We start from the raw sequence: 56,961 nt of genomic DNA on the forward strand, positions 1-56,961 counted from the left end.
CGCTACTGCCGCAAGGCTGGCATGAAGATCGGCGCGGTCGTCAATGTGCGCGAATCGACCATGGCGCGCGAATCCGACGTCATCCTGCCGACATTGGCCGGCCCGGAGATCGGCGTCGCCTCGACCAAGGCGTTCACCTGCCAGCTTTCCGTGCTGGCCTCACTGGCGGTGCGGGCCGGCGTGGCGCGCGGAACGATTTCGCATGAGCAGGAGAAAACGCTGATACGCGAGCTGTCGGAAGCGCCGCGTTATGCGAACCAGGTGCTAAAGCTCGATGGGCAGATCGAAAAGATCGCGCGCGACCTCTCGCACTACAAAAACGTGCTTTATCTCGGCCGTGACACCAATTTTCCGCTGGCCATGGAAGGCGCGCTGAAGCTTAAGGAAATTTCCTATATTCACGCCGAAGGCTATGCCGCCGGCGAGTTGAAGCACGGCCCGATCGCGCTGATCGACGAGAACATGCCCGTCATCGTCATCGCGCCGCATGACCGCATCTTCGAAAAGACAGTGTCGAACATGCAGGAGGTGGCGGCGCGCGGCGGCAAGATCATCCTGATCACCGACGGCAAGGGCGCGGCACACGCTACGGTGAAGACGATGGAGACGATCGTTTTGCCGGACGTGCCGGAAATCATCTCGCCGATCATCTACGCGCTGCCGATCCAGATGCTCGCCTACTTCACCGCCGTGTTCATGGGCACGGACGTCGACCAGCCTCGCAACCTGGCGAAATCGGTAACGGTGGAATAGGTCTCGTTTAAAAACTTCGCCATTCCAAAGCGCCTTCGGGTTCAGTAGTGTCGCGCTGCAAACACACGCTGCGGTGAACCATGTCGGATGCTCTCAAGACCTCAGGCATGACCCGGCTGAGAAACTATTTCCTGACCGGCTTCGTCGTTTGCGCGCCGCTGGCGATTACTGCCTACATTGCCTGGTCGCTGATCGGCTGGGTCGATTCCTGGGTGAAACCCTACATTCCGGTACGCTACAATCCGGACACTTACCTGCCGTTTCCAGTGCCGGGTTTTGGGCTGATCGTTGCCCTGATCCTCATCACCTTCATCGGCTTTATGACCGCCAATATCGTTGGCCGCGCCATCGTCAATTTCGGCGAGCGCCTGCTTGGCCGCATGCCGCTGGTGCGCGGCATCTACCGTTCGCTGAAGCAGATTTTCGAGACCGTGCTGTCGAACAAGGGCGACATGTTCCGCCAGGTCGGGTTGGTCGAATATCCGCGCAAGGGGGTCTGGTCGCTGGTTTTCGTCGCCAGCGAGAAGGAAACCGAGATCAACCAGAAGCTCGACCGGGAAGGCGATCCGCTGATTGCCGTGTTCATGCCGTGTACGCCCAACCCGACGACGGGCTTTCTGATGTATGTGCCGAAATCCGACATTGTGCTGCTCGACATGACAATCGAGGACGGAGCCAAGCTGATCGTGTCGGCCGGCCTGGTGGCGCCGGCGGTCAAAATGGTGACGGTGAACGGCGAGCAGATCCACGGCGCGCTTGCCAATCCTCCGCTTGGCACGATGCCTCAGCCGGCACGCAGCAGCCGCACGGCCTCGTCGCGGCCGAACAGATAGAGCAGCAGGCGCAGCGCCGCGCCACGTTCGGACTGCAGTTCCGGATCGCGCGACAGGATCAGCCGCGCATCGTCGCGAGCGGCCTCGAGCAGGTCGGCATGCGCCTCGATGCGCGCCACCTGGAAGCCCGGCGTGCCGGACTGGCGGGTGCCGAGCAACTCGCCTTCGCCGCGCAGCTTCAAATCCTCTTCGGCGATACGGAAGCCGTCCTCGGTCTCGCGCATCACCGACAGCCGGCGTTTGGCCGTCTCGCCGAGCGGATCCTTGTAGAGGAGCACGCAGGATGAAGGCTTGTCGCCGCGCCCAACCCGGCCGCGCAATTGATGCAGTTGGGCGAGGCCAAAACGTTCGGCATGCTCGATGACCATGATCGTCGCATCAGGCACATCGACGCCGACCTCGATGACGGTGGTGGCGATCAGGATACGGGTGTCGCCCTGCTTGAAGGCGCGCATCGCCTCGTCTTTGTCGGCGCCTTTCATGCGGCCATGCACCAGGCCGACGCGGTCGCCGAACAGCGGCTTCAGCGAGGCAAAACGGTCCTCGGCCGACATCAGCTTGATCTCCTCGGATTCCTCGACCAGCGGACAGATCCAGTAGATTTTCTGGCCATCGGCGACGGCGTCGAGCATGCGGCCGATCAGTTCGTCGAGCCGTTCAAGCGGCAAGGTGACGGTGCGGATCGGCTGGCGGCCGGCCGGCTTTTCCGTCAACTTCGACACATCCATGTCGCCGAATGCAGTTAGCACCAGCGTCCGCGGTATCGGCGTTGCCGTCATCACCAGCATGTCGGGCGCATCGCCCTTGGCGGTGATCGCAAGGCGCTGGTGGACGCCGAAACGGTGCTGCTCGTCGACGACGGCGAACACAAGATCACGGAACGTCACCGTTTCCTGGAACAGCGCATGGGTGCCGACCACGATGTCGATGTCGCCATTTGCCAGCCCGGTCAGCGTGTCGGCGCGCTCGCGGCCCTTTTCGCGGCCGGTGAGGATGGCGATGCGCAAGCCGGCCCGTTCCGCCAACGGCGCAATCGTTGCCAGATGCTGGCGCGCCAGGATTTCGGTGGGCGACATCAATGCCGCTTGGCCGCCGGCCTCGACGGCACGCGCCATGGCAAGCAGCGCGACCACCGTCTTGCCGGAGCCGACATCGCCCTGCAAAAGGCGCAGCATGCGTTCGGGGTCACCGAGATCGGAGTTGATTTCGGCAAGCGCCATTTCCTGCGACATGGTCAGCGAATAGGGGAGTGCCGCGCGCAATTGTTCGACTATGCGGCCGTCGCCGACGAGTGGCCGGCCCGATAATCGGCGGACCTTGGCCCGTACCAGCGCCAGCGATACCTGGCCGGCCAAGAACTCGTCAAAGGCAAGGCGCCGCCACGCTGCGCCGTCGACAGAGACGTCGATCGGGTCGGCAGGATTGTGGATGCGGTTGAGCGCATCGCCGAAAGCAGGAAAGGCATGGCGGCGCCGGAACTCACCGTCCTGCCATTCGGGCAGCACCGGCAGGCGGGCCAGCGCCTGGCCGATGGCCCGGCGCAGCACCTTGCCCGAGAGCCCGGCGGTCAGCGGATAGACCGGCTCGACCGGCGGGAGGTTTTCTGCGTCGCCGGCAAGTGCGATATGGTCGGGGTGAACCATGGTCGGGCGGCCATTGAACCATTCCATGCGGCCTGAGACGACGACATGCTCGCCTACGGGCATTGCTTTTTCGAGATAGGCAGCATGAGCATGGAAGAAGGTCAGCGCGATCTCGCCGGTGTCGTCATGGGCGTAGACCCGGTACGGGACCGACCTGTTGCCGCGTGGCGGCGGCTGGTGGCGGTCGATGCGTACGTCGAGCGTAACGATGGCGCCCTCGGCCGAACCGGCGATGCCCGGCCGGTTGCGACGGTCGATGACAGTATGCGGCAGCACGAACAAGAGGTCCCCGGCGCGCGCGGCCCGGTCGCCGAGGTCGGCTGTTACGACTTTTTCGATCAGCGCGCCAACCTTCGGCCCGACGCCAGCAAGCGAGGTGATCGGGACAAACAGAGGATCGAGGAGGGAGGGACGCATGATGTCAGCTTATGTTGCGGCGACTGTAGCGCAAGGCTGACACCGCCTTCTATCCACGCTATATGCGCCGCCTGGGCAAGGATGTTGCACGATGACGGGAACGAAACGATCAAGCGAGGGCCTCGATGCCCGCCGCCGCAAGCTTCTGTTTCGTTCGTGGCACCGCGGCATGCGCGAGATGGACCTTATACTCGGCAGCTTCGCCGATGCCGAGATCGGCGCCTTGACCGGCGACGAAATCGACCAATATGAGAGGCTCCTCGACATTCCCGACACCGAATTCCTGCCTCTCGTCACTGGCGAACGCCCGGTTCCGGCGGATGTCGACTGTGCCGTCCTGCAAAAAATCCTGGCTTCGCGCCGGGACATGACCTTCTGAACAACGTGTAGCCATGAGCCTTATCCCTACGATCGGTCTGCCGAAAGGCCGCGCCGGCCAGTTCATCGTCGATGGCGTCGCCGACGGCTACGAAGCCTTTGCGCTGGTGCAGGCTGCACATGAGATCGCACCGGACAAGCCGGTGCTGTTCGTGGCCCGCGACGGCCAGCGTCTGCCGGCGATCGTCGAGGCGCTTGCCTTTGCCGCGCCGGGCCTGCCTGTGCTGGAACTGCCGGCCTGGGACTGCCTGCCTTACGACCGCGTCTCGCCCGGCGCCGACGCCGCCGCAAGGCGGCTCGATGCGCTGGCAGCGATGATCGCGCTGGCGAAGAAGCCGCACCGCGCCGTCATTCTGACCACCGCGAATGCCTTGCTTCAGCGCATTCCGCCGGCGGAACTCGTCGAGGCGCAGACCTTTCACGCCAAGCCCGGTAACCAGATCGACATGAACACGCTGGTGTCGCGGCTTGAGACTTCCGGCTTCGAGCGGGTGCCGACGGTGCGCGGCATCGGCGAATTTGCGGTGCGCGGTGGTATTCTCGATCTCTACGCGCCCGGATGGGCGGAGGCGCTGCGCCTCGATTTCTTCGGCGATACGCTGGAATCGATCCGCGTCTTCGATACCGCAACGCAGCGCACGATCGGCCAGCGCAAGTCGATGGCGCTACAGGCAATGAGCGAGGTGGCGCTGACGCCGGAAACCATCAGCCGCTTCCGCCGCGCCTACATCGAAGCCTTTGGCGCGCCCTCGCGCGACGATGGGCTCTATGCGGCGGTCAGCGAGGGCAGGCGGTTTGCCGGCATGGAGCACTGGCTGCCGTTCTTCTATGAGCGGCTGGAAACCGTGTTTGATTACCTGCCGGATGCGCCCGTGGTGTTTGATCATCTGGCGCATGAGGCACTGGCCGAGCGCCATGCGCTGATTCTCGATCATTACGAAGCGCGCAAAAAACAGGCCGACGGCGCCTTGAAGGATGCCGTGCCCTACAAGCCGGTGCCGCCGGATTTGCTTTATCTGTCGCCCGAGAACCTGATTGCCTCGCTTGGCCCGCGCGAAGCCATCGACTTCACCTCCTTCGACGCGCCCGATGCCGGTGCGAAAAAGGTGTTCCATGCCGGCTCGCGCCATGGTCGCAGCTTCGTCGAGGAACGCGCCGACCCTAACGCCAACGTCTTCGACGTCGTCGTCAAACACATTTCCGACGAGCGCGCTGCAAGCCGCCGTGTCATCGTCGCCGGCTGGACTGAAGGTTCGCTCGACCGGCTCGGCCAGATCCTGGCCGAGCATCACCTTGGCAATCTGAAGCCGGTGGCGACGCTTGCCGAAGCCGGAAAGCTTGAGCCAGGGCAGGCGGGACTGGCCGTGCTGCCGCTCGAATCCGGCTTCGAGACGGAGAAACTGGTCGTCGTCGCCGAGCAGGACATTCTCGGCGACCGGCTGATCCGGCGCTCGAAGCGCAAGAAGCGTGCGTCCGACTTCATCGCCGAGGCTTCGGCATTGTCCTCAGGCGATATCGTCGTCCATGCCGACCATGGCATTGGCCGCTTCATCGGGCTGCGCACCATCGAGGCGGTCGGTGCGCCGCACGATTGCCTCGAAATCCACTATGCCGGCGACGATCGGCTGTTCTTGCCGGTGGAAAACATCGAGCTGCTGTCGCGCTATGGCTCGGATTCGGCCGAGGCGACGCTCGACAAGCTTGGCGGCGGCGCCTGGCAATCGCGCAAGGCACGGCTGAAGAAACGCCTGCTCGACATGGCCGGTCAGCTGATCCGCATCGCCGCCGAGCGGCAAATGCGGGCCGCACCGGCGCTGGTGCCGGCGGACGGCCTCTATGGCGAGTTTGCAGCGCGTTTCCCCTATGAGGAAACTGACGACCAGCAAACGGCGATCGATTCGGTCATGGATGATCTGGGCGTTGGAAAGCCGATGGACCGGCTGATCTGCGGCGATGTCGGCTTCGGCAAGACCGAAGTCGCGCTTCGTGCCGCCTTCATCGCGGCGATGGAAGGCTTTCAGGTCGCGGTGGTGGTGCCGACGACATTGTTGTCGCGCCAGCATTTCAAGACCTTCTCGCAGCGCTTCTCCGGCCTGCCGATCCGCGTCGCCCAGGCCTCGCGGCTGGTCGGCGCCAAGGAACTGGCCGAGACCAAGAAGGGCGTCGCCGAGGGCCAAGTCGACATCGTCATCGGCACGCACGCACTGCTCGGCTCCGCGATCTCATTCAAGAATCTCGGCCTGCTGATCATCGACGAGGAGCAGCATTTCGGCGTCAAGCACAAGGAGCGGCTGAAGGATCTCAAGACCGAGGTCCACGTTCTGACGCTGTCGGCGACGCCGATCCCGCGAACGCTGCAGCTTGCCTTGACCGGCGTGCGTGAGCTGTCATTGATCGCCACGCCGCCGGTCGATCGCATGGCCGTGCGTACCTTCATCTCCCCCTTCGATCCGCTGGTCATCCGTGAGACGCTGCTGCGCGAGCGCTACCGTGGCGGCCATTCCTTCTACGTCGTACCGCGCATCAGCGATCTCGCGGAAATCCATGATTTCCTGCGCGAATCCGTGCCTGAGCTGAAAGTGGCCGTGGCTCACGGCCAGATGCCGCCCGGTGAACTCGACGACATCATGAACGCCTTCTATGACGGCCAGTACGATGTGCTTTTGTCGACCACAATCGTCGAATCCGGCCTCGATATACCGACCGCCAATACGCTGATCGTGCACCGCGCCGATATGTTCGGCCTGTCGCAGCTCTATCAGCTGCGCGGCCGCGTCGGCCGTTCTAAGGTGCGCGCCTATGCGCTCTTCACGCTGCCCGCCAACCGCAAGCTCACCGATACGGCCGAGCGTCGGCTGAAAGTGTTGCAGTCGCTCGATACGCTCGGTGCCGGTTTCCAGCTGGCCAGCCACGACCTCGATATCCGCGGCGCCGGCAATCTGCTTGGCGAAGAGCAGTCGGGCCACATCAAGGAGGTCGGCTTCGAACTCTACCAGCAGATGCTGGAGGAGGCAGTGGCCGAAGTGAAGGATTCCGGCGAGGTGCAGGACGGCGGCTGGTCGCCGCAGATCGCCGTCGGCACGGCGGTGATGATCCCGGAAAGCTATGTCCCGGACCTGCAGCTCAGGTTGGCGCTCTATCGGCGCCTTGGCGATCTCGAAAATACGGAAGAGATCGATGCTTTCGGCGCCGAGCTGATCGACCGGTTCGGGCCGCTGCCGGAAGAGGTAAAACATCTGTTGAAGATCGTCTTCATCAAGGCGCTTTGCCGCAAGGCCAACGTGGAGAAGCTCGACGCCGGGCCGAAAGGCGTCGTCATCCATTTCCGCAAGCGGGAATTCCCCAATCCGGTCGGGCTGGTCAAGCTCATCGGCGAACAGGGCTCGCTGGCCAAGATCCGACCCGACCAGAGCGTCGTCTTCAGCCGTGACTGGGCGACGCCCGAAAAGCGGCTGGCAGGCTCAGCGGTTGTCATGACGCAGCTGGCGCGGCTGGTGGAGAAGGCGGCGTAGCCGGGTGTCGCTGGTGCTCTGGACAACAACCGCGCTGGCACTTTCGCCGCTGGCCGTCGTTCGCCAGCGCTGAGATTCCGGTCTAGAATAGGAAATCGGCTTCGTGTATGGAGCCGCGACCCCATATGGGGTGGATTGGCGGGCGATGGCGTCCGCCTGAAAGAGCGTTGGGTGCTTCGATGACGAAATGGTCGCCGAATTCGTGGAGAGCTAAGCCGATCCAGCAGGTTCCTGCCTATCCGGACCTTGTCGCGCTGAGGAACACGGAAACCCAGCTCGCTACCTTTCCGCCGTTGGTTTTTGCAGGTGAGGCACGCAAGCTGAAGAAGCAGCTTGCAGCCGTCGCTGCCGGTGACGCATTCCTTCTTCAGGGTGGCGATTGCGCCGAGAGCTTCGCCGAGCATGGCGCCGACAATATCCGCGACTTCTTCCGCGTCTTCCTGCAGATGTCGGTGGTGCTGACCTTCGCCGGCGCTCAGCCGGTGGTGAAGGTCGGCCGTGTCGCCGGCCAGTTCGCCAAGCCGCGCTCGTCCGACAATGAGACCAAGGGCGGTGTGACGCTGCCCAGCTATCGCGGCGACATCATCAATGGCATCGAGTTCGATGCCAAATCACGCATTCCCGATCCTGCGCGGCAGGAGATGGCGTACCGCCAGTCGGCAGCGACGCTCAACCTTTTGCGTGCCTTCGCCCAGGGTGGCTACGCCAGCCTGGAGAACGTACATCAATGGATGCTTGGCTTCGTGTCCGACAGCCCGCAGGGCGAGAAATACGAGTCGCTCGCCAACCGCATCACCGAGACGATGGACTTCATGAAGGCCGTCGGCATCACCTCGGAGACCAATTATGCGCTGCGCGAGACCGATTTCTATACCAGCCATGAGGCGCTGCTGCTCGGTTATGAAGAGGCGCTGACCCGCGTCGATTCGACTTCGGGCGACTGGTACGCCACCTCCGGCCACATGATCTGGATCGGCGACCGCACGCGCCAACCCGACCATGCGCATGTCGAATATTGCCGCGGCATCAAGAACCCGCTCGGTCTGAAATGCGGGCCGTCGCTGACGCCGGACGGCCTGTTGCAGCTCATCGACCTGCTCAATCCGGAGAACGAGCCCGGCCGGCTGACGCTTATCGCCCGCTTCGGCTCGGACAAGGTCGCTGACCATCTGCCCAAGCTGGTGCGCGCGGTGCAGAAGGAAGGCCGCAGCGTTGTGTGGTCGTCGGACCCGATGCATGGCAACACCATCGAAGCCGCCGGCTACAAGACACGGCCGTTCGACCGCATCCTGAAGGAGGTGCAGACGTTCTTCGAGGTGCACCGCGCCGAAGGCACGCATCCAGGCGGCATCCACATCGAGATGACAGGCAAGAACGTCACCGAATGCACAGGTGGCGCCCGCGCCATCACCGCCGAAGAGCTGCAGGATCGCTACCACACCCATTGCGATCCGCGCCTTAACGCCGACCAGGCGATCGAGTTGGCGTTCCTGGTCTCCGATCTGCTCAAGAAGACCCATCCGGTCCAGCACAAGCAGGCCGTCAACGGTTGATACGATCTGAACTTTGATGTCATTGAAAAAGCGCCGGGCGAAAACCGGCGCTTTTTGTATTCAATCCCGCCGGTGTCGCATTTGCTCGTGCCTAACGCGCGCAAAACTGGAATCCTGCCAGGCGATGGCAATTGTATCGGGAGGCCGACATGGCTGACAGTCACATCGGATCATGCTTGTGCGGGGCAGTGCGGTTCCAAACACGAGGACCGCTGCGCGGTGTCATCTACTGCCATTGCTCGCAGTGCCGGAAGCAGAGCGGGCATTTCTATGCGGCGACCAACGTTGCCGACCGCGACATCACAATCACCGGCGCGGAGAGCATCACCTGGTACGAGGCTTCTTCGTTCGCCAGGCGCGGCTTCTGCAAGACATGCGGCTCTCTGCTGTTCTGGAAGCCGAGCGACGATGGCTACGTTTCGGTCATGGCAGGCCTGTTCGACGCGCCAACCGGGCTCCAAGGAGAATGCCATATCTTCGTCGGCGACAAGGGGGATTATTACGCCCTCGATGACGGGCTGCCGCAGTTCGAGAAGTCGACGCCGTCGATCAAGGTGGCGGGCGACTGATTTTGAAGAGGTCGCCTTATTCCCTTGGTCCAGCCATTGCGCTAATCCCCTGCCGGTGATTCCGAAGGGTTTTGGCATGCAGCGGCTGATCGACGCTTTTTACAATTCGGTGCGGGCGTTTCGCAAACTGGCCACCGGCGAGGCCGCCTTCCAGCTGGAGCTGACACTGCTCGTGCTTGCCTTGCCGCTCGGCTGGTTCCTTTCGGAATCGTGGCGCGGCTATGCGCTGCTGATCGGCGCGGTGCTGCTCATGATCATGATCGAGGTGCTGAACACCGGCATCGAGGCGGCATGCGACGCGTTCAGCCGTGAATTCAACATCGATATCCAACTGGCCAAGGATTGCGGTTCGCTGGCGGTGCTGATTTCGGTGGTGATCGCTGCCGGCGTCTGGGGCGTCGCCGTCATCGAGCGGATCGTAGGGGCACCGATCTGAGGTACACTTTCGGGATCATGGTCTAAGGGGACCGATATGGCCGATACCGCCGGATTTCTGCTGCTTGAACGTGAGGGCCTGCCGGACGATCTTCGCTGGCTGGTCGAGAAATATCCGCGCGAGGATTGGCAGGCGCATGCCAACATCCACGGCATGGCCAACATGTGGCTGCAGCGGCACGACCTGTTCCGCGAGCTTGGCGGCATGCTCACCAATGGTATTGGCGATTATCGAGAAGGTAGGCTGAACGCGCCGGAATTCGCGCGCTGGTTCGCGCCGCGCCTCAACCATTTCCTCGGCAATCTCGACGGCCACCACAATGTCGAGGACCATCATTATTTCCCGGTCTTCGCAAGGGCCGAGACCCGTCTGAAGCGCGGCTTCGAGATTCTCGATGCCGATCACCACGCAATCCATGAGGGACTGGAGCGCAATGCCCAGGCGGCAAATGCCTTCATCCGCACGCTTCAGGAGAGCGAAGACAAACAGCGTTTCGCCGCCGATGCCTATGCTGACGAGAACAGCCGGCTGATCGCCATGTTGACCCGGCATCTTGCCGACGAGGAAGACCTGATCATTCCACTGATCCTCGAGAAGGGTGATCGCGCGCTCGGCATTGATTGACGGTCAGCTTCCCTTGTGGAGTTCCTTCTTGGCGACGATATGGGCCGCGAGCCAGCCGAGGATGGCCACAACGAGGCCGATTGCCAGAGCGATCAGCAACCGCTCGTGGCGGGCCAGCGCCTGGCCAACGATGCGCTCCGCGCCCAGCCCGAAGACATAACCGACAGTGCAGAACAGTGCCGCCCAGACTACCGACGAGATGGCGTTGAGGATGATGAAGCGCGCCGCGGCGATGCCCGACAGCCCGGCCGCGATTCCGCCGACCAGGCGCAGGCCATAGATGTAGCGGTTCGACAGCACGAAAATGTTGGGATGAGAGGTGACAAGGCGGTAGGCGTGGCTGAAGCCCGGCCGGGCTCGGAGCCTGATCACGAATTTATGATCGGCGAAGCTCCGTCCCAAGATGAAGAAGAACGTGTCGCCACCGAAGGCGCCGAGCGCGGCTGCGAGAAACGCCTGCCACGGGACGAAGACATGCTGATGCGCGAAAAAACCGCCAAGAATTGCGGCGCTTTCGCCTTCGGCGACACAGCCCAGAAAGACCGCGACCAATCCATATTGCTCAATGAGACGATGGATGACTTCCGTCATGAAGACGTTCGCTGCTTCGACAGAATGTCGTCGATGCGCTTCACCTGCTCTGCCAGCCGGGCGATCTCGTCCCGCATGCCGATGATCTGGCTGTGGCGCAGTTCGTCGAGCTTTTCGTGTAGCGCCATGATCTCGATCTCGGCCTTGAGATTAACCTCATAGTCGTGGGCGGCGTCGATTCGATCGCGCTCCGTCTGGCGGTTCTGCGCCATCATGATCACTGGCGCCTGCAGGGCGGCGACCATGGAAAGCACGAGATTGAGGAAGATGAAGGGATAGGGATCGAAGGCGGCGCGCGACAAGAGCCAGACATTGCCTGCCGTCCACAGGATCAGGAAGCCAAGGAATGCCAGGATGAAGGACCACGAGCCGCCGATCCGGGCGATGGTGTCGGCCAAGCGATCTCCAAACGTCTGGTGAAAGGCGACGGCCTTGTTGGTGTCCTTGGAGATCGTGGTGCCCTCGAGCGTAGATTGCAGCACCCGGCTTTCGAGCGCGCTGAGGCCGTCCGGCTTTCGCTTCAGCCAGCGGCTTGCCAGGTCCTCGATCGTTTTGTTCATCGTCGCCTCCGTCGTCAGCGATGAGGTAGAAGCTGCCGGTTCATACGGGAAGTGGTAGATTGACGCGATGGGGTCAGGAAACAATGGTGGATTTTCAGAAAATTCGCGCCCGTGCAGCGAAGCGCAAAGGCGGTGAGGCAGCGCTGACGTCGCTGCTGGGTCCTATGCCCGACAATGCCGCGGTAGCAAAGATTGCGGACGACCGGATCCTGTCGACCATGGCCGAGCGGGTCTTTGCCGCCGGCTTTGTCTGGCGCGTCATCGAGCAGAAATGGCCGGGTTTCGAGGAAGCATTTCTTGGCTTCGAACCGAAGCGGCTGCTGTTCCAGCCTGACGATTTCTGGCACGATCTCACCGCCGACAAGCGCATCGTGCGCAATCCGCAGAAGATCAAGTCCGTACGCGACAACGCAGCCTTCGTCGAGCGCGTGTCGAAGGAGCATGGCAGCTTCGGCAAGTTCCTGGCCAATTGGCCGGCGGATGACCAGGTCGGGTTGATGGCCTATCTCAGCAAGCACGGCAGCCGGCTCGGCGGCAATACTGGCCAGTATTTTCTGCGCTGGCTGGATTGGGACGCCTTCATCGTCTCGGCCGACATGGCGGCAGCGCTGCGTGATGCGGGGCTCGACATTGCGGAGAGCCCGACGTCGAAGACGGATTTGGGCAGGATCCAGGCGCAGATCAACGCCTGGGCGGCGGAAACCGGGCTGCCGCGCCGACACATTTCGCGCATTCTGGCAATGTCGATCGGCGAGAACCATCCGCCGGAAGCCTTGCGCGAATATATGGGCGAATAGGATCGACTGTTTGGTCCAAACGAACGCCATTGCCCGACGAATTTTGCCGCGCTAAACCCACGGGCATGACAGACAAGACCGCTCCAGACATATTGCGCATCGCCGTCGCCCAGCTCAATCCGACGGTCGGCGACGTCGCCGGCAATCTTGCCAAGGCACGCGAGGCGAGGGCGGATGCCGCCCGCCAGGGCGCCGACCTCGTGCTGTTTACCGAGCTTTTCCTTTCCGGCTATCCGCCTGAGGATCTGGTGCTGAAGCCAGCCTTCCTGAAGGCCTGCGAGCGAGCGGCGGAGGATTTCGCTGGCGATACCGCCGACGGCGGCCCGGGTTTCATTATCGGCACGCCGTTGAAGCGCAAGACCGGCACGCACAATTCGATCATCTTTGCTGATGGCGGCAAGATCCTTGCCGAACGCTACAAGCTCGATCTGCCGAATTACGGTGAGTTCGACGAGAAGCGCGTCTTCCAGGCCGGCCCCGAGATCCAGGGGCCGATCAATTTCCGCGGCGTGCGCGTGGGAGTGCCGATCTGCGAAGATATCTGGGGCGAGGTTGCCGTCTGCGAGACGCTGGCCGAAAGCGGCGCGGAAATCCTGCTGGTCCCGAACGGCTCGCCCTATTACCGCGGCAAGGTCGATGTCCGCCACCAGATCGTCATCCGCCAGGTCATCGAATGCGGACTGCCGATTATCTATGCCAACCAGCTTGGCGGCCAGGACGAGCTGGTTTTCGATGGCGCATCGTTTGCCATAGGCGCTGACAAGACGCTGGCCTTCCAGATGAGCCAGTTCGAGGAGACGGTCAACGTCACCACCTGGAAGCGAAGCCGCGTCGCCGCAGGCGCGCAAAATGGAAATAATTCCGAGGGTTGGGTCTGCTCCGATGGACCGATGTCGAAAATCCCGGAGAAGGAGGAGGCCGACTACCGCGCCTGCATGTTGGGCCTGCGCGATTACGTCAACAAGAACGGTTTCAAGAATGTCGTGCTCGGCCTCTCCGGCGGCATCGATTCGGCGATCTGCGCGGCACTTGCCGTCGATGCGCTCGGCGAGGAACGGCTGCGCGCCGTGATGATGCCTTACCGCTACACTTCGAAGGACTCGCTGAAGGATGCCGAGGACTGCGCCCGCGCGCTCGGCTGCCGCTACGATATCGTGCCGATTTTCGAGCCGGTCGAAGGTTTCCTGCACGCGCTGACGCAGCTTTTCGAAGGCACCAAGGAAGGCATTACCGAGGAGAACCTGCAGAGCCGTGCACGCGGCACAATCCTGATGGCAATTTCCAATAAGTTCGGCTCGATGGTCGTCACCACTGGCAACAAGAGCGAGATGTCGGTCGGCTACGCTACGCTCTACGGCGACATGAATGGCGGCTTCAATCCGATCAAGGATCTTTACAAGATGCAGGTCTATGCGTTGTCGCGCTGGCGCAACGCGCATGTGCCGCCGGGCGCGCTAGGTCCGTCCGGCGAGGTAATCCCGAACAATATCATCGACAAGGCGCCCTCGGCGGAGCTCCGTGAGAACCAGACCGACCAGGATTCGCTGCCGCCCTATCCAGTGCTCGATGACATATTGGAGTGCCTGGTCGAGAACGAGATGGGCGTCGACGAGATCGTTGCCCGCGGCCATGACCGGGCGACGGTGGCGCGTGTCGAGCACCTGCTTTACGTCGCAGAATACAAGCGCCGGCAGGCGGCACCCGGCGTGAAGATCACCAGGAAGAACTTTGGCCGCGACCGCCGTTATCCCATCACCAACCGGTTCAGGGATGGCGGGTAGGCGATTGGCTGCATAACGGTTTAGCCATGGCCAACTTTGAGATCAGCTTCGACCTGTCGCGGATCGACTTCCGGGCGACGTCCGACATTTTGAAGGAGAGCTATTGGGGCAGTGGCCGCAGCGACGAATTGCATCGCCGCGCCTTTGCCAACTCGCTTTGCGTCGGCGCCTATGTCGTCGGCAATCAGGTAGGCTTTGGCCGGGCGATTTCCGACCGTACGGTATTTGCCTATCTAGCCGATGTCATCGTCTGGCCGGAGCATCGCGGGCAAGGCATCGGAACCCGGCTTGTCCAGGCGCTTATCGATCATCCGGATTGCAAGACTGTCACCCACTGGAGCCTGTCGACCAACGACGCACACTCCCTGTACGAGAAGCTCGGCTTCAGGCCTTCCACGGACGGCCGCTATATGCGCCTCGACCGTATCCCGGCAATTTGAACAGAGGCGGCGTACAACCGGCCGTTGTTGCAAAATCGCCTCACTGGTTGGACCAGATGCGCTTTCGGCTATCTACTGACTTGGCGCGGCGTTGAGGCGTCTCTATAAACGCCTCTCCGCGATTCTCCTTCAGGAGGAACCGAATGCCAGGATTTGACATCGTTATGCGAGGCCGCGAAGCCTAGGTCTTGGTCAGTGCGCCGCGAGATAGCCTCGCGGCAAGGCTGAACCGAGGGCAGGCATTTCGCCGCTGCCGGTCGCCGCCCCTCTACAGGGCCGCCAAATACGCCAAACCTCCGCATCTCCGGGCGCCAAACGGCGCCGACGCGGTTTTTTGAATTTCTACTTTCGTGGGATCGGGCTCGTTTGCGCCCGAATGACATCATGGCTCGTTTTCGAATAGATTTGCGCGCGGCCGCCTTCCGCAGCGTTCTTGGCTTCACGCTCAGCCATTGGCGGCGTCAGCCGTGGCGGCTTGCCGGCATTATGGGCACCTTCCTGCTGTCGACCTTGGCCGACGTGCTGACGCCGCTCTATTCCGGCCGGCTGGTGGATGCCGTCGCCAGCAGTGCTGCGGCCGACGATGTTGCGTGGAACGCGGCGACAGCGGCCTTTTCGATGCTGGTGGCCCTGGCGCTCACCGGTGTCGTGCTGCGCAATCTCGCCTTCATGGCCATTGTCGAGCTGACGTTGAAGATGATGGCGGATATCGCCGCCGACGCCTTCCACCGCGTCCAGCGCTTCTCCACCGACTGGCACGCCAACAGCTTCGCCGGATCGACGGTGCGCAAGATAACGCGCGGCATGTGGGCGCTCGACCTGCTCAACGACACGATCCTGATCGCGCTGCTGCCGTCGGTCGTCATGCTCGTCGGCTCGACGCTGCTGCTTGGCTGGTTCTGGCCGCTGATGGGTGCTGTCGTCGCCACCGGTTCGGTTCTGTTCATCGCGGTGACGGCGATGCTGTCGCTTGGCTATGTCGCGCCTGCGGCAAGGCTTGCCAATGCGTGGGATACACGGCTCGGCGGCTCGCTGGCCGATGCGGTGAGCTGCAACGCCGTGGTCAAGGGTTTTGGCGCCGAGGAACGCGAGGAGACACGGCTTGCCGAGGTCGTCGCCAAATGGCGCGGCCGCACGCGGCGCACCTGGGTGCGCGGCACCGTCAATGGCACCACGCAAGGCACGATGCTGCTGCTTTTGAGAGCAGCGGTCATCGGATTCTCCCTGCTGTTGTGGTCGTGGGGGCAGGCGAGCGCCGGCGACGTCGCCTTCGTGCTGACCTCATTCTTCGTGCTGCAAGGCTATCTGCGCGACATCGGCACGCATATTCGCAATCTGCAGCGCTCGATCAACGACATGGAGGAACTGGTCGACTTCCAGTCCGAACCGCTCGGCATCGAGGATCGGCCCGGCGCCAAACCGATCCGGATCACCGATGGCCGTATCACCTTCGACAATGTCACGTTCCATTATGGCAGCCACCGCTTGCCGCTCTATCGCGAGTTTTCGGTGGACATCGCGCCGGGCGAACGCGTCGGGCTGGTTGGCCATTCGGGCTCCGGCAAAACGACGTTCGTCAAGCTGATCCAGCGCCTCTATGACGTGACTGCGGGAAATGTCCTGATCGACGGCCAGGATATTGCCAATGTGGCGCAGGCGTCGCTGCGCGCACAGATCGCGATTGTCCAGCAGGAGCCGATCCTGTTTCACCGGTCGCTGGCCGAAAACATCGCCTATGCCCGGCCGAGCGCCACGCAGGTCGAGATCGAGCACGCGGCGCGGTTGGCCAGCGCGCATGACTTCATCGCCAATTTGCCGAAAGGCTATGGCACGCTGGTCGGCGAGCGTGGCGTAAAGCTGTCGGGTGGTGAGCGTCAGCGCGTTGCAATCGCACGCGCCTTCCTTGCCGATGCGCGCATTCTCATCCTCGACGAGGCAACGTCGAGCCTCGATTCGGAATCGGAGGTGCTGATTCAGCAGGCGATGGAGCGGTTGATGGTCGGCCGCACGACGCTGGTCATTGCCCACCGGCTGTCGACGGTGCGGGCGCTGGACAGGCTTTTGGTGTTCGATCGCGGCCGCATCGTCGAAGAGGGCTCGCATGACCAGCTAATCCGGCTGCAAGGCGGCATCTACCGCCGGCTGTTCGAACGCCAGGCGCTTGAACTGACCAAAGGCCTGGTGATCTGACGGCTACGGCGCCGCGTGTCTTGATAGACGCGCGGCGCTGCCGTCTTTTCTTCGCCTTCGTCATGTTCTATGTCTGCCGCGGAGCGCGGGGGCGCGTCTTGTCAACAGCAAAACCATCCGGTACGCCCCGCTCATGACAGTTACCGTCCGTTTCGCCCCGTCACCGACCGGCCGCATCCATATCGGCAATGCGCGCACCGCTTTGTTCAATTGGCTGTTCGCCATCAAGAACAAAGGCCGCTTTATCCAGCGCTTCGACGACACCGACGTCGCCCGTTCGACGCAGGAATTTTCCGACGCCATCCTTTACGACCTGCATTGGTTGGGCATCTTCCCCGATGCCACGGAGTATCAGTCGCGGCGGGTCGAAATCTACGATGCCGCACTGGAGAGGCTGAAGGAGGCCCGCCTCGTCTATGCGTGCTATGAGACGCCTGAAGAGCTCGACCTGAGGCGCAAGGTGCGCCGCACGCGTGGCTTGCCGCCAGTCTATGGCCGCGAGGCGCTGACGCTGGCACCCGAGCAGGTCGCGGAATATGAGGCCGATGGCCGGCGGCCGCACTGGCGCTTTCTGCTGCCCAACTTCAGCAGCGATCCGCTGCAGCCGGAGCGCACCGAAATCCACTGGAACGACCTGGTGCGCGGCGAAGAGACCGTAGACCTCGCCTCGCTTTCAGACCCGGTTCTGCGGCGTGAGGACGGCACCTACCTCTATACATTGCCTTCGGTTGTCGACGACATCGACATGGGCGTCAGCCATGTCATTCGCGGCGACGACCACGTCACCAATACCGGCGTCCAAATAGCCCTGTTCCGAGCACTTGGCGCGGAGCCGCCGGTGTTCGGCCATCACAATCTTCTGACAACAGCATCAGGCGAGGGGCTTTCCAAGCGCACCGGCGCGCTGTCCATCCAGAGCCTGCGCGAGAGCGGCATCGAGCCAATGGCGGTCGCTTCGCTGGCGGTGCTCGTCGGTACCTCGGAAAACGTCGTGGCGGTGCCGACGATGGCTGAACTTGCCGAGCGCTTCGATCCGGCGGCAACATCGAAATCCGCCGCCAAATTCGATCCGGACGAGCTCTTCGTGCTCAACCGGACGCTGCTGCACCACATGCCGTTTTCCGAGGCGCGCGACCGGCTGACCGTGCTCGGCATCTCTGGCGAACAGGCCGAGCCTTTCTGGCTGGCGGTGCGCGGCAATCTCGACAGGCTGGCCGATGCGGCGATCTGGTGGCGTACGCTTCGAGACGGTCCAGAGGAGCCGGCGGAGTTTTCTGACGATGACCGCGACTTTCTTCGCCAGGCGTTCGAACTGCTGCCGGAGGAGCCTTGGAACGGCACGGTCTGGAAGGACTGGACCGGCAAGATCCGAGCGGCGAGCGGCCGCAAGGGCAAGGCGCTATTCATGCCGCTCAGGCTGGCGCTTACGGGACAGCCTTCGGGTCCGGAGCTTGCAGATCTGTTGCCGCTGCTGGGTCGGGAAGGAACGTTGGCCCGACGACCCTGACCTTGCGCTGCTCAGGCGGCGGCAACGATGTCGGCGAGGGCACAGGTTTGGCGGCAAGCCGTCTGATCGCCTCGCGGTCTAGGCCGCCCTCCGAATTGGCCAAGGTCTCCGGGTCGGCGCCCGCATCAGGCCTGGCAACCGGCAGCGGAATGAACGGAGTGGCCCCCACGTTCGCTTCGGATTGTTCCGGGCTGGGCGGGGGCGGGTTGCCGGCGATGATTTCGAAATTCTGCGCGGCGTTGCAGCCGCAGGCCGGCGGCCGCGGCATGTCGGACTGCTTGTAGAGGTAGGCGGTCGGCAGTTCGATATAAGGCCTGCCGGTCACCGAAGACGTCATGGACGCCGAATCACTGTTCATGCCGCGCGTGTAGAAAACCTGCATCTCGGTGCCGGGGCAGCTCGATTCGCAATTCTTCTGATCGCGCTCGAAATCGCCCAGCGAGGCAGCATTCGACATCGGGAAGAAATAGCCGTCGCAGGTCCGCACGCACATAGTGCGGAATTCGCCTCGCGGCTGGCCCAACTCATCGGCGTTGTTGAGCACGGTGCGGATGTTGCGCGGCTGACTTAGTTCTTCAGCCTGGTCGGGCTCTTCGGGCTGGCTGCCCAAAAGCTGGTCAAGCAGGTTTCGGTTGCCGTTTTCACGGCTGGCTTCGCGGACCGGCGCGCGCGTCCGCGCCGCCGCATCATCGCGGCAGCCATTGGCATCAAGCAAGGTCAATATGCGCGCGCGATCGCGTCGCGAACCACCGCCGGCAAGATCGGCGCGCTTGGCCTGCAGGGCGTCGAGATTGGCTGCCATGCGATTGATGGTGGCGTCGAGTGCTGCGCATGTGTTGGCGTTGCGGCGAGACAGCGAAAAGCCGCAGCCGGCGCTGCTGGACTGGCTGACGGCCTTTGAAATCTGCTGGCGCTGCCGGACGATCGCGTCGTCATATTTCCTGAGCAAGGCCGGTTTGCCGCCGCCACCACGAGAAGCGGCGGCAAGATCGGCTTCAAGCTGGCGGCAGAGGCGCGAAGCGGCTTGCGCCTGAGTGACGGCAATGCCGCACAGTAGCAGGGCGCCGAGCAGCGCGGCGGCCCGCGTCAGCTTCCAACTTGCGCCCGTCATCCCTCCGAAACTCCGCCTGCCTATCGTTCAGAAAGCTACCGCGCTTGCGGTTAACCGTTTGTTTAGCATACCGCCGATTCCGGCTTCAGCCCAAATGCGCGATGGCTTAGGCCTGTGCGCGGCTTCGACCACGACCAATGCTGTCATATTGACCACGCCCCGCGACGTATTCGGACCGAGCCAGAACGGCGACATCCTGGCGTTGCACGAAAAAGGCGTATTCGCCCCGAAGAATGCCTGGATTCAGTAGCGCCCGGAGGCTTGGCATGACCGCGATTACCCGTCGAGCCGCGGTGCAATTTGGTCTTTTGTGCCTGGCGATGCCGGTCGCCATGGCGCAGGAAAAGCCCGTCACGCCGGACTGGGGCACCAAATTGGTCGAAGCTGCCCGTGAGCAGATCGGCGTCACCACGCTCTACGATCCGACCTATACACGCCTGGCCTATCCGGGAGGGGACGTTGAGCCCGAGCGGGGGGTGTGCACGGATGTCGTGATCCGTGCCTATCGCCGCGCCTTCGATCTCGACCTGCAAAAATTGGTACATGAGGATATGCGGGCCAATTTTGCCGCCTATCCGAAGGCTTGGGGCTTGAAAGCACCGGACCGCAACATCGATCACCGCCGTGTGCCCAATCTTGCGGTCTATTTCGAGCGGCGCGGTGCCGCCTTGCCCGTCAGCCAAGACCCCGCCGACTATCGGCCTGGGGATCTCGTCGCCCAGATGCTGCCCGGCAATCTGTCGCATATTGCCATCGTATCGTCCAATCACTCCACTGTGGTGCCGACAAGAAGGCTGGTTATTCACAATATCGGCGGCGGCGCCAGGGAAGAGGACACTTTGTTTGCCTTCAGGCAGACAGGGCATTTCCGGTTCAAGCCAGTCTGAGAAAGCCCATGGCTAGCCCAGTTCAACGATTGCCTGCGCCTTGTGCGCGGCTTCGACCACGGCCAGTGCGGTCATGTTGACGACGCCGCGCGACGTGACTGACGGCGTCAATATGTGCGCCGGGCTGTCGGTGCCGAGCAGGATCGGGCCGACATGCAGCGCGTCCATCATCGTGCGCAGTGCCGTCAGCGTGATGTTCGCCGAATCGAGATTGGGAAACACCAGCAGATTGGCTTCGCCCTTCAGCCGCGAATGCGGATAGACGCGTTGGCGCAGCTGTTCCGACAGTGCCGAGTCGGCATGCATCTCGCCGTCGCATTGCAGGTCGGGTGCGATGCGCGCCAGGATCGCTGCCGCTTGCCGCATCTTCATGGCGCTTGGCGAATCGCGGGAGCCGAAATCCGAATGCGACAGCAGCGCTGCCTTGGGCTCGATGCCGAAACGCTGAATCTCCTCGGCCGCCAAAACGGTCATCTCGGCAATCTCCTCGGCGGTCGGATCGACGGAGACATGGGTATCGGTAAGGAAAATGATGCCGCGCTGCGAAATCAGCATGGAAAGCGTCGACAGGTCGCGATCCCTAATGCCGGCGCGCGGCCCGATGATCAGCGTGACGTTGCGCAGATGGCGCTCGAAACGGCCTTCGAGGCCGCAGACCATGGCGTCGGCGTCGCCGCGCTTCAGGGCAAGGGCGGCGATCACCGTGTTGTCGGTGCGCACCATGGTGCGCGCCGCTTCCGTCGTCACCCCACGCCGGCCGGCAAGCTCGATCAAGAGATCGACATAATGGCGGTAACGCGGATCGTCTTCCGGGTTGATCAAACCGAAATCGACGCCCGGCTTGATGCGCAGCCCATAGCGTTTCAACCGCACCTCGATGACATGCGGGCGGCCGATCAGGATCGGTTCGGCAATGCCTTCCTCGAGCACGACTTGCGCGGCGCGAAGCACGCGCTCGTCCTCGCCGTCGGCATAAATGACGCGCTTGGCGCTCGACGTCTTGGCCATCGAGAACACCGGCTTCATGACCAGGCCGGAGCGGAAGACGAAGCGGTTCAGCTTGTCGATATAGGCGGCGAAATCGGTGATCGGCCGGGTCGCGACGCCGGTCTCGCAGGCTGCCTTGGCGACGGCAGGGGCGATGCGCAGGATCAGCCGCGGATCGAAAGGTGACGGGATCAGGAAGTCCGGACCGAAGATCGGCGTCTCGCCGGAATAGGCACGCGCGGCAACGTCGGATGGCTCTTCGCGGGCAAGCGCTGCAATCGCTCGCACGGCGGCCATTTTCATCTCTTCGTTGATGGCGCTTGCGCCGCAATCCAGGGCACCACGGAAGATGTAAGGAAAACAGAGTACGTTATTGACTTGATTGGGGAAATCGGAGCGGCCGGTGCAGATCATCGCGTCGGGTCGCGCCGCCCGTGCCGCTTCTGGCATGATCTCGGGATTGGGATTGGCCAGCGCCAGGATCAGCGGCTTGGGCGCCATGTGATGGAGCAGTTCCGGTTTCAGCACGCCAGCGGCAGACAGGCCGAGAAACACGTCGGCGCCGGGCAGAACGTCGGCCAGCGTACGCGCCTCGGTCTCCTTCACATAGGGGTCTTTCCAGCGATCCATCTCCTCGACGCGGCCCTTATGGGCGACGCCGAACCGGTCGGTGACCCAGATGTTTTCGACCCGCGCGCCGAGCGAGACCAGAAGGTTGAGGCACGCAAGCGCCGCAGCGCCGGCGCCCGACGTGACGATCTTGATGTCGGATATGGACTTGCCGGCGAATTCCAGCCCGTTAAGCACAGCGGCGGCGACGATGATGGCGGTACCGTGCTGGTCGTCATGAAAGACCGGTATGCCCATGCGGGCTTTCAACTGCTCCTCGACTTCGAAGCATTCGGGCGCCTTGATGTCTTCCAGGTTGATGCCGCCGAAGGTTGGTTCCAGCGCCGAGATCGTCTCGACCATGCGCTCGATGCCGGGTGCATCGATCTCGATGTCGAAGACATCGATGCCGGCGAACTTCTTGAACAGCACCGCCTTGCCTTCCATCACCGGCTTGGAGGCGAGCGGACCGATATTGCCAAGGCCCAGCACCGCCGAACCGTTGGTGACAACGCCGACAAGATTGGCGCGGGCTGTATAATCGGCGGCGGTTGCCGGGTCGTCGCGGATTTCAAGGCAGGGGGCGGCGACCCCCGGCGAATAGGCAAGCGCCAGGTCGCGCTGGTTGCCGAGCGGCTTCGTCGCCTGGATTTCAAGCTTTCCGGGACGGGGGTGCTTATGGAAATAGAGCGCTGCTTCGTCGAGGTCGGATCGGGCCGCCTTCTTGCTTTCGCCTGTCATGACGGCCGCCTCCTCAGTTCAGTCCGTTTGGTGTTTTGAGTCTCTTAGCATGCAGCCGAGGCTTTTCGAGAGGTGATATGTCGCAAGCGCGAGCTTATCGCTTTGCATCGCCGCCCGGCCTGTGTCTGACACTGAAGTGTCGGGACGGCAGGCGGGGGTGCCGCGGCGAGCTATGCCGCCGTCCTGTTCCAAAGCGGGCATTACTTTCCCGTCGAAAGGCGGCTCCGCAGGGCTTGCACATCTTCTCGCGAAAGGGGCGCGCTCTCGTCTGACAGGAAGAACAAAGCCTCCGAGACACCATCGTCCGCAAAGTTGAAGTCGTCGCTCATTATCAGTGCATCGGCGATGTAGGCAGCCGCTTGGACCGGCAGGATGCCGTCGGCCAGCCGACTAAGCAGCACGTCCACATGTTGACGATTAACGATCGTATCTGGTCCGTCAGTGATGATGACATGCCCCACGCAGCCAGGCGTAGTCGAGGCGGTCGCGCACTCGGTCACTTCGGTTTCGATCTCCTGCCAAAGTTCGTCGGCTGGTTTCTCGCCGTTGAGGAAGGATATGAGGGACGAATGTTGCATTGCGACCTTGTACTCCACCGCTAGAACGCGCTGACGTAGAGGCCGCCATCCACCGGTATGTTCTGCCCGGTCAGGTAACCGGCATGAACCGAGCACAGGAAGGCGCAGATCTGGCCGAATTCCTCCGGCGTGCCGAGTCGCTTGGCCGGAACATTGGCCGCGGCCTTGGCCTTGCGCGAGGCAGCGGCGGCCGGATCTTCGGGCGTGCCGGCCTCGTGCGGGCCGCGCAGCCGGTCGGTATCGAGTTTTCCCGGCAGCATGTTGTTGATCGTTACATTGCGGTCGATCACCGTCCGCGCGACGCCGGCCAGGAACGAAGTGAGGCCGGCGCGGGCGCCGGACGACAGGTCGAGGCCGGGGATAGGCACATAGACCGACAGCGAGGTGATGTTGACGATGCGGCCGAAGCCGCGCGCCGCCATGCCGTCGATTACCGCCTGAACCAGCTCGACAGGGGTCACCATGTTCTGGGTGACGCCTTCGAGGATCTTTGCCCGGTCGAGCGCGCGGAAATCGCGAAACGGCGGACCGCCATTGTTGTTGACGAGGATGTCGGGATCGGGGCAGGCGGCAAGCAGCGCCTTCTGGACGTCGGGGTTGGATACGTCGCCAACAATCTCGGTCACCTTGACGCCGAATTTCTCGCGCAGCTCGGCGGCGGTTTTGGCCAGCACGTCGGCGTTGCGGCCGTTGACGACAAGATCGCAGCCTGCCTCCGCCAGCGCCATGGCGCAGCCGCGCCCCAAGCCTTTGCTCGAAGCGCAGACGATGGCCTTCTTGCCGCGAATGCCGAGATCCATGGTGATTTTCTCCTCTGATTGCCGCGGCAACGTATCCGGATGGCTGGACCAATCGCAACCGTCATACGGTTGTTGCATGAATCGGGGCATAGCCTCACCGAAAGCAACGGTGACAAATAATGTCCGGCGCAGAGCCCCGCACTTTCCGCAGCATGTTCATCTCCGACGTCCATCTCGGATCGAAGGCGGCGAAGGCCGAGTTCCTGATCGATTTCCTGCGCCATCACGATGCCGATATCATCTATCTCGTCGGCGACATCGTCGACGGCTGGCGCTTGAGACGGAGCTGGCATTGGCCGCAGAGCCACAATGACGTCGTCCAGAAGTTGCTGCGCAAGGCGCGCAAGGGCGCCAACATCACCTACATCGCCGGCAATCACGACGAGTTCGCGCGCCAATTCCAGGGCGTTCATTTCGGCGGCATCGTCGTCGCCGACCGCGCCATCCATGAGACCGCCGATGGCAAACGCCTTCTTGTCATCCATGGTGACCAGTTCGACACCGTCGTCCACAATGCGCGCTGGCTCGCCTATCTCGGCGACTATGCCTATGACGCGGCGATGCTGGTCAACCGCGTCATCACGCGCCTGCGCCAAGTGCTCGGCCTGCCTTACTGGTCGTTCTCGTCCTGGGCCAAGGTCAAGGTCAAGAAGGCGGTGAACTTCATCGGCTCGTTCCAGACCGTGCTGACCGAGGAGGCGCGCCGCTCGCATGTCGACGGCGTGATCTGCGGGCACATCCACCATGCCGCGATCGAAAGCTACGAGGACGTGCAATACATCAACACCGGCGATTGGGTGGAGAGCTGCACGGCGGTGGTCGAGCATTTTGACGGCCGGATGGAGATCCTGCACTGGGCGCATGTCCTTCCGGAGGCTCCGGTCGGCAGCGAGGTGCTCGTGCCGATCGACATCAAGGGCAGGGCAGTCCAGGCGGCTTGACCAAATCCGGCCGCATCTCGCTTTAATCGGTTAGTCCAGCGGTTTCATCGACTTTTTCGCCGTGTTAAGCAGCGGCAGGTGTGGCGGGCCGACCCGGCTGAATGCCGTGCCGACGGATCGCCTGTTAATGTCCTCGCTGCCGCCGCTTTCGCCCGAACAGCTCGTCAAGCCACGCCATTTCGAACTGCGCATGAGCTTGATCTTCTTCACGCTCTTCGTTCCGCTCGGGACGCATGTGCCGTATTTCCCGCTGTGGCTGCAGGCGAAGGGGTTCCACGCCGAGCAGATAGCCGTGATCCTCGCCGCGCCGATGTTCCTGCGCGTGGCGACGACGCCTTTTCTTACCGCTCTGGCAGACAAAGCGAGCGACCGCGCCAATGTCTATGTTGCGCTGGTCGCCGCATCGTTGGTCCTGTCCGCCGGCTACTTCCTGCCGCCGACCTACGCAATGGTACTTGCCGTATCCCTGGCGCTGACGGTCGTCTGGACGCCGCATTCGCCGATTGCCGATTCGCTCGCCCTTTCAGGTGTCCGCCGCTTCGGCTCGAATTACGCAAGCATGCGCAAATGGGGCTCGATCTCATATCTCTGCGCCAATCTCGCCGGCGGTTTCATCCTCTCGGCAAGCGGTGCCCAGGCTGTCCCGGTGATTATCTTCGCGGCGCTGTGTGCCGCGCTGGCCGCCGGACTGATCGCGCCGCGCCTCGGCCGTCCGCGCCGCGCCTCGCCGCTTTCGGCCGCCGATATGCAGCAATCGGCACCGAAACTCCTCAACCGGTACTTCCTCTATTTTTCGACAGGAGTCGGCGTCATCACCGCCAGCCACGCATTTCTCTACGGCTTCGTGTCGATCTACTGGAAGTCGATCGGCATCAGCGATTCGGTTGTCGGGCTGCTGTGGGGGTGGGGCGTCGTCGCCGAGATATGCATGTTCGTCGTCTTCACCCGGGCTTTCGCCTCCTTCTCGGTTGTCTCGATCATGCTGATTGCCGGGACAGGCGCGATCGTGCGCTGGATTGCTTTCCCTCTGATCTGGCCGCTTGGGCTTGGCGTTGGCGGGTTTTTCGCGATCCAGACACTGCACGCGCTTTCGGTGGCGCTCGTGCTGATCGGCCTGCAAAAGATGATCGGTGAGACAATCGCGGAAGAACGCACCGGGGCGGCGCAAGGCATCGCCTATTTCTCCAACGGCTTCTTCATGGCCGTGGCGACACTGATTTCAGGTCCTCTTTACGATCGCTTCGGCGCACACGGCTTTTTTGCCATGATCCCGATCGCCCTGACGGGCCTGGTGCTGATCGGACTTGCGGCGCGTTCAGCCCCACAGCGCCGGCTCGGGCGGTGACACCAGCGAACCCTGGTAGACGAGACCTGGAACGCGGTCGCGGGCCAACAGCAACGGACCATCGAGATCGACGAAATCGGCACCCTGCGCCAACAGCACGGCCGGCGCCATCGCAAGCGATGTACCGACCATGCAGCCGACCATGACGCCAAGACCCAGTTCGCGGGCGCGGTCGCGAAGCACGAGTGCAGCGGTCAGGCCACCCGATTTGTCGAGCTTGATGTTGACGGCGTCGTAAAGGCCGACAAGCGCTTCAAGGTCCTTCGCCTCGTGCACGCTTTCGTCGGCACAGATCGGCACCGGATGCGCGATGTGGCGAAGAATACCGTCATGTCCCGCCGGCAGCGGCTGTTCGATCAAGGCGATACCGTGCTCGGCGGCAAAGGCGAGGTTTGCGACGATATTGCCGTCATTCCAGCCCTCATTGGCGTCGAGAATGATTCGGCTGTCGGGTGCTGCGGCCGTCACTGCACGGATGCGGGCGATGTCGTTGTCGCCGCCGATCTTGACCTTGAGCAGCGGGCGCTGGGCGTTGGCGCGGGCTTGCGCCGCCATCGCCTCCGGCTCGGCGAGCGACAATGTATACGCCGTCTCAAGCACCCGTAACGGAACGGTTCGTATCGTATGCGCCACCGGCGTTCCGCTGATCTTCGCTTCCAGGTCCCAGAGCGCGCAGTCGATGGCGTTGCGTGCCGGACCCGCATGCATGGCATCGAGCAGGGCGATGCGGCTGATGCCGCGCGCGATCTCGCTGCGCATCGCCTCGATCGCGTCACGCACACCCTCCATGGTCTCGCCATAGCGCTTGTAAGGGACGCATTCGCCGCGCCCTGTCTGGCCGTTTTCGGCAATGGCGCAGGAAATCACCTCAGCTTCGGTCTTCGAGCCGCGCGAAATAGTGAAAGTTCCGGCGATGGGAAAGCGCTCGGCCTCGACCGAAATGACACGCGCCATATTTTTCTGCTCCGGCTGTGCAACAAGGAGGATGTCGGCAAATCGACAGGTCGGCCCCGTCAGGCTAAACAGGACGCCATGTTGACCATCCGCAAACGCGACGCAAGCGGCCCTGCCAAGGAGCCCGACCACCAGCCGCGCGTCGCGATCGGCGAGGAGGGCGGTGTTCTCGGCTGCGTTTTCTCGGGAACCTGGACGACACGCACCGTGGCTCTGGTCGATGCCGAGATGCGCAAGATCGAGAAGCGCAGCGGCTTCAAGACGCTGGCGCTCGACCTTTCAAAAATCGAGAAGATGGACACTGCCGGGGCGTGGCTGATCGACCGCCTGGTTAGCAGCTTCGAAAAGAAGGGCGTCGAGATCACGATGCAGGGGCAAAGCGAGATCGCCTCGATCCTGCTTGGCGCCGTCGGGGATGCCGTTCGACGGGAGCCCGAATCAGGTCCGGCAAAGCCGCCCAACTTCATCGTTCGTGGGCTCGAGGCGGTTGGCCGGCGTGTTTATGAGATGCGCGACGATTTCCTGGCCGCAATGAACATCCTCGGCGCCACGATACGCGGCTCGCAGATGAAGCTTGGGCGCGGCCATGGCGTCAATATGGCGGCGATCTTCAACCAGATCGATCGCATGGGCGTCGGCGCCATACCAGTGGTGGTGCTGATGTCGGCTATCGTTGGCGCAATCGTTGCCCAGCAAGGCGCCTATCAGCTCAGCTATTTCGGCGCCGACATCTTCGTCGTCGACCTGGTCGGCGTGCTGATCCTGCGCGAGCTCGGCGTGCTGATGACGGCGATCATGATCGCCGGCCGCTCCGGTAGCGCGATCACCGCCGAGATCGGCTCGATGAAAATGCGCGAGGAGGTCGATGCGCTGAAGGTCATTGGCCTCAATCCCATCGGCGTGCTGGTGTTTCCGCGGTTGGTCGCGCTGGTGATCGCACTGCCTTGCCTGACGATCATCGCCAACTTTGCCGCGCTCGGCGGCGGCATTCTGGCTGCATGGCTCTACTCCGATATTGCACCGGCAGCGTTCATCGACCGGCTACGTGTCGCAATCGACCTCAGCACCATCTTTGCCGGCCTGATCAAGGCGCCGTTCATGGCCATGATCATCGGCATAATTGCCTCGGTCGAGGGCATGAAGGTTGGCGGCAGCGCCGAATCGCTTGGCCAGCATGTGACCGCCTCAGTGGTGAAGTCGATCTTCGTGGTCATTATCCTCGACGGGCTTTTCGCCATGTTCTATGCAGCGATCGAGTTCTGACATGGCGCTGCCGGGCACAAACACGACCAAGGTGGCCGAGAAAGCCAAAGAAGACGAGATCGTGCTGTCGGCGCACGACATCACGGTGTCGTTCGCCGACCAGGTCGTTCTCGACAAATTGTCGCTCGATATCTGGCGCGGGGAGATTCTCGGCTTCGTCGGTGCCTCGGGTGCCGGCAAATCTGTTCTCTTGCGCACCATCCTTGGCTTGACGCGCAAGCAATCGGGAACAATCAAACTGTTCGGCGTCGACGTCGAGAAGGCAACCGAAAGGGAGCGCCTTCGCATCGACATGCGGCTCGGCGTGCTGTTCCAGCATGGCGCCCTTTTTTCAGCGCTGACGGTCCTCGAAAACGTTCAGGTGCCGATGCGCGAATATCTCGATTTGCCGAAGAAGCTGATGGACGAACTTGCCATGCTCAAGGTCGAGCTGGTCGGACTGCCTCCGGATGCGGCGCAAAAATTCCCCTCCGAGCTCTCAGGCGGCATGATCAAGCGTGCTGCGCTGGCGCGCGCCCTGGCGCTCGATCCGGATATCGTTTTCCTCGACGAGCCGACGTCCGGGCTTGATCCGATCAGTGCGGCTGAGTTCGACGAATTGGTCGTCAAGCTGCGCGATACGATGGATTTGACCGTGTATATGGTCACGCACGATCTCGACACGCTGTTTACGGCGTGCGACCGCGTGGCGGTGCTTGGCAACAAGAAAGTGCTGGTCGAGGGCACGATCGACGACATGCTCAGGAGCGAGGAACCCTGGGTAAAATCCTATTTCCGCGGAAAACGCGCCCGGCAACTTGATCTTGCGGCGCGCGCATAGCCATAAGTGAGCAATGGAAACCAGGGCCAACTACGTCATTGTCGGCATTTTCACGCTGGCCGCGATCCTCGCGGCTTTCGCTTTCGTCTATTGGACGGCGGCAATCGGCGAAAAGGGTGAGACGACGGTGCTGCGCGTGCGCATTCCAGGCTCCGCTTCGGGGCTCGGTCGTGGCAGCTTCGTGCTGTTCAACGGCGTCAAAGTCGGCGACGTGCGCCGTGTCTATATCGACGTCGACAATCCGACCGCTGCCATCGCCGACACCGAAATAGACCGGAATACGCCTATCACCAAGTCGACGCAGGCCGATATCGGGCTTGCCGGCCTCACCGGCCAGGCCAACATCGAGCTCAAGGGCGCCGACCCCAAGGAGCCAAAACTCCTCGACGAGGCGGAAAAGGAAGGCCGTGTCGCCGAGATCGTTGCCAACCCGTCGGCGGTCACCAACCTGCTGCAGACGGCGCAGAACATCTTCACCCGCGCCGACAAGGTCCTTTCGGAGCTCGAAGGCTTCACCAAGGATGTTCGCGGGCCGCTGACGCAGACCGTCACCAATGTCCAGACCTTCTCCGACGCACTGGCCAGGAATGCGGACGGCGTCGACAAGTTCCTGGCCAGCGTCAGCTCGCTGGCGGACGAACTGAAGGGTGTTTCGGGCAAGCTCGACGGCACGCTGAAGGCGGCGGAAGGGCTACTCAACGCCGTCGACAAGGACCAGATCAAGAGCATCGTCGCCAACGTCGACACGGTCACCGCTAATCTCAAGGAAACCAGCAAGCAGTTCGACACGGTCATCAAGAACGTCGACACGGCGGTCGGCTCGATCAACGACTTCGCCCAGAAGACGCAAGGCACGCTGGCCAAGGTCGACGGCGTTCTCGACGGCATCGATCCGGCTGAGGTTCGCACCGCGCTGGCCAATATCCAGAAGGCCAGTGAAAACGCCAACGAGGCTGCCGCCGACATCGCCAAGGTGACCAACAAGTTCGCCAACCGAGCCGACGACATCGACGAAACCATCAAAGACGCGCACCAGCTCGCAGGACGCCTCAACGATGCCTCGGTGCGAGTCGACGGTATCCTTGCCAAGGTCGACAAACTGCTCGGCTCCGGCCAGGCCGACGGCGTCATGGCCGACGCGAGAGCGACGCTGAGATCATTCAAGCAGGTCGCCGATACGCTGAACGCCCGCCTCGGTACCATCACCGACAATCTGGCGCGATTCTCGGGACAGGGGCTGCAAAACGTCGAAGCGCTGGTCCAGGACAGCCGTCGTTCGATCACCCGCATCGAAGAGGCGGTAACCGATCTCAGCCGCAACCCACAACGGATCTTGTCCGGCGGCGAGGGCGAGGTCCGGCAGTTCGACGGCAGGGTGCGCCGTTGACTTCGATCCCCGACCACCGCAAGAACATAGCTTGCAGATGCGCGTTGTTTCCACGATCCGGGGGGGATCGCGTTTGAAGTCGATCAGTTCAGGCAGCATCACATCGGGTGGGTCTAAGGTTGGGGCGGTGTTGCTGGCGCTTTCGCTTGCAAGCTGCGCGGCCTTGCCGGGCGGCGGACCGGCGCCGTTGGATACGTTCGAGCTTTCGGCGCCGTCGCTGGAAGCGCGTGCCCACAGCCGTCGCCAGATCCTCATCGCCCAGCCATCGGCGCTCAAGGCGCTGGATAGCCAGAACATCGTCATCAAGCCATCGCCGCGATCGATCCAGTATCTCAAGGGCGCGCAATGGGCCGACCGGCTGCCGATGATCGTACAGGCGCGGCTGGCAGAGACGTTCCAGCGCTCGGGCAGCTTCACCGGCGTCGGCAAGCCAGGCGAGGGGCTGGCGATCGACTATCAGGTGATCGTCGAGATCCGCTCGTTCGAGGTGCGTGTCGATGGCGGCCAACATGCCGAGGTCGAGCTGTTCGTGCGCCTGTTGAACGACCGCAACGGTGAAGTGCGCGCTTCGAAGACGTTTAGCGCCATCGCGCCCGTTTCGGGCAATGGCAACCAGGCCTATGTCGGCGCGCTCGATGCCGCGTTCGGCGATGCGGCCGGGCAAATCGTCCGCTGGACCGACACTGTGATCTAAACCGGGCTAGCTGCTATGAAGCGGCCAAAGACCGAAGCAACTCACGGAGCATATTCGACGAGCGTGTGATCTTCGCCCGCAAGCTCGTCATCGATGATTGAGCCTATGATTTCCCAATCACCTCCAGCCAGCCCCGCGCCAATTTTCGGGTAGCCGATTCTTTTGCCCGCGAATCTGCCTTTGACTGCCTGCATGACTTTTCGGATTGCCTGGTAGTCAGCCTTCACGCCTTTGCCCTGCCAATGGAACTGAGAACGTTCCGTCGAGCGCAAGCTGAAGTAGATCGCCGCGAATTGTCTGCATTGCACGACATCCCGGCCTCAACTCCTGCGCGTAAACATCCGACCAGATCAGATGATTTGCGCAGTGGGACAATCTTTTCAATATCGGGTCTAAACTGAAAGGGCAGAACGCCCTTCCAGTTTTCCTGTCGCCCGCTTAGTGCAGGCGGCCGCTGGCGTGGGCCAGCATGGTGTAGACCTTGCCGGTATCCGAAGTCAGGTAGGTCTGTGCCATGATGTTGTCGCGGTCGTTGCGCGACACGTCCTTGAGCAGCTTTTCGAAATCGTCGCAGTAACGATCGACAGCAGCGCGGAACTCCGCCTCCGACTGATACTTGCGGCGGATCTCGTCGAACGTCTGCTGGCCCTTCAGCGTGTAAAGACGGCGCGTGAAGACGTCGCGCTCGCCGCGCCGGTAGCGGTTCCACAGCTCGATCGAGGCATCGTGATCGATGGCGCGGGCGATATCGACAGAGAGTGAGTTCAGCGATTCCACGACATGAAGCGGCGAACGCGCAGCGGGAGCCGGGCGCGGCGCTTCGGCAGCCGCCGCCGGTTTGGCGTCGTCTTCGCGCGATGCACCGGTCAGGAGGTCGCGCACCCAGCCGCCCTGCGGCGTACGGCCGTTGGGGTCGCGCTGGCGCGGCGCTTGGTCCGCGGGACGTTCGAGGTCGAGCGTGCCGCGTAGCGCCGTCTCGCCCAAAGGCGCCTGCGGCGGACGGCGCTGTTCGGGAGCCGGAGCCGGGCGACGTGGCGGTTCAGCAGCGCGTGCGGCAGGCGCTTGCGGCGCCGGACGCAGGTTGCGCTGTTCCGAGCTGTCGGTGCTGCGGCCAGATTTGGCAACGATTTCAGAAAGTTCCTTCAGCGCGTTGATCTGCTCGGAAACGGCACGGCGGATAGCCGTGGTTGATTCCTTTGCCTCTTCCGGCATCTCGATGACGCCTTTCTTAAGCTCGGCTCGGGTGAGGTCGAGCTCGCTCTTGATCGAGCCGGCGGTGCGCCGCATCTCCTCGGTCGCATCGGCAAAGCGCTTGGTGGCCGAATCGACCACTTCGGAAATCGCGGTACGGATCTTGTCGGCGGACTCCAGCGTCTTGCCTTCGGCGTTCTGCAGCGTCTGGCCGACCAGATTCTCGAACGAGCGCATGACCCTTTCGAGATCTTCCGACTTCTTGACAAGGCCGACGGCGAGGTCCTCCAGCGACGATTGCCTTTCGAGCGTGTGCTCGAGATTGCTCTGGGCCGAGCTCAACAGGTCCGAGGCACTGGAAAGCAACCGGCTGTGCTCGTCGAACTTGGTCGCGATTGAAGCAACCTCGCGCAAGGTCGACGACGACAGCTCGGTGAGCCGCGTCGTGTTCGAATCGACCAGACGCGCCGAACTGGCGAAGGTCTGCGCGGTCTTTTCCGTGGTCGCCGCGAAGCTTTGCGTGCTGCCGGTCAGGCGTTCGTCGACCTGGCCGAGATTGGTCGCCGCCTGCTCGATCAACTGACCGAGCTGCGAGCTGGAGGTGGTCATGCGGCCGATGAGGTCGGCAACGCTGTCGGCAAGCGTCGAGCGCGCACCTTCGACGGCCGACAGAGTTTCGGCCGTACGGCTGGCGAGGGCGTCGACGAGGGCAGCGTTTTGAGTGCGCAGCTTCTCGGTCGCACGTTCGGTGACCTCTTCCATGCTCTTTTGCAGCTCGGAGCCGCCCTGGGCGAAGCGCTCGACCAGAGGCCGTGCCGTCTCGTCCAGGATTTTCGATATTTCGGCCGAACGTGCCGCAAGCATCGTACTGAGCTCGCGAGTATTGGCACCGATGGTCTTTGCAGCGTCGTTGGTGCTCTGGCCGATATGCTGGCCGACCGCGGTGAAAGTTTCGGCGATCGTGTTGGCACGCGAGACCAGCTGCGCCTCGGCATTCGAAACCTGTTCGTTGAGCTTTTGGCCCATTGTCTCGGCGGAGTAGGCGAGGCGGTTCTCGACGCTGGCGACCTGCTCCTCGACGCGGGCGGCTGTAACAGCAGCACTCGATGCCAGGCGTTCGTCGGCACCGGCAAGCACCTGCTCGATCTCACGGGCATGGACGGCGAGTTCCTGGCCAGTCTGCCTGGCGCGTTCGGCAACCCGCTGCTCGGTGCTGGTGAAGGCGCCGACAATGGTGTCGGCATGTTCGCCGATGGCGGTGCTGCTGTCGGCGATACGGGACACCAGGCGATGATCCGCCTCCTCGAAGATGCGGCCGATCTCGGACGCGCGGGCCGAAAGTGCTTCGGACCCTTCTGCAATGCGCGAGATAAGTTGCTGGTCGGCGGCATCGAAAATGCGACCGAGGTCCGACGCGCGTGCCGCGAGAGCTTCGGCGGATTCGCCGATGCGCACGCCCAGCCGCTCGTCGGCTGTTTCGAAATTGCGCAGGATGTCGCCGGCACGTGCAGCCAGCGACTGGGCCGTTTCGATGGCGCGAGAGACCAGCCTATGGTCCGCCGCGTCGAAGGTGCCGGCAATCTCACTTGCTCTGGCTGCCAGCTGATCGGCCGTCTCCTGGGCACGCGCAAGCAAGGTGTTCGACGTGTCGTCGACGCGGGCAATCAGTGCGCTCGACGTATCCTCGGCGCGCGCGGCGAGGCGACGATCCGCCTCTTCAAAGGTGCGGGCGATGTCCTCCGCCCTGGCGAGCAGGGCCGCCGAGGTCTGCTCGGCGCGCTCGGCGATCTTGCGGTCGGCATCGCTGAATGCCGCGCCCGCCTGCTCATGCAGTGCGCTGGTGACTTCCATGACCTTTTCGCGCAGCGCCCCGGCGACGAAGACCGCGCTTCTTTCGAGCACACTGCGAACGTTGTCGACACCCGTCGACAGCGCCCGCTCCATGGTGCTGGCGCGCTCCTCGATGACGCCTGTCTGCCGGCTGAACACCTGCTCGATCTTTTCTACGTCGGCAGCGATTGCATCGGAGATGTCGGTGCTCCTGGCGGCGATCTGGTCGATATGGCCGGACAGCGAACGGTCGACATCCTTGCGCGTTTCGGCGAGCCTGGAGAGATCGTCCTGCAATGCGCGGGTCAGCATGTCGCGGCCCTCGCTCAGCTTGCCGACATGACCGGCGACGATCTCGTCGACCTCGCTGCGGCTCACTGCAAGCCTTTCCAGGTCGGCTTCCAACGCGCGCCTGAGGATGTCGCGGCCTTCCGCCAGTTTCTCGACCTGGCCGGCGACCAGCCCATCGATGCTCGAGCGGCTTTCGGCCAGCTTGGCGAGATCGTCCTCGAGCGCCTTCGACAGGGTCGAGCGGTCCTGGACGAGCTTCTCTGCGTGGGTTGCGACAAGGCTGTTGACGTTACCGAGATCGGCTTCCAGCGCACGCGAAAACTGCGCGCGATTATCAGTCAATAGCTGCGATTGGTCGGCGATGGCGCCCCTGATCGTGTTGAGATCCGCCTCCAAGGCGCGCTTGAGGATGTCGCGGCCTTCGGCCAGTTTCTCGACCTGGCCGGAAACCAGTCCGTCGATGCTCGAGCGGCTTTCGGCCAGCTTGGCAAGGTCGTCTTCCAGCGCCTTGGTCAAGGTTGAGCGATCTTCCGCCAGTTTCTCGGACTGGCCCGCAATAACATCCTTGATGGTCTTGAGATCGGCCTCCAAAGCGCGCTTGAGAATGTCGCGGCCTTCGGCCAGTTTCTCAACTTGGCCGGAAACCAGTCCGTCGATGCTCGAGCGGCTTTCGGCCAGCTTGGCAAGATCGTCTTCCAGCGCGCGCTTCAGGATGTCGCGACCCTCGGCCAGCTTCTCGACCTGGCCGGAGACCAGCCCGTCGATGCTCGACCGGCTCTCTGCCAGCCTGGCGAGATCGTCCTCGAGCGCCTTCGACAGGGCCGAACGGTCCTCGGCGAGCTTGTTCATATGATCGGAGACGACGCCCCGCACGGCCTCGAGATCGGTCTCCAGTGCCCGCGACAGCTGACCGCGATCCTCCGCCAGCTTCTCGGATTGACTGGCGATGACACTCTTGACGGTGCTCAGATCGGCTTCGAGCGCGCGCTTGAGGATGTCGCGGCCTTCTGCCAGCTTTTCGACCTGGCCGGCAACCATCACATCGATGCTCGAGCGGCTTTCGGCCAATTTGGCGAGATCGTCTTCGAGCGCCTTCGAAAGGGTCGAACGGTCCTCTGTGAGCTTGTTCATGTGATCGGAGACAACGCCCCGCACAGTCTCCAGGTCGCTCTCCAGTGCCCGTGACAGCTGGCCACGGTCTTCCGCCAGCTTTTCGGACTGGCTGGCGATGACGCCCTTGACCGCGTTCAGGTCCGATTCAAGCGCGCGCTTGAGGATGTCGCGGCCTTCGGCCAGCTTCTCGACCTGGCCGGCAACCAGCCCATCGATGCTCGACCGGCTTTCCGCCAACTTGGCAAGATCGTCTTCAAGCGTCTTCGAGAGCAGGCTGCGGTCATCGGCGAGCCTGCCAGAATGATCGGCGATCAGGCTCCTGATGTCGGACAGGTCGTTATCGAGCGACTGGGAAAGGCCGCTGCGGTCTTGCGCCAATTTGGCCGAATGCGCCTCGATGAGGCCATTGATGCCGGCGATGTCGGCTTCCAGCGCACTGGCGAGTATGGCGCGGCCCTCGGCGATCTTTTCGACTTGACCGGCGACTAGGCCGTCGATGCTGGCGCGACTCTCTGCCAGCTTGCCGAGGTCGGCCTCGAGCGCGCGCGAAAGGATGCTGCGGCCTTCGGCGAGCTTGCCGACGTGCCCGGCAACCATTTCATCAATTATCGTACGAGCTTGCACGAGTTTTCCAGAGTCTTCGTTCAAGGCCTGGGCAAGCCTGTTGCGACCCTCTTCAAGGCTTTCGAGATGGCTGCCCAGCGAAGCGTCGATCGCTGCGCGCGATTCGTTGACCTTGCGCAGATCCTCCTCAAGGGCACGCGAGATAAGGCTGCGGCCTTCGGCAAGCTTCTGCACCTGGTTGGCCACCGCTGCGTCGATTTCGGCGCGACCCTCGGCGAACTTCGCCAGATCGGCCTGCATTGCCGCCGCCATCCGGTCGCGGCTTTCGGAAAGCTTGTGGCTGTGGTTTTCGACGGCTTCCTCGATGCCGGCGCGAGCCTCGGCAAGCCGCTGGATGTCCGTATCGAACGAACGCGATACGACATGGCGCGCCGCCTCCATGCGCCCGGCGAAATCGCCGGCGCGGGCCTCAAGCATCGTCGAGGTCGATGAAATGATGTCGGCCATGTCGGCGCCGATCTGGGTCTTGCCCTGATCGATCATTGCCGACAGCGTCTCCTTGCTATCCTGGAAGGTGTGGGCGATTTCGCGCGCGCGCTCGACCAGCGTCTCGTTGATCTGGCGTGCGCGAGCCTCCAGCGCGGCGTTGAGCTTCTGCGTACCGGTGTCGAGCGCCTCGGCGCGGGTCTGGAATTCGCTGATCAGCGCCTGGCCACGTTCGGCAAGCGTCCGCTCGATGCCGTTGAGGCTGGCTTCGAATTCGGAATTAAGTGTGCGGGCAGCACCGCCGAGCAGCGACACCATGCCGCTCGTGCGGTCGTCGAGCAGGTCGGTCAGCGACCGCGTCAGGCCATCGGTGGTGTCCGTCAGCTTGGCGATGCGGGTGTCGAGCAGGCTGGCGAAGGCCTCGCCCGACGTCGACAGCCGATCGGTGATCGATTCGAGCCGGCCTTCCACCGAATCGAAGATCGACATCGAGCTTCCGTTGATCCTGTCGATCAGCGTGTCGCCGGATTCATTGATCGTCATCGACAGCTTGGTCGAGGCGTTGAGAATGCTGTCGCGAATGATATCGCTGGCGGCGTTGATCTCGTCTTTCAGCGTCTCGTGGGCGCCGGTGATCGAGGCGCGCACGCGCTCGGCATGGGTGACGACCGCTTCGCGCTCACTGCCCAGCCCGTCGACCAGCGAGCGGATGCGGGACTCGTTCTCCGAATAGGAGCGCTCGATCTGGTTCACCTCGCTGTGAACCAGCGTTTCGAGCTCGACGGCACGCGCAAGCGTGCGTTCGATGCCTTCGCCCATGGCCGCCACCTCGCGGCGAACCGCTTGGCCGATCATCATGACGCGATCTTGGGCAAGATTTTCCGGCTCGGCCAGACGGAAGGCCACCTCGGTCATCGACTGCGCGGCAAGGCGCATCTCCTGAGCGCGGCGAATCATCACTGCGAATGCCCAGAACAGGATGACGGGCACGATTGCCGCGACCGCCAGGCCGATCAGTTCGGGACGGGCGAAAAACTGATCGAAGGTGCGGATGTTCCAGATGCCAGGTCCGAACAACAGGTTCGCAAGGCCGCCGGCGCCGGCGATCCAGGCCAGCGAAACGAAAGCCACGACCCAATAGATCGTGTTCGAGGCGCGCCGATTGAGGGTGTGCAGGAGCGTCTTATAGTCTTTTTGACGATCGTCGTTGGCCGGCGAGAAAGCTGCCGGCTGCGAGCCATTGCGCGTTGCGACAGGACGCAACTCAGCCGGCTTGGCCTTTGGCGCGGAATTTGCGTTCTGGCTTTGATTGGCGGCTGGTGCCGCGTTCTGGGGCTGGTCCGGGGCAGGCGGTTCGTTCTGGCTGCGACCTTCGCGCGCCAGCTCGTCGGCGGCTTGCGATATTTGCGCTTCCAGATCTTCCATGGATGCCGCCATGTCGAAGTCGCCGCCGGCATCGCCGCTCAGATCGATATCAAGTGCCTTTTCGAGTTCCCTGGCTACGTCGCTGTCGAGCGTTCTTGTCGTCGTTGGTTTCTTCGCCATGCCTTCGCTACCCTGTACAAGCTGCGGCGGGACTTATGGTTCTGCTTATTGATTCTGCCTAGCGTGTCCCGCGCAGGAGGCTGAAAATGGACCTGTCGTATCGTAATGACACAGCCGGGTAAAGAAAACATGCATTCCGGCCGATACGTAAAACTTTAAATATAAGGTTAACACAGCCGTGATTCCGGCGCCGTTATCGCGACATTTTTCCGGGCCAATCATTAACCCGTTGTCCACTGGATACGCCTATTTTTGCGGCGGTCGAAGAGCGGAGTCTCAAAGTGATACGTGGCGAAAACGGCATTGCCTTCTCGATGCCCGGCGGCGACGTGTCGGGAACGGCCGGGGCGCGGCCGATCGACCTGGCGCATCTTGCGCGCCAGACGATGGGCGATCGGAGCCTCGAGCAGGAGGTGCTGGCTCTGTTCGTGCAGCAGGCGTTGTCGGTGCGCGACAAGATCGTCGATGCGGATGTTAGACAGCGGCTGCTATTGGCACACGGGCTCAAAGGCTCGGCGCGCGGGGTCGGCGCCTTTGCCATTGCCGATTGCGCCAGCGCGATCGAATGCCGGCCAGAAGACGCCAGCACGCTGAAGCGGCTTGGCTCGCTGATCGAAGAAGTGCGGGATTTCGTCGCCGCCATCAGCCGATAGGACTTATCTCCAAAACGCCACGCAGCGGCGCTTTCGCGCCGCAGTTGACTTGTCCGGCAGAGTGATTATGTCGGCTCAGACTCCCTTCAGGTGACAAATGACCAAGCTGACCTTCATCGCCCATGACGGCACGCATTTTGACGTGGATGCCGAAAACGGCTCGACCGTCATGGAAAATGCGATCCGCAATGCGGTGCCGGGAATAGAAGCGGAATGCGGCGGCGCCTGCGCCTGCGCGACCTGCCATGTTTATGTCGACGAAGCCTGGACGGCGGAGGTCGGCGAGCCGGAAGCCATGGAAGAGGACATGCTGGATTTCGCCTACGAGGTCCAGCCGAACTCACGGCTGTCATGTCAGATCAAGGTGCGCGACGCCCTCGACGGGCTGGTCGTGCGCGTGCCGGCCCGCCAGGGCTGATGCCGATTTTTGCCGCTGCCGCTTGGCAGCGGGCCAATGGTCATGCAGTGTCGCGCCGTTTTCCCATAAAGGCGCATGCTTCATGACTGCTATCACCAAGACGGACGTACTCATTGTCGGGGCAGGGCCAGTCGGCCTGTTTGCGGTATTCGAGCTCGGCCTCTTCGACATGAAGTGCCATCTGATCGACATACTCGACCGGCCCGGCGGGCAGTGCGCCGAACTCTACCCGGAAAAGCCGATCTACGACATTCCGGGCTGGCCCTCGATCTCGGCGCAAGGTCTGGTCGACAAGCTGCTTGAGCAGATCGCGCCGTTCAAGCCCGAATTCACCTATAACCGCATGGTTTCGAGCCTGGAAAGACTGGAGGACGGCAGCTTCCGCGTCACTTCCGACGAAAACGAGGTGTTCGAAGCCAAAATTGTTGTGATCGCCGCTGGCGGCGGCTCTTTCCAGCCGAAGCGGCCGCCGATTCCGGGCATCGAACCCTATGAAGGCAAGAGCGTGTTCTACTCGGTGCGCCGGATGGAGGACTTTCGCGGCCATGACCTCGTCATCGTCGGCGGCGGCGATTCGGCGCTCGACTGGACGCTGAATCTGCAGCCGGTGGCCAAGAGCGTGACGCTGGTGCACCGGCGGCCCGAATTCCGTGCAGCGCCCGACAGCGTCAACAAGATGTATGCCATGCAGGAGATGAAGCAGCTGGAATTCCAGGTCGGACAGGTGACCGGCCTGACCGGCGCCGACGGCCATCTCGCCTCCGCCATCATCAAAGGGCCGGAGGGCGATATCGAAGTGCCGTGTACGCGGATGCTGCCGTTTTTCGGCCTGACGATGAAGCTCGGCCCAATCGCCGAATGGGGCCTCAATCTCCACGAGAACCTGATCCCGGTCGACACCGAAAAATTCCAGACGTCGGTGCCCGGCATCTTCGCCGTCGGCGACATCAACTGGTATCCCGGCAAGCTGAAGCTGATCCTGTCGGGTTTCCATGAGGTCGCCTTGATGGCGCAAGCAGCCAAGCGCATCGTCAGCCCCGGCGAGCGCATTGTATTCCAGTATACGACCTCGTCGACCAGTCTGCACAAGAAGCTCGGCGTGCTCGACTGAACCTCGCTATACGCTCGTCGGGCCGGTCTACTCCGCCAGGGCTGGGGCCACAGCCTCGGCATGGCCGCGAAGCGTTTTTTCCGGCATCAGCCAGAGCGTGATGAACGACAACAGCAAGGTCGCGGCCGCGGCAAGAAAGATCATCACGAACGGCATGGCCGAGGCGATATGGCCGGCCGGCTGCGTGCCTTCGCTGGCCAGCGGCAGCCCATAACCAAGGGCGACGGCACCGAGCATAGCGACGCCAAGCGCGCTGCCCAGCGAGCGCAGGAACGTGAGCACGCCGGTCGCCACGCCAAGGTGCATACGATCGACGGCGTTCTGGACCGAGACAGTGGCAACCGGAAAGGTCGTGCCTGTGCCCAGCCCTATGCAGGTCGTCAACACCTCGACAAGCAATAGCGAGGCATGCCCGGCGACCAGGCTGAGCACGCCGAGGCACAGGATCGAGAAAACAGTTCCGATCATGGCGATGCGCTTATAGTGGAAAAAGCGCGGGATCATTCGCGCGCTGAATGTCGCACCGGCCACCGTGCCGAGCATCAGCCCAAGCAATGCGGTGCCCGATTCGCTGACCGACAGGCCGACGACCGATTGCAGGTAGACCGGCAGATAGACCGACAAGCCGACATTGGCGGCCTGCAGCAGGAACATCGACAGCGTGCCGGCGAGAACGATCGGATTGCCGAGCACTTCGAGCGAGATCAGCGGTTCGGCCGCGCGCATCAGCCGCAGCGCGAACGCGCTCCAGAACACCGCCGAGCAGGCGAGCAGTCCAAGGATTTCAGGCGACAGCCACCGATACTCGCTGCCGCCCCAGTTCAAGGCAAGCAGCAGCAGCGAGGTGGCCGCGACCAGAAGCAGCGCGCCGAGGCCGTCGATGCGGTGATGTTTTGCGGCGATCGGCAGCTTCTTGAGCGGGTTGTTGATGATCGCCATCGCTAGCAGGCCGAGCGGAATGTTGATCCAGAAGATCAGCGACCAATGCAGATGTTCGGCGAAGGTGCCGCCGAGCAGCGGCCCGGCGATGCTGGCGACAGCCCAGGTGCCTGAGATCCAGGCGGCGTAGCGAGCTCGCTCGCGCGGCGGCACGAGGTCGCCGATCACGGTCTGCGTCAGGGCGAAAAGACCGCCGCCACCGGCGCCCTGGATCGCCCGGCCGACAACCAGGACCAGCATGTTGGGCGCCGTGGCGCTAACCAGCGACCCGGCGAGAAAGATCAGGATTGCAGCATAGACGGTCGGCCGGCGACCATAAATGTCGGAGATCTTGCCGTAGAGCGGCGCCACGGCGGTCGCGGTCAGCAGATAGCCGGTCACGATCCATGGCAGATATTCGGCATGCCCGAGCAGACGTGCCATCGTCGGCATCGCCGGCGCAACGATGGTCTGGTCGAGCGCCGCCAGCAGCATCGACAAAAGCACGCCGCCGATGATGGCGTTTTTCTCGGTTTCGGTCAGCGGCGCGCTGGTTTCCACCATCGCTTGCTTGTCGACAGCCTGGTCCATATCTGTTCATCCATTATGCCTGCGTGCACTTCCGCGACGGGCTGGGAAGCATCCAGTACGCCGATTGGCGTTTGCCGGAGGCTGATCCCTGCGAACCTGGCATATGTCGTTCGCTATAGGCCGATTTCGACAGCGGCTCGAAAGTTTTCCGAAGCTGGCACTATGTTTCGGCAAAATTGGCTTTGTCCAACGACGCGGAGTTCAGCCGGGTGCGAGCCGGCCGTTCTCAACGCGCTCGATGCGATAGTGCAGAAGCCGCAGGATGCGGCTTTGGAAATTGACGCTTTCCACACGATCGAAGCGCATCTGGTCCTGGTCGTGCTTGGCGAGCATGGCCGCCGTGATTTTCGCGGCCTTGGCTTTGGCCAGTTCGCAGGTGTTTTCCGGGTAGCTCGCCTTCAAGGCGTCTTCGAGTTCGCGGCCATGGTTCTTGGCAATCTCGACGTGGCGTTCCTCATGGCGCTTGATGTCGGCGGACAACGTATCCCAGAACAGCCTGACGCCGGCATCGGCTTTGCGCGGGCGGCGCCACTGCGGAAGGATCACCTTGACCTTGACGGTGACGACAGCGTCGGCAATCCAGCACGAGCCCGGCTTCTGCGCATAGCTGACGCGGGTGGTGAACGCCATTTGGGTAGCGCCTGGATGCCGCGACCCGGTGCTTTTCACCTGAGGCCCGAGTTTCGACAGCTGGGTCTCGATGTCGTCGAGCGTCCTGCCGCCGATCGGGAAATAGCTATATGTCTTGACGAGAGTTGCAGCGCCGGCCGGGAATGCGGTCAGAGCGAGCATCAGGGCGCAGAGGAGGGATCGTTTCATCGTGTTGCCTCTTTGCCCACCTTGCTTTACCGCCGTCTCCGGCGCAACGGAATTGATCCCCGGCCACGCCGCGGGATCGAACATGGTTGATGGGCAATGATGACAGGGCGATGGCAGTTGGCGCACGGACGCCATCTCGACCTTGGCGGCAAGGCCGTGGTCGTCGGCATCCTCAACATCACGCCTGACAGTTTTTCCGACGGCGGCCTGTTCGATGTGCCGGAAAAAGCGGTGGCCCAGGCGCGCCGCATGGTGGAGGAGGGCGCCTCCGTCATCGACATCGGCGGAGAATCGACACGTCCCGGGGCGTCTGCGGTCTCCGCAAAGGAAGAGCAGGCCCGCATATTGCCGGTCATCGAGGCGCTTGCGACGTCTGGCGGAACGCTGATCTCGGTAGATACCTACCGCGAGGACACGGCCCGGCTTGCCGTCCAAGCCGGCGCGCATATCGTCAATGACGTCTGGGGCCTGCAGCGCGAACCGGGCATTGCCCGCGTCGCGGCGGAAACCGGCGCCGGGCTTGTCATCATGCACACGGGACGGGACCGGCAGAAACTGCCCGACGTGATTGCCGATCAGCTCTTCTTCCTCAGGAAGTCGCTGGAAATCGGGCGGCGGAGCGGTGTTGCCGACGACCATATCGTGCTCGATCCAGGCTTCGGCTTCGCCAAGGAGACGGCAGCGGAAAACCTTGACCTGATGGCACGGTTTTCCGAGCTTCGTGCGCTAGGTTTTCCACTGATGGCCGGCACATCGCGAAAGCGCTTTATCGGCACCGTCACCGGCCGCGACGCAGCCGCAAGGGGCGCCGGAACCGCGGCCACCAGCGTCATCCTGAGGCTCAAAGGCGCGCATCTCTTTCGCGTCCACGATGTCGCAATCAACGTGGATGCGTTGGCCATCGCCGATGCTATGCTGGCACGTGAGATCGGGGAAAGCTGAGCCATGTATGTCATCCGCATGAAAAACTGCGCCTTCTTTGCCCGGCACGGTGTGCTGGACGAAGAAGAGACGCTCGGCCAGCGCTTTTATGTCGATGCGGCACTCACGGTGGATCCCGGGCGAGCGCTGGTCGAGGATTCCATCGAGGACACCGTCAATTACGGCATCGCTTTTGCGGTCATCGAGAAGATCATTACCGGCGAGCGGCGCTTTCTGATCGAAGCGCTGGCGCTCGAAGTGGCGAGGGCGCTGACGGCTCGGTTTCCGCAGATCAAAAAGGCCGAGATCACGGTGCGCAAGCCGAACGCTCCGGTGCCGGGTGTGCTCGATCATGTCGAGGTGACCGTTGTCTGGCCAGAATAGCAATAGCAGTAACACTGTCTATCTCAGCCTCGGCGGTAATCTCGGTGATCCGGCGAAGTCGATGGCTGCGGCACTGGGCATTCTGGATGCCGACGAGAGCACGCGCGTCGTTGCCGTTTCGTCGCTCTACCGGACGCCGCCCTGGGGCAAGCTCGATCAGCCGGATTTCCTCAACGCGGCGGCCGAAATCTCGACCGCGCTCGCGCCGCGGGCTTTGCTCGACCTTTGCCTCGACGCCGAGCGAAAACTGAAGCGGGTGCGCGAGGAGCGCTGGGGTCCACGCCTGATCGATATCGACATTCTGGTGTTCGGCGACCGCATCATCCACGAGACCGGACTGGAGGTGCCGCATCCGCGCATGCTGGAGCGCGCCTTCGTGCTGGCACCGCTGGCAGAAATTGCGCCGGAGCTTGTGGTCGACGGCAAGAGCGTGTCGGAGCGGCTGGCCGCCGTCGACACATCGGGCATTGAACGGCTGCCGTCGGGCCGGGATTGGTGGAAGGCTTAACGCTGCCGCCATCGATGCCCGAAGTCAGCCAGAAAACCCACCTCCGTCGAGGAACATTTGTTCGTCCGGTGTCGTCTCGCGGCCAAGCATCCTGTTTCGATGCGGAAAGCGGCCGAAGCGCTGGATGATGTCGCGATGCTCGATCGCATATTTCAGATAGGTCGGGGCTTTGGCGGCGGTAAGCTCCACCGATTTGAGCTGATCGGCGAGGTCCTCCGAATGCTCATAGGGCAGATAGAGAAAAACGCGGAGCTCTTCGTCGAGCGCCAGGTCATGGCCGGCAGCGATCGCCTTCCCGGCGAAATGCCGCGCCAGCGGGTCCGTGGCGTACATGTGGCCGGTGCCGCGAAAGCAGTTTCGCGGAAACTGGTCGAGCAGGATCATCAGTGCGAGCGACCCTTCCGCGTGTTCGGACCAGCCGTCGCATTCGCGGCGGGCGGCGGCAAAATGCAGATCGAGAAACCGGGTGCGGAAGTCGGCATCAAAGGCGTCGTTCTTCTCGAACCACGCGTCCTCCCCTGCGTCGCGCCAGAATCCGCTGACGGAGAGAGCGCGCTCGTCCAGTTCGTTCATCATTCGCGTCTTTCCAGGGTTTAATCGGCCGGCTCGGATTTCTGCAGCACGCCGGCGGTCTCTTCGTTGAGCGCCTGGCCCGCCTGCCGTGGCGTGCTGAGCGGCGTCGGGATGGGCGTGCCGATATTGCCTTTGAGGAAGCGCCGTCCGGCGCGGATGCCTTCGGCCTGTTGAAGTTCGAAACGGGCAGCGTCGCGGCGGCGGACGTCCTCGACTACCTCGGCGACCTCTTCCGGGTCGACGCCGAGAGCTTCCAGTGTCGAGCCGCCGAAGACAAGCGCCGATTCGAACGTCTCGCGGAGCTGATAGTCGACGCCGGCACGAATGAGCTGCAACGCCGTGCCGCGGTCGAAGGCCCGCGCCAGCACTGTCAGCAAGGGAAACTCCGCCTTGATCAGTTCCGCGATGCGCACGGCGGCATCGGGCTTGTCGACGCAGATCAGCACGGCGCGTGCGCGCCCGGCTCCCGCGGCACGCAGGATGTCAAGCCGCGTGCCATCGCCATAATAGACCTTGAAGCCGAAATCGGCTGCCGCCTGGATCATCTCGACCTCATTATCGATGATCGACACATCAATCCCGCGCAACAAAAGCGGCTGGCTTGCGATCTGGCCGAACCGGCCAAAGCCGATGATCAGCACGCTGCCGGTCAGGCCTTCGGCGACATCGACGCCTTCAAGCGACTGCTCGTCACGCGGTGTCAAATACCGCAGGGCTATGATTGCCAACGGCGTCAGCACCATGGAAATGATGACGATGGCGGTCAGCATCGCATTGGCCTGGCTGTCGATGATCCCGACCGCTGCCGCAGCGGAATAGAGGACGAAGGCGAATTCGCCGCCTTGCGCCATGAAGACCGCGCGCTCGAGCCCTTCCCGGTGGCCGGTTTTGAGGACGCGGGCGACGATATAGATGCCGATCGCTTTCATCACCATGTAGGCGACGACATAGATGGCAATGAGCTGCCAGTTGACGACGACCACATGCAGGTCAAGCGACATGCCGACGGCTAGGAAGAACAGCCCGAGCAGAATGCCGCGGAACGGTTCGATGTCGGCCTCCAGCTGGTGGCGGAAGGTCGATTCCGACAAAAGCACGCCGGCCAGGAAGGCGCCCATCGCCATCGACAGGCCGGAAAGCTGCATGGCGAGCGCTGACCCGAGAACGACCAGAAGGGCGGCAGCGGTCATCACCTCACGGGCGCGCGCATCCGCCAGGATACGAAAGAACGGATTGAGCAGATAGCGCCCGGCAAGCACCAGCCCGACGATCGCGGCGAGGCCGATGCCGACCTCCGTCAACCGATCCGACAGGCTCATATCGGCGCCGCCCGGCGCGAGGAAAGCGATCAGCGCCAGCAATGGCACGATGGCCAGGTCTTCCAAGAGCAGGATCGAGACGATGCGCTGGCCCTTGGGCGTGGCCAGTTCGCCGCGTTCTTCCAGCAATTGCATGACGATTGCCGTCGAGGTGAGCACGAAACCGGCGCCGGCGACGAAGGATTGCGCGATAGGAAAACCTCCCGCCAGCCCGACGCCGGTCAGCAGGACCGCGCAGACGCCGACCTGCAGCGCGCCAAGCCCGAAAATCTCGCGGCGCATGCCCCATAGCCGTGACGGCTGCATCTCCAGCCCGATGATGAACAGGAACATGACGACGCCGAGTTCGGCGACATGAAGGATGGCTTCCGATTCGGAAAAGATGCGCAGTCCGAACGGGCCGATCACGACGCCGGCCGTCAAATAGCCAAGGATGGAGCCAAGTCCGATGCGCCTGAAGATGGGTACCGCAACGACGCCGGCGGCAAGCAGCGCCACCACCTGGATCAGATCGCTGTTCGATGCCTCTGCCGCCATGCCTGCCATTCCGCTCTCTTGCAACAAGCGGCCAAGATAGGGGCTTCGGGGCGGATCGAACAGTGCGAATGCGGCGCATTGTGAAGGCGATATTGCAGGCGCACTGCACAGGATAATGGAGTGCCTGGCGTTGCTTGTTTCAGCGATCCGGCGCTAAGGACGCCCGGCTTCGGCCAGTGGAGGGTGAGCGACGATTAGGTCGCGGCCCTTTTTTGAGGAGATGACTGACATGAAGACGTTTTTGCTGGTTGCCGTTGGCATCGCGGCGCTTGCCGGCTCTGCCTGTTCGAAGGCACCCGAGTGCACGACCGAGATGCTGACCAAGAAGGCCCAGGACATGACTGCGGCACTTCAGGCTGCAATTACCAAGGATCCGGCCAAGGCAGCCGACCTCACGGCCAAGGTCCAGGCGGTCACAACCAAATATCAGGGCGGCACGACAGCGGCCGAGGCCTGCAAGGCCTACGACGACGTGATTGCCGCGATCAAGGGCTGAGCGCCCATTTGCATGTTAAAGAAGGCGGCGCCGTTTGGTTGCCGCCTTTTCTCACGCTGAAAGTCAGTTCGGAGTTATGGAGCCGACCTCGACTGCATCGATCCGCTTCAGCTTCATGCCGATGACCGGGACCAACTGCTGGTCGACGCGCACGGCGACGGTCACCGTCATCGAATTGTCGTCGGGGACAAGCGCCTGCATAACGCCGCGCAACTGATTGCGATTTATGGTGAAAACCACCTTGTGCGAATCGACGACATTGCCACCGATAATGTCGAGGCCGGAGCCGGCGGCCCCGCCCATAAAGCTGCCTTTGTATCCCTGCCGGCCCTTGTGTTCGATCGTTGCCGACATCTGCTGGGTGAACATGCCTACCCGGCAGCCGCCGTCGAGCGACATGCCGACCTTGCCGTCAGGCGTCGAGCCGATGAAGCTGCAGGTGAATTTCGTGCCCTTGTATTTGCCGGCAACGATTTCCCCGGGGCCGACCCATTTGCCTTCGACCGATCGAAAGAACTGCTTGTCCGGTTCCGCCGCCGAGGTCTTTCCGGCAATGCCGACGGTTGCGACAAGCGCGAGCGCCACGGGCAGCCCGCTGGACAGAATAACGCTTTTCATCGACGACACCCGGCAACAAAGAGACTGGTTTGGACGCTTCCGACCATGGACAAGATTGGTTAATGCTTTGTCACCCCAAGGCAATAGTCACGTTCCGGAAGCGGATGTTTCTTTTTCTTTCTTTGCTGCAAAGGAGGTCAGCGCGGAGAGGAAATCGCCCAATCCGGGCCGCCTGACTGCGTAAAAGGGCAGGGGCCTTGCGATTTCCATCGCTGCAATGCCGATGCGCGCAGTCATCATGCCATTGACGACGCCTTCGCCGAGCTTGGCCGAGAGCCGGGCGGCAAGGCCGTGGCCAACGATCTGCTGGACGAAACTGTCGCCGACTGCGATCGATCCGGTGACCGCGAGATGGGCGAGAACGCTGCGCGCCAGGCGAAAAAAGCCAAGCGTGCCGGGGCGGCCGCCATAAAGCTCCGACAGCCGGCGAATCAACCGGCCGGCTTCGAACACCACATAAGCGACGTCGACCAGCGCGCGGGGGCTGACCGCGGTCACGAGGGAGACGCGCTTCGCCGCTTCGAGGATCATCACCCTGGCGCGGGCATCGAGCGGGCCGAGGATCTCGGTCTCCGCCAGGCGCACCAGATTGCCGCCGTCGATGATCTCGCCGCGCAATTCGGCCAGCGAGCGCCTGCCGGCCGCGGTTTCAGGCTTGGCCGAGACAAAGACCGACAACTCGTCGACCACGGCGCGGGCGGCCTTCGGATCGTCACGGGCAATCGCATCCAGCGCCCGCTTCTGCAACTTTTCGACCTCGGCAAGGCGGGCAATCGCCATGAATTCGCGCACGAGGATGATCAGAAGCGCCAGGATGGCGATCGCGGCCATACCGGCAGCCAGCCAGCCCAGCCACTCGGCGCGCTCGAACAGGTCGCGAATCAGCTGGTCGGTCCAGAGGCCGACAGTGAGCGAAGCCAGAACGCCAAGCGCGCCGAAGAACAGGCTGCCAAGCAGCGAACGTTTTCGCGGCGCAATCGCCGGCGGCGGTTCGGCAGCGACGATATCAGGCTCGTCGAAGACGTCGATCTCCGCCGGTGTGACCACGGCTAGATCCGCCTTCACAGTACGCGGCTTTCGCGCCGGCGCGGCCTCGGACGCAGCATGGCGAGCCGTCGGATCTTCCTTTTGCTGGGCCTCCGGCTCGATGCGAAAGGCCGCCGGTCTGCGGGGCGCACTCATGCGAGATGATCTCCAATCAGGAACTGCAGCGCGCGGTCGAGCCTGATATGTGGCAGCGAGAGCGTGACGCCCTCGGCGGTGCGCTCGAGTTTCGGCGGGCGAAAGCGCACGAAGCGGATCGCGGGGTCGTCATTGTTCTGCCGGCGGGCCGATTCGGAAACGTCGAACACCGCATCAGCTTTCTCCGGCAAGTCACCGGGAAATATGGCTGTTTCGGTCTTTCCGTCAAAGGTTTCGCCATTGATTTTTTCGCCACGCAATGGCGTACCGATAATGACCGGCAAAGTCTCGCGGCCCTGCTTGACCGTGCCTTCACGGGTCGCGCGCATGGCCGCCATGGCCACGACGTCGACGTCGGCGCCGGTGAAATTCGCCCGCGCCACGGCGCGGTCGGCTAGTCGCCGCACGATCGCCTGCAGGCGGTCGTGGCTTTCGTGGTGCAGATGGTCGGCCTTGGTCGCGGCCACTAATATGCGGTCGATGCGCCTCGAAAACAGGTCGGTCAGGAAGTTGCCCCGGCCGGGCCGAAAACAGGACAGGATTTCGGTGACTGCGCGTTCCAGATCGGCCATCGCGCCGGGGCCGGCATTCAATGCCTGCAAGGCGTCGATGAGCACGATCTGCCGGTCGAGACGCGTGATGTGTTCGCGAAAGAACGGTTTGACGACATGCGTCTTGTAAGCCTCGTAGCGCCGCTCCATCATAGCCTGCAGCGATCCCGAGCGGGCGCGCCGGCCGCCCAGATTCGTGAGCGGCGCGAAGGTGAGAGCTGGAGAGCCTTCAAGATCGCCGGGCATCAGGAAGCGGCCGGGCGGCAAGGTCGAAAGCGCCCGCTCGTCGAGCTTGCAGGCCTTGAGATAGGCGGCGAAGCTCTCGGCGAGACGGCGCGCCGTCATCTCGTCGGCGTCGGCGCTGGGGTCGACCGGATTGGAGAGCGCCCGCCATTCCCGCGAAAGATCGACACGCACCGGCAACACGGCCATCTCGAAAGCCTCACGCGAAAAATCGGCGTAGGACTTGCCGAGCAGTGGCAGGTCGAGCAGCCATTCGCCGGGATAATCGACGATGTCGACCGACAATTTTCCGGCGGAAAACATGCGGCTCCAGCCAGAGGCCGATTCGTATTCGATGGTGAGCCTCAACTCGGAAATCGCACGCGTCGAATCCGGCCAGACGCGATCGTCGACAAGAGCCGCGATGTGATCCTCGTATTGAAAGCGTGGTACGGCGTCGTCCGGCTGCTCTTCCAGAAAAGCGCGGGCGATGCGCCCCGATTTTTGTGCCTCAAACAGCGGCAAGCGTCCGCCATGGACCAGATTGTGCACAAGGGCCGAGATGAATACCGTCTTACCGGCGCGGGACAGCCCGGTCACGCCAAGACGCAGCGACGGAGCGAAAAGCCCCGCAGCGCGGCCTGACAACGTATCCAAGGCAATCTTCGCCTCGTCGGTGAAAGTCGTCAGCGATGATGCCAAAATCTGTTCTCGCGGGCCGGTCAGGACCCGATATAGGCTTTGATGCGCGGCTTTGAAATGGCCTCAGATATCGGCAGGCGTCAGGAAGGCTTCGAGATAGCCGGCGCCCGGCGCAGCCTCGGCAAGACTGCCGTTGAACCGGACCACCGCAAGTGCGGAGGTCGGGAAGCCGTGGTTCAGCATGGCCCGCGCGGTCTCGTCGCCGTCGCCTGAGAGCGCCATGGCGAGATCCTCAATCATCGGATTGTGGCCGATGACGAGCAGGGCATCCAGCCCGCCATTCTGCCGGGTGGCAGCGAGGTACGCGGCGGCATCGTCGTTGTAAAGCGCGTCAAGGAACAGCACCCGGCGGCCCTTGTCGGTGTGGCCAGCCAAGCCTTCCAGCGTCTGGCGGGCACGCCTGGCGCTTGAGCAAAGCGTGAGGGCCGGTGCGTATTTGCGGGAACGCATCAGCACGCCCATCGCTTCGGCATCGGCGAAGCCGGATGGATCGAGCGGGCGGTCGAAGTCAGCCACGCCAGGCAGCGCCCAGCCGGCCTTCGAATGCCTCAGCAGGTAAAGTCTGGTCACCGGATCCCCGTTGTGCCGGGCACCGAACCCGTCAGCACGCCGCAGGATTTGTCATCAGAAGAGCTCCGTGCGCAATGGCAAGCGCCCCTCAAGCATAGCGAATCATGTACGGATTCGGTCGTATTCTTTGCAAAAAGGGCATCGCAGATGCTGGTTTGTCCGGGACTAACAATTGCGTGAAACTGTCGTCGATTGACCTTGTGCAGCTTTCGGTCCGCGAATATATAGGCGCCAAATTTGGGGTTTGTTGGGTGAGTCGAATGAACGACATCGTTACCGCCGATTACGTGCCCTCCGAAGACGAGCCGTTCATGAACGAGCGGCAGAAATCCTACTTTCGCATGAAGCTCGTCACCTGGAAGAACGACATCTTGCGCGAAGCGCGCGAAACTCTCGAAATCCTGCAGCAGGAAAACGCCAACCACCCCGACCTCGCCGATCGCGCCTCCTCGGAAACCGACCGCGCCATCGAACTTCGTGCCCGCGATCGCCAGCGAAAACTCATCTCGAAGATCGATTCCGCCCTCCAGCGCCTTGACGAAGGCACTTACGGTTATTGCGAGGAGACGGGCGAGCCGATCGCGCTGAAACGGCTCGACGCGCGACCGATCGCGACTTTGTCGATCGAGGCGCAGGAGCGCCATGAGCGGCGCGAGAAGGTCTACCGCGACGACTGAGTCGCCGGGAAAGCAGCGGCATCGGTAAAGCGTTCAAAATGGCCGGTTTTCCGGCCATTTTCATTGGCCGTTCGCTATCCGCCTATCTTTTCTGATTGGACAACTCGCCGAGGAGCTTCGTCATCTCGTCGTCGAGAGAGGGCGATGCCTTCGCCACCGGCTTGCTCGGCGTTTGGCTGAAGCGTGGCTCGTCGAGGGAAACCTCCAGCTCCTTCATCAGCGCATCGTCAATCGACTCATGCTGTGCCGGCGGCTCGTATCTTGCCGGGGAGTCCTGTCTTGCCGGCGGCTGCCCATGCCGCGAGGCATTGGCGTTGACGGATCCATAACTTGGCAACGGTGTGACGTTCGATGCCGGTTTCGGCGCCGGCGCCGGCATTGTTGCCGGTATCGTCGCCGTCTGGCGGGCTCGGACGGGGGTTGCGGCCACGCTTGCCGGCTGCGGTGGCGCTTGCCTCACCGGCGCGGCTGTGGTCTGAGCTGGCCTTGCTGCCGGCTGGTGGCTGGTGTCTGCGGTCAATGCCGGGCGGCGCAGCGCCGAGAGCCTGATGTCGCGCTCGACGACGACGTCGGTCGGACCACCGATCAAGAGCAGGTGCTCGATATCGTCGCGGCGCACCAGCACCAGCCGCCGGTGACTGTCGACCGCTGTGGCATCCATGACGGCCAGCCGCGTCTTGCGGTTCCTGCCGCCGGCGACGAATGTTCCGAATGTCAGGCTGCGGACCAGCCTGATGATAAGAAGAATGATGAGCAGAAGGACAAGTACTGCAAACGTCCATAGGATTGCTGCGGCATAACCAGGACCCGCCACGCCATCCAGCCATTGCAGCATTGGTTCCCCCAAAATCAGCTTTCGAAGAGAGGCGACACTAGACTGTTGCGGCAGGCCACCGCAAGTTGCCTTTCACGCTTCGTGAACAGCTTGAACGCCGGAAGCCGAACGGCGTCATTTTTAGCGGACATCTGCAGCCGGGCCTTTTCCCGACCCTGAGAATATGATTCAACCGACACCGGTATTCACGAGCAGGGGGCACATGGCCAAGGAAGCGCGCGGCGATTTCTATCCGGTACCTATCGTCGACCAGAACACGCGACCGGGAGCGGTCACCCGGCTCATCGTTTTCATCGTCGTCCTGACAGGGGCAGCGGTCGTCTTCGGCGTTTTCCGCGAGCGACTTGGCGATCCATTCCTGCTCGGCATGCTTGGCGTGCTGGCGATGATCGGCGTCGGCTTTCTATTCGCCACTGCGATCGGCTTCGTGCACATCACGCCGCGCTCGACAAGCGACGAACTGTCGAAAGCTTTCGTCGATTCGATGTCGCAGGGTCTCCTGGTCACCGACACCAAAGGCCGTATCATCTACGCCAACCGGACCTATGCCGATATGACGGGTGCCGAGTCGGCCGCCGACCTCAAAACAGTCGAAGGTTTGCTTTCAGACGTTCCCGAGGCCTCGGTGACCATATACCGGCTGGCGTCAGGCCTGCGCGACGGCCAGCCGGGCGACGGCGAGTTTCGGCTCGCGCAGTCCATTCGGCCAGGCGCCGAACCGGGCGCCCGCTGGTACCGCGTCCGGGCCCGCGCGTTCAGCGTTCCCGGCCAGCGGCTGCCCATGCTTGCCTGGCAGCTTGCCGATATCTCGCAGGAACGGGCCGAGCAGGAGCGGTTCTTTCTCGACCTGCAAAAGGCCATCGATCATCTCGACCATGCGCCGGCCGGGTTCTTTTCCGCCGACCAGGAAGGCCGCGTCACCTATATCAACGCGACCCTTGCGGAGTGGCTTGGCATCGACCTGGCCAGCTTCACCCCCGGCGCCATCACGCTGCCAGAGATCGTCGCCGGCGACGGCATGGCGCTGGTCCGTTCGGTCAAGGCCGACGCGGGTACCACGCGCAATGCCGTTATTGACCTCGATCTGACGACGATGACCGGCGAGGCGCTGCCGGTGCGCTTCATGCATCGTGTCTCGGCCAGCCGAGAGGGCCTCAACGGCCCGACTCGCACCATCGTGCTCAACCGGACGCAAGGCGAGGACGCTTCGGCCGACCTCCGCGCATCGGAAATACGCTTCACGCGGTTCTTCAACTCGACGCCGATGGCGATAGCCGGCGTCGACCATGCCGGTCGCATCCTGCGCACCAATGCGCCGTTCCTGTCGCTGTTTTCCTCGGTCGTCGACCGCGACGCGGTCGATCGGCGTGTGCGGCTGGATACGGTGATCCACGAGCGCGACCGGCCGGCTTTCGCCGCGGCCTTCGAAAAGGCGCGCCAGCAACAGGCTGACATCGAGCCGATCGATACGGTGCTGCCCGGAAATGAGGAGCGCCACATACGCTTCTACGTCAATGCGGTCGCAGACGGTACCGGTGGCGAGGGCGCCGAGGAATCGGCCATCGTCTATGCCGTGGAGACCACGGAGCAAAAGGCCCTCGAGGGCCAGATGGCGCAGAGCCAGAAGATGCAGGCGGTCGGCCAACTCGCCGGCGGCATCGCGCATGATTTCAACAATGTGCTGACCGCCATCATCATGGCCTCGGACCTGCTGTTGACCAATCACCGGCCGTCCGATCCGTCATTCCCGGACATCATGAACATCAAGCAGAATGCCAACCGGGCGGCCTCGCTGGTACGGCAGTTGCTGGCCTTCTCGCGCAAGCAGACGCTGCGGCCGGAGGTGCTCAACCTGACCGACGTGCTGGCCGATCTCAGAATGCTGCTTGCCCGGCTGGTCGGCAACGACATCAAGCTCAAGATCGACCATGGCCGCGACCTGTGGCCGGTCAGGGTCGATATCGGGCAGTTCGAGCAAGTGGTGGTCAATCTGGCGGTCAATGCGCGCGATGCGATGCCGGCCGGCGGCGACCTCACCGTACGCACCCGCAACGTCAGCGCCGGAGAGTGCAAGACCTTTTCCTACCGCGAACTTACTCCGGCCGACTATGTGCTGGTCGAGGTTGAGGACAGCGGCAGCGGCATCGCGCCTGATGTGCTGAAAAAGATCTTCGAGCCCTTCTTCACGACAAAGGAGGTTGGCAAGGGAACTGGCCTCGGCCTGTCCATGGTCTATGGCATCATCAAGCAGACAGGCGGCTTCATCTTCTGCGATTCCGAAGTCGGCAAGGGATCCGTGTTCCGCATCTTCCTGCCGCGGCACATTGCGGAGGCAAGGAAGGCGGGCGAGGCTGGAGAAGTGCCGGCCGCCCCTGCCAAGATCGCCGACTCAGCCAAGGACCTGTCGGGCTCGGCTACGGTGCTGCTGGTCGAGGACGAGGACGCCGTGCGCATGGGCGGCATGCGGGCGCTGAAGTCGCGCGGCTACACCGTCCACGAGGCGTCGTCGGGCGTCGAGGCGCTTGAAGTCTACGAAGCGCTCGGCGGCAAGGTCGACGTCGTGGTGTCGGACGTGGTGATGCCGGAAATGGATGGCCCGACGCTGCTTGGCGAATTGCGCAAACGGCAGCCCGACATCAAGTTTATCTTCGTGTCCGGCTATGCCGAAGACGCGTTCGCCAAGAACTTGCCGGCCGACGCACATTTCGGCTTCTTGCCGAAGCCGTTTTCGCTCAAGCAATTGGCCACCATTGTAAAGGACATGCTGGAATCCTGACCTTTCCAATGCTCCGCTTGCGCAATGTCGTGAGACTGCCATGATTGCAGGCGAAACGGGCGACGGGTTTTGGAAAGCATGCCGTGACGCCACACAACGAGGCAAGCAAGGGCGACTACGCAAGCACGGTGCTGCTGCCGGGCGATCCGCAGCGCGCTGAATGGATGGCGCAGACTTTTCTGGAAGCGCCGCGCTGCGTCAACCACCGCCGCGGCGCGCTCGGCTTTACCGGGTTGTTTCGCGGCAAACCTGTCAGCATCCAGTCCACCGGCATCGGCGTCCCTTCGTTCCTGGTCTATGTGCATGAGCTGCTGGACTCTTATGGTGCGAAAACGTTGATCCGCACTGGTACCTGCGGTGGCCTGACCGCCGAGATGGCGCTGCGCAGCCTGGTGATCGCACAATCGGTGCGCGGCGAAAATGCCGAGAGCGGCCAGGTTTTTGGGCTCTATCGTGCCGATGCCGGCCCCGATCCGGCATTGTTGGCCCAGGCGTTGGCCCGGGCTGCTGAACTCGGCATCGACTATTGCGCCGGGCTGACCATCTGCAGCGACATTTTCTATCATCCGCAGGGGCGCGAACGTTTTGCCGAAGCGCAGGCCCAGGGCGCGCTCGCCGTGGATATGGAAACCAGCGCGCTCTACCGCATTGCGGCCGATTTCGGTGCCCGGGCGCTGTCGGTCCTGACCGTCGTCGATAACGTGGCAACCGGCGAGCAAACCGACTATTCCGAACGCCAGGGGCTTTTCACCGATATGACCCGGCTGGCGCTCGACCTGGCGGCGGAGAGCTAGGCGGCTTTCTGCTTCGGGGTACGAAACCTCGCCCGGTTCCGTACTCTTTTTCAACGCTTCGTGCA

Annotated in this window: 50 protein-coding genes (1 of these 50 only partly in view); 30 read left to right on the forward strand and 20 right to left on the reverse strand. The window is 62.8% G+C overall.

Annotation, left to right across the window (positions count from 1 at the left end; genetic code table 11):
* Both NKJ46_RS19005 and NKJ46_RS19010 read left to right on the forward strand, forming a co-directional pair.
* The coding region (locus tag NKJ46_RS19005; RefSeq protein ID WP_352666444.1) for an SIS domain-containing protein at window positions 1–753 on the forward strand (753 nt) is incomplete at its 5' end.
* 80 nt (window positions 754–833) lie between these two features.
* Window positions 834–1,586 (forward strand): DUF502 domain-containing protein, encoded by a 753-nt coding sequence (locus tag NKJ46_RS19010; RefSeq protein WP_352491637.1) that lies wholly within the window; start codon window positions 834–836, stop codon window positions 1,584–1,586.
* Here the strand turns inward: NKJ46_RS19010 and recG are convergent.
* The gene (gene recG, locus NKJ46_RS19015) at window positions 1,538–3,646 is read right to left on the reverse strand and encodes an ATP-dependent DNA helicase RecG (protein WP_352666445.1); all 2,109 of its coding nucleotides are present in this window, start codon (window positions 3,644–3,646) and stop codon (window positions 1,538–1,540) included. The two genes, NKJ46_RS19010 and recG, sit on opposite strands and share 49 nt — an antisense overlap.
* Before the next feature lie 91 nt (window positions 3,647–3,737).
* Between recG and NKJ46_RS19020 the strand changes: the two genes are divergently transcribed.
* The 6 genes from NKJ46_RS19020 to NKJ46_RS19045 all read left to right on the forward strand — a co-directional run bounded on the left by NKJ46_RS19020 (window position 3,738) and on the right by NKJ46_RS19045 (window position 10,718).
* On the forward strand, window positions 3,738–4,025 hold the full coding sequence (locus NKJ46_RS19020; protein WP_352666447.1) for an FAD assembly factor SdhE: 288 nt from the start codon (window positions 3,738–3,740) through the stop codon (window positions 4,023–4,025).
* Window positions 4,026–4,038: 13 nt separating this feature from the next.
* A complete protein-coding gene (gene mfd / locus NKJ46_RS19025) occupies window positions 4,039–7,536 on the forward strand; it encodes a transcription-repair coupling factor (RefSeq protein ID WP_352666448.1) in 3,498 nt (1,165 codons plus the stop codon).
* A 179-nt stretch (window positions 7,537–7,715) separates the two neighbouring features.
* Complete coding sequence (locus NKJ46_RS19030; protein WP_352491633.1) at window positions 7,716–9,089, forward strand: class II 3-deoxy-7-phosphoheptulonate synthase; 1,374 nt, start codon at window positions 7,716–7,718, stop codon at window positions 9,087–9,089.
* A gap of 149 nt (window positions 9,090–9,238) precedes the next feature.
* Entirely contained in the window at window positions 9,239–9,658 is a 420-nt protein-coding gene (locus NKJ46_RS19035) for a GFA family protein (protein WP_352666451.1), read from the forward strand.
* A gap of 76 nt (window positions 9,659–9,734) precedes the next feature.
* Window positions 9,735–10,094: a diacylglycerol kinase gene (locus NKJ46_RS19040; protein WP_352666453.1), complete on the forward strand. Its 360-nt coding sequence runs from the start codon at window positions 9,735–9,737 to the stop codon at window positions 10,092–10,094.
* A 36-nt stretch (window positions 10,095–10,130) separates the two neighbouring features.
* Window positions 10,131–10,718 carry a hemerythrin domain-containing protein gene (locus tag NKJ46_RS19045; RefSeq protein WP_352666454.1) on the forward strand — a complete coding sequence of 196 codons (588 nt, stop codon included), beginning with the start codon at window positions 10,131–10,133 and terminating at the stop codon, window positions 10,716–10,718.
* 3 nt (window positions 10,719–10,721) lie between these two features.
* Here the strand turns inward: NKJ46_RS19045 and NKJ46_RS19050 are convergent, their stop codons facing one another.
* A complete protein-coding gene (locus NKJ46_RS19050; protein ID WP_352666455.1) occupies window positions 10,722–11,309 on the reverse strand; it encodes a DedA family protein in 588 nt (195 codons plus the stop codon).
* Complete coding sequence (locus NKJ46_RS19055; RefSeq protein WP_352666457.1) at window positions 11,306–11,869, reverse strand: DUF1003 domain-containing protein; 564 nt, start codon at window positions 11,867–11,869, stop codon at window positions 11,306–11,308. The genes NKJ46_RS19050 and NKJ46_RS19055 overlap by 4 nt, the downstream gene beginning before the upstream one ends.
* 83 nt (window positions 11,870–11,952) lie before the next feature.
* On the opposite strand from NKJ46_RS19055, the gene NKJ46_RS19060 reads away from it, so the two are divergent.
* The 5 genes from NKJ46_RS19060 to gltX all read left to right on the forward strand — a co-directional run bounded on the left by NKJ46_RS19060 (window position 11,953) and on the right by gltX (window position 18,584).
* Window positions 11,953–12,666 carry a DNA-3-methyladenine glycosylase I gene (locus NKJ46_RS19060; protein WP_352666459.1) on the forward strand — a complete coding sequence of 238 codons (714 nt, stop codon included), beginning with the start codon at window positions 11,953–11,955 and terminating at the stop codon, window positions 12,664–12,666.
* 65 nt (window positions 12,667–12,731) lie between these two features.
* The gene (locus NKJ46_RS19065; protein ID WP_352666461.1) at window positions 12,732–14,447 is read left to right on the forward strand and encodes an NAD+ synthase; all 1,716 of its coding nucleotides are present in this window, start codon (window positions 12,732–12,734) and stop codon (window positions 14,445–14,447) included.
* A 26-nt stretch (window positions 14,448–14,473) separates the two neighbouring features.
* Entirely contained in the window at window positions 14,474–14,887 is a 414-nt protein-coding gene (locus tag NKJ46_RS19070; RefSeq protein WP_352666463.1) for a GNAT family N-acetyltransferase, read from the forward strand.
* Between the two features lie 384 nt (window positions 14,888–15,271).
* The gene (locus NKJ46_RS19075) at window positions 15,272–17,077 is read left to right on the forward strand and encodes an ABC transporter ATP-binding protein (RefSeq protein WP_352666465.1); all 1,806 of its coding nucleotides are present in this window, start codon (window positions 15,272–15,274) and stop codon (window positions 17,075–17,077) included.
* Window positions 17,078–17,210: 133 nt separating this feature from the next.
* Complete coding sequence (gltX, locus tag NKJ46_RS19080; RefSeq protein WP_352666467.1) at window positions 17,211–18,584, forward strand: glutamate--tRNA ligase; 1,374 nt, start codon at window positions 17,211–17,213, stop codon at window positions 18,582–18,584.
* On the opposite strand, the gene NKJ46_RS19085 is transcribed toward gltX, so the two are convergent.
* Window positions 18,502–19,695, reverse strand: a complete 1,194-nt coding sequence (locus tag NKJ46_RS19085) for a DUF2865 domain-containing protein (RefSeq protein ID WP_352666469.1) — start codon at window positions 19,693–19,695, stop codon at window positions 18,502–18,504. The genes gltX and NKJ46_RS19085 overlap by 83 nt on opposite strands.
* Window positions 19,696–19,961: 266 nt before the next feature.
* On the opposite strand from NKJ46_RS19085, the gene NKJ46_RS19090 reads away from it, so the two are divergent.
* Window positions 19,962–20,582: a DUF1287 domain-containing protein gene (locus NKJ46_RS19090; RefSeq protein ID WP_352666470.1), complete on the forward strand. Its 621-nt coding sequence runs from the start codon at window positions 19,962–19,964 to the stop codon at window positions 20,580–20,582.
* Between the two features lie 12 nt (window positions 20,583–20,594).
* Here NKJ46_RS19090 and NKJ46_RS19095 read toward each other — a convergent pair whose 3' ends face one another.
* The 3 genes from NKJ46_RS19095 to NKJ46_RS19105 form a co-directional block, all read right to left on the reverse strand.
* Entirely contained in the window at window positions 20,595–22,919 is a 2,325-nt protein-coding gene (locus tag NKJ46_RS19095) for an NADP-dependent malic enzyme (protein WP_352666471.1), read from the reverse strand.
* Between the two features lie 200 nt (window positions 22,920–23,119).
* The gene (locus NKJ46_RS19100) at window positions 23,120–23,497 is read right to left on the reverse strand and encodes a hypothetical protein (protein ID WP_352666473.1); all 378 of its coding nucleotides are present in this window, start codon (window positions 23,495–23,497) and stop codon (window positions 23,120–23,122) included.
* 20 nt (window positions 23,498–23,517) lie between these two features.
* On the reverse strand, window positions 23,518–24,297 hold the full coding sequence (locus tag NKJ46_RS19105; protein ID WP_352666474.1) for an SDR family oxidoreductase: 780 nt from the start codon (window positions 24,295–24,297) through the stop codon (window positions 23,518–23,520).
* 119 nt (window positions 24,298–24,416) lie between these two features.
* Between NKJ46_RS19105 and NKJ46_RS19110 the strand changes: the two genes are divergently transcribed.
* Complete coding sequence (locus tag NKJ46_RS19110; protein WP_352666476.1) at window positions 24,417–25,238, forward strand: UDP-2,3-diacylglucosamine diphosphatase; 822 nt, start codon at window positions 24,417–24,419, stop codon at window positions 25,236–25,238.
* A 127-nt stretch (window positions 25,239–25,365) separates the two neighbouring features.
* Entirely contained in the window at window positions 25,366–26,583 is a 1,218-nt protein-coding gene (locus NKJ46_RS19115) for an MFS transporter (protein ID WP_352666478.1), read from the forward strand.
* On the opposite strand, the gene dgcA is transcribed toward NKJ46_RS19115, so the two are convergent.
* Entirely contained in the window at window positions 26,554–27,537 is a 984-nt protein-coding gene (gene dgcA / locus NKJ46_RS19120; RefSeq protein WP_352666479.1) for an N-acetyl-D-Glu racemase DgcA, read from the reverse strand. The genes NKJ46_RS19115 and dgcA overlap by 30 nt on opposite strands.
* Window positions 27,538–27,615: 78 nt before the next feature.
* Here dgcA and NKJ46_RS19125 point away from each other — a divergent pair, with 78 nt between their 5' ends.
* The 4 genes from NKJ46_RS19125 to NKJ46_RS19140 are packed head-to-tail and all read left to right on the forward strand — an operon-like array spanning window position 27,616 to window position 31,701.
* Complete coding sequence (locus NKJ46_RS19125; protein WP_352666481.1) at window positions 27,616–28,800, forward strand: ABC transporter permease; 1,185 nt, start codon at window positions 27,616–27,618, stop codon at window positions 28,798–28,800.
* A gap of 1 nt (window position 28,801) precedes the next feature.
* A complete protein-coding gene (locus tag NKJ46_RS19130; protein ID WP_352666483.1) occupies window positions 28,802–29,620 on the forward strand; it encodes an ABC transporter ATP-binding protein in 819 nt (272 codons plus the stop codon).
* A 13-nt stretch (window positions 29,621–29,633) separates the two neighbouring features.
* Entirely contained in the window at window positions 29,634–31,007 is a 1,374-nt protein-coding gene (locus tag NKJ46_RS19135; RefSeq protein ID WP_352666484.1) for an MlaD family protein, read from the forward strand.
* A 37-nt stretch (window positions 31,008–31,044) separates the two neighbouring features.
* Window positions 31,045–31,701: an ABC-type transport auxiliary lipoprotein family protein gene (locus NKJ46_RS19140; protein WP_352666609.1), complete on the forward strand. Its 657-nt coding sequence runs from the start codon at window positions 31,045–31,047 to the stop codon at window positions 31,699–31,701.
* A 41-nt stretch (window positions 31,702–31,742) separates the two neighbouring features.
* Here the strand turns inward: NKJ46_RS19140 and NKJ46_RS19145 are convergent, their stop codons facing one another.
* On the reverse strand, window positions 31,743–31,928 hold the full coding sequence (locus tag NKJ46_RS19145; protein ID WP_352666486.1) for a macro domain-containing protein: 186 nt from the start codon (window positions 31,926–31,928) through the stop codon (window positions 31,743–31,745).
* Between the two features lie 211 nt (window positions 31,929–32,139).
* Complete coding sequence (locus NKJ46_RS19150) at window positions 32,140–38,721, reverse strand: apolipoprotein A-IV repeat region-like domain-containing protein (protein WP_352666487.1); 6,582 nt, start codon at window positions 38,719–38,721, stop codon at window positions 32,140–32,142.
* A gap of 284 nt (window positions 38,722–39,005) precedes the next feature.
* Here NKJ46_RS19150 and NKJ46_RS19155 point away from each other — a divergent pair, with 284 nt between their 5' ends.
* From NKJ46_RS19155 to NKJ46_RS19165, 3 genes are all read left to right on the forward strand, one after another.
* Window positions 39,006–39,374, forward strand: coding sequence for an Hpt domain-containing protein (locus NKJ46_RS19155; protein WP_292660938.1), 369 nt, complete (start codon window positions 39,006–39,008; stop codon window positions 39,372–39,374).
* A 97-nt stretch (window positions 39,375–39,471) separates the two neighbouring features.
* Entirely contained in the window at window positions 39,472–39,792 is a 321-nt protein-coding gene (locus NKJ46_RS19160; RefSeq protein ID WP_023674833.1) for a 2Fe-2S iron-sulfur cluster-binding protein, read from the forward strand.
* 82 nt (window positions 39,793–39,874) lie between these two features.
* Window positions 39,875–40,903 (forward strand): NAD(P)/FAD-dependent oxidoreductase, encoded by a 1,029-nt coding sequence (locus NKJ46_RS19165; RefSeq protein ID WP_352666488.1) that lies wholly within the window; start codon window positions 39,875–39,877, stop codon window positions 40,901–40,903.
* A 27-nt stretch (window positions 40,904–40,930) separates the two neighbouring features.
* Here NKJ46_RS19165 and NKJ46_RS19170 read toward each other — a convergent pair whose 3' ends face one another.
* Together NKJ46_RS19170 and NKJ46_RS19175 are read right to left on the reverse strand one after the other, a co-directional pair.
* Entirely contained in the window at window positions 40,931–42,412 is a 1,482-nt protein-coding gene (locus NKJ46_RS19170) for an MDR family MFS transporter (protein ID WP_352666489.1), read from the reverse strand.
* A 201-nt stretch (window positions 42,413–42,613) separates the two neighbouring features.
* On the reverse strand, window positions 42,614–43,231 hold the full coding sequence (locus NKJ46_RS19175; RefSeq protein ID WP_352666491.1) for a DUF922 domain-containing Zn-dependent protease: 618 nt from the start codon (window positions 43,229–43,231) through the stop codon (window positions 42,614–42,616).
* 96 nt (window positions 43,232–43,327) lie between these two features.
* On the opposite strand from NKJ46_RS19175, the gene folP reads away from it, so the two are divergent.
* Genes folP through folK form a run of 3 tightly spaced genes read left to right on the forward strand, consistent with a single transcriptional unit; the run spans window position 43,328 to window position 45,044 of the window.
* Window positions 43,328–44,173 (forward strand): dihydropteroate synthase, encoded by an 846-nt coding sequence (folP, locus tag NKJ46_RS19180; protein WP_352666492.1) that lies wholly within the window; start codon window positions 43,328–43,330, stop codon window positions 44,171–44,173.
* A 3-nt stretch (window positions 44,174–44,176) separates the two neighbouring features.
* Window positions 44,177–44,536, forward strand: a complete 360-nt coding sequence (gene folB / locus NKJ46_RS19185) for a dihydroneopterin aldolase (protein ID WP_023674838.1) — start codon at window positions 44,177–44,179, stop codon at window positions 44,534–44,536.
* Window positions 44,520–45,044, forward strand: a complete 525-nt coding sequence (gene folK / locus NKJ46_RS19190) for a 2-amino-4-hydroxy-6-hydroxymethyldihydropteridine diphosphokinase (protein WP_352666494.1) — start codon at window positions 44,520–44,522, stop codon at window positions 45,042–45,044. The genes folB and folK overlap by 17 nt, the downstream gene beginning before the upstream one ends.
* A 24-nt stretch (window positions 45,045–45,068) precedes the next feature.
* On the opposite strand, the gene NKJ46_RS19195 is transcribed toward folK, so the two are convergent.
* A complete protein-coding gene (locus NKJ46_RS19195) occupies window positions 45,069–45,620 on the reverse strand; it encodes a DUF924 family protein (protein WP_502903419.1) in 552 nt (183 codons plus the stop codon).
* 17 nt (window positions 45,621–45,637) lie between these two features.
* Window positions 45,638–47,473 carry a monovalent cation:proton antiporter-2 (CPA2) family protein gene (locus tag NKJ46_RS19200; protein ID WP_352666612.1) on the reverse strand — a complete coding sequence of 612 codons (1,836 nt, stop codon included), beginning with the start codon at window positions 47,471–47,473 and terminating at the stop codon, window positions 45,638–45,640.
* Between the two features lie 229 nt (window positions 47,474–47,702).
* On the opposite strand from NKJ46_RS19200, the gene NKJ46_RS19205 reads away from it, so the two are divergent.
* Window positions 47,703–47,969 carry a hypothetical protein gene (locus tag NKJ46_RS19205; RefSeq protein WP_352491603.1) on the forward strand — a complete coding sequence of 89 codons (267 nt, stop codon included), beginning with the start codon at window positions 47,703–47,705 and terminating at the stop codon, window positions 47,967–47,969.
* A gap of 63 nt (window positions 47,970–48,032) precedes the next feature.
* Here NKJ46_RS19205 and NKJ46_RS19210 read toward each other — a convergent pair whose 3' ends face one another.
* The 4 genes from NKJ46_RS19210 to NKJ46_RS19225 all read right to left on the reverse strand — a co-directional run bounded on the left by NKJ46_RS19210 (window position 48,033) and on the right by NKJ46_RS19225 (window position 51,814).
* Window positions 48,033–48,587, reverse strand: a complete 555-nt coding sequence (locus NKJ46_RS19210) for a hypothetical protein (RefSeq protein ID WP_352666495.1) — start codon at window positions 48,585–48,587, stop codon at window positions 48,033–48,035.
* A gap of 87 nt (window positions 48,588–48,674) precedes the next feature.
* Window positions 48,675–49,769, reverse strand: a complete 1,095-nt coding sequence (locus NKJ46_RS19215; RefSeq protein ID WP_352666497.1) for a YcjF family protein — start codon at window positions 49,767–49,769, stop codon at window positions 48,675–48,677.
* Window positions 49,766–51,244 carry a YcjX family GTP-binding protein gene (locus NKJ46_RS19220; RefSeq protein WP_352666499.1) on the reverse strand — a complete coding sequence of 493 codons (1,479 nt, stop codon included), beginning with the start codon at window positions 51,242–51,244 and terminating at the stop codon, window positions 49,766–49,768. The genes NKJ46_RS19215 and NKJ46_RS19220 overlap by 4 nt, the downstream gene beginning before the upstream one ends.
* Before the next feature lie 63 nt (window positions 51,245–51,307).
* Entirely contained in the window at window positions 51,308–51,814 is a 507-nt protein-coding gene (locus tag NKJ46_RS19225) for a SixA phosphatase family protein (protein WP_352666501.1), read from the reverse strand.
* 260 nt (window positions 51,815–52,074) lie between these two features.
* Here NKJ46_RS19225 and dksA point away from each other — a divergent pair, with 260 nt between their 5' ends.
* Complete coding sequence (gene dksA / locus NKJ46_RS19230; RefSeq protein WP_023674847.1) at window positions 52,075–52,491, forward strand: RNA polymerase-binding protein DksA; 417 nt, start codon at window positions 52,075–52,077, stop codon at window positions 52,489–52,491.
* Between the two features lie 82 nt (window positions 52,492–52,573).
* On the opposite strand, the gene NKJ46_RS19235 is transcribed toward dksA, so the two are convergent.
* Window positions 52,574–53,326, reverse strand: a complete 753-nt coding sequence (locus NKJ46_RS19235) for a hypothetical protein (protein WP_352666503.1) — start codon at window positions 53,324–53,326, stop codon at window positions 52,574–52,576.
* A gap of 202 nt (window positions 53,327–53,528) precedes the next feature.
* Between NKJ46_RS19235 and cckA the strand changes: the two genes are divergently transcribed.
* On the forward strand, window positions 53,529–56,102 hold the full coding sequence (gene cckA, locus NKJ46_RS19240) for a cell cycle histidine kinase CckA (RefSeq protein WP_352666504.1): 2,574 nt from the start codon (window positions 53,529–53,531) through the stop codon (window positions 56,100–56,102).
* Window positions 56,103–56,185: 83 nt separating this feature from the next.
* Window positions 56,186–56,896, forward strand: a complete 711-nt coding sequence (locus tag NKJ46_RS19245) for a purine-nucleoside phosphorylase (RefSeq protein WP_352666506.1) — start codon at window positions 56,186–56,188, stop codon at window positions 56,894–56,896.
* A gap of 50 nt (window positions 56,897–56,946) precedes the next feature.
* Here the strand turns inward: NKJ46_RS19245 and NKJ46_RS19250 are convergent, their stop codons facing one another.
* A protein-coding gene (locus tag NKJ46_RS19250) for a hypothetical protein (RefSeq protein WP_352666508.1) crosses the window boundary here: on the reverse strand, window positions 56,947–56,961 show its final stretch. The gene runs 381 nt beyond the window's last position; 15 of the gene's 396 nt are visible here — the last part of the coding sequence; its start codon lies beyond the right edge, outside the window; the stop codon is at window positions 56,947–56,949.

It is taken from the genome of Mesorhizobium sp. M0166 (assembly GCF_040322255.1).
Taxonomy (GTDB): Bacteria; Pseudomonadota; Alphaproteobacteria; order Rhizobiales; family Rhizobiaceae; genus Mesorhizobium.

What these genes read in the sequence shown, in the direction of transcription:
- folP (WP_352666492.1), top strand. Translation starts at nt 43,328, where the DNA reads ATGATGACAGGGCGATGGCAGTTGGCGCACGGACGCCATCTCGACCTT.
- recG (WP_352666445.1), bottom strand. Translation starts at nt 3,646, where the DNA reads ATGCGTCCCTCCCTCCTCGATCCTCTGTTTGTCCCGATCACCTCGCTT.
- NKJ46_RS19135 (WP_352666484.1), top strand. Translation starts at nt 29,634, where the DNA reads ATGGAAACCAGGGCCAACTACGTCATTGTCGGCATTTTCACGCTGGCC.
- NKJ46_RS19035 (WP_352666451.1), top strand. Translation starts at nt 9,239, where the DNA reads ATGGCTGACAGTCACATCGGATCATGCTTGTGCGGGGCAGTGCGGTTC.
- NKJ46_RS19075 (WP_352666465.1), top strand. Translation starts at nt 15,272, where the DNA reads ATGGCTCGTTTTCGAATAGATTTGCGCGCGGCCGCCTTCCGCAGCGTT.
- NKJ46_RS19010 (WP_352491637.1), top strand. Translation starts at nt 834, where the DNA reads ATGTCGGATGCTCTCAAGACCTCAGGCATGACCCGGCTGAGAAACTAT.
- mfd (WP_352666448.1), top strand. Translation starts at nt 4,039, where the DNA reads ATGAGCCTTATCCCTACGATCGGTCTGCCGAAAGGCCGCGCCGGCCAG.
- NKJ46_RS19170 (WP_352666489.1), bottom strand. Translation starts at nt 42,412, where the DNA reads ATGGACCAGGCTGTCGACAAGCAAGCGATGGTGGAAACCAGCGCGCCG.
- NKJ46_RS19195 (WP_502903419.1), bottom strand. Translation starts at nt 45,620, where the DNA reads ATGATGAACGAACTGGACGAGCGCGCTCTCTCCGTCAGCGGATTCTGG.
- NKJ46_RS19175 (WP_352666491.1), bottom strand. Translation starts at nt 43,231, where the DNA reads ATGAAACGATCCCTCCTCTGCGCCCTGATGCTCGCTCTGACCGCATTC.
- NKJ46_RS19205 (WP_352491603.1), top strand. Translation starts at nt 47,703, where the DNA reads ATGAAGACGTTTTTGCTGGTTGCCGTTGGCATCGCGGCGCTTGCCGGC.
- NKJ46_RS19030 (WP_352491633.1), top strand. Translation starts at nt 7,716, where the DNA reads ATGACGAAATGGTCGCCGAATTCGTGGAGAGCTAAGCCGATCCAGCAG.
- NKJ46_RS19105 (WP_352666474.1), bottom strand. Translation starts at nt 24,297, where the DNA reads ATGGATCTCGGCATTCGCGGCAAGAAGGCCATCGTCTGCGCTTCGAGC.
- NKJ46_RS19050 (WP_352666455.1), bottom strand. Translation starts at nt 11,309, where the DNA reads ATGACGGAAGTCATCCATCGTCTCATTGAGCAATATGGATTGGTCGCG.
- NKJ46_RS19165 (WP_352666488.1), top strand. Translation starts at nt 39,875, where the DNA reads ATGACTGCTATCACCAAGACGGACGTACTCATTGTCGGGGCAGGGCCA.
- NKJ46_RS19215 (WP_352666497.1), bottom strand. Translation starts at nt 49,769, where the DNA reads ATGAGTGCGCCCCGCAGACCGGCGGCCTTTCGCATCGAGCCGGAGGCC.
- NKJ46_RS19020 (WP_352666447.1), top strand. Translation starts at nt 3,738, where the DNA reads ATGACGGGAACGAAACGATCAAGCGAGGGCCTCGATGCCCGCCGCCGC.
- dgcA (WP_352666479.1), bottom strand. Translation starts at nt 27,537, where the DNA reads ATGGCGCGTGTCATTTCGGTCGAGGCCGAGCGCTTTCCCATCGCCGGA.
- NKJ46_RS19060 (WP_352666459.1), top strand. Translation starts at nt 11,953, where the DNA reads ATGGTGGATTTTCAGAAAATTCGCGCCCGTGCAGCGAAGCGCAAAGGC.
- NKJ46_RS19100 (WP_352666473.1), bottom strand. Translation starts at nt 23,497, where the DNA reads ATGCAACATTCGTCCCTCATATCCTTCCTCAACGGCGAGAAACCAGCC.
- NKJ46_RS19085 (WP_352666469.1), bottom strand. Translation starts at nt 19,695, where the DNA reads ATGACGGGCGCAAGTTGGAAGCTGACGCGGGCCGCCGCGCTGCTCGGC.
- NKJ46_RS19210 (WP_352666495.1), bottom strand. Translation starts at nt 48,587, where the DNA reads ATGAAAAGCGTTATTCTGTCCAGCGGGCTGCCCGTGGCGCTCGCGCTT.
- NKJ46_RS19140 (WP_352666609.1), top strand. Translation starts at nt 31,045, where the DNA reads ATGCGCGTTGTTTCCACGATCCGGGGGGGATCGCGTTTGAAGTCGATC.
- NKJ46_RS19070 (WP_352666463.1), top strand. Translation starts at nt 14,474, where the DNA reads ATGGCCAACTTTGAGATCAGCTTCGACCTGTCGCGGATCGACTTCCGG.
- NKJ46_RS19055 (WP_352666457.1), bottom strand. Translation starts at nt 11,869, where the DNA reads ATGAACAAAACGATCGAGGACCTGGCAAGCCGCTGGCTGAAGCGAAAG.
- NKJ46_RS19045 (WP_352666454.1), top strand. Translation starts at nt 10,131, where the DNA reads ATGGCCGATACCGCCGGATTTCTGCTGCTTGAACGTGAGGGCCTGCCG.
- NKJ46_RS19110 (WP_352666476.1), top strand. Translation starts at nt 24,417, where the DNA reads ATGTCCGGCGCAGAGCCCCGCACTTTCCGCAGCATGTTCATCTCCGAC.
- gltX (WP_352666467.1), top strand. Translation starts at nt 17,211, where the DNA reads ATGACAGTTACCGTCCGTTTCGCCCCGTCACCGACCGGCCGCATCCAT.
- NKJ46_RS19150 (WP_352666487.1), bottom strand. Translation starts at nt 38,721, where the DNA reads ATGGCGAAGAAACCAACGACGACAAGAACGCTCGACAGCGACGTAGCC.
- NKJ46_RS19160 (WP_023674833.1), top strand. Translation starts at nt 39,472, where the DNA reads ATGACCAAGCTGACCTTCATCGCCCATGACGGCACGCATTTTGACGTG.
- NKJ46_RS19090 (WP_352666470.1), top strand. Translation starts at nt 19,962, where the DNA reads ATGACCGCGATTACCCGTCGAGCCGCGGTGCAATTTGGTCTTTTGTGC.
- NKJ46_RS19095 (WP_352666471.1), bottom strand. Translation starts at nt 22,919, where the DNA reads ATGACAGGCGAAAGCAAGAAGGCGGCCCGATCCGACCTCGACGAAGCA.
- cckA (WP_352666504.1), top strand. Translation starts at nt 53,529, where the DNA reads ATGGCCAAGGAAGCGCGCGGCGATTTCTATCCGGTACCTATCGTCGAC.
- NKJ46_RS19125 (WP_352666481.1), top strand. Translation starts at nt 27,616, where the DNA reads ATGTTGACCATCCGCAAACGCGACGCAAGCGGCCCTGCCAAGGAGCCC.
- NKJ46_RS19130 (WP_352666483.1), top strand. Translation starts at nt 28,802, where the DNA reads ATGGCGCTGCCGGGCACAAACACGACCAAGGTGGCCGAGAAAGCCAAA.
- folB (WP_023674838.1), top strand. Translation starts at nt 44,177, where the DNA reads ATGTATGTCATCCGCATGAAAAACTGCGCCTTCTTTGCCCGGCACGGT.
- NKJ46_RS19040 (WP_352666453.1), top strand. Translation starts at nt 9,735, where the DNA reads ATGCAGCGGCTGATCGACGCTTTTTACAATTCGGTGCGGGCGTTTCGC.
- NKJ46_RS19235 (WP_352666503.1), bottom strand. Translation starts at nt 53,326, where the DNA reads ATGCTGCAATGGCTGGATGGCGTGGCGGGTCCTGGTTATGCCGCAGCA.
- NKJ46_RS19115 (WP_352666478.1), top strand. Translation starts at nt 25,366, where the DNA reads ATGTCCTCGCTGCCGCCGCTTTCGCCCGAACAGCTCGTCAAGCCACGC.
- NKJ46_RS19065 (WP_352666461.1), top strand. Translation starts at nt 12,732, where the DNA reads ATGACAGACAAGACCGCTCCAGACATATTGCGCATCGCCGTCGCCCAG.
- NKJ46_RS19200 (WP_352666612.1), bottom strand. Translation starts at nt 47,473, where the DNA reads ATGGCGGCAGAGGCATCGAACAGCGATCTGATCCAGGTGGTGGCGCTG.
- dksA (WP_023674847.1), top strand. Translation starts at nt 52,075, where the DNA reads ATGAACGACATCGTTACCGCCGATTACGTGCCCTCCGAAGACGAGCCG.